The organism is Halomonas terrestris, assembly GCF_049166755.1.
Taxonomy (GTDB): domain Bacteria; phylum Pseudomonadota; class Gammaproteobacteria; order Pseudomonadales; family Halomonadaceae; genus Halomonas.
Genome location: NZ_JBMHFZ010000008.1, coordinates 1 through 54,868, shown reverse-complemented (window position 1 = coordinate 54,868; position 54,868 = coordinate 1). Strand labels below are relative to the sequence as shown.

The following is a 54,868-nucleotide window of genomic DNA, read 5'->3' as shown; positions in this document are numbered from 1 at the left end:
GGGCCCTGATCCGCCTGCTCGGCGAGCCGCTCACCGAGCGACGACTGTTCGAGCTCGGCGGGCCGGACGTGATGCGCTACCGCGATATCCTCACCCTGGTCCTGGCCCACCGGAAGCGCGACCGGCGTCTGCTGCCGGTGCCCTTCTTCATCTGGCGGATGCTCGCGACGCTGCTCTCGGTCCTGCCCGATCCCCCCCTGACCCGCGACCAAGTGATCCTGATGCAGCGGGACAACGTCGTCGGCGACGGCGCAGGGACCTTCCATCACCTGGGCATCGTGCCCCGCTCGCTGCGCGAAAGCCTGCCCGAGTGCCTGGCTACCGAGTGAGTTCGTTGCCCCCCGACTCCCCTGCGCCGTCTATGCTGTACCCAGGCAATGCGCCTGAATCGCCTTTTTGCTGCACACCCATGGAGCTTGCATCGTGGCCGACGAGAACAGCGTGATTGTCTTCTATGACGAGCGGATGCTGGCCCATGAGCCGGATATCGAGGTGCCTTTCCTGCCGGGTCGCATGGACGATCGTATCCGCTCGCTGCTGTCGGGGCTGGGCGTCCCCTGGAAGTATCCGGAACACCCCGCCAGGCTCACCGCCATCCGGCACCTTCTGGAACTCGAACCGGTTCCCGGCGTGACCTTCGAGTCGGGCAAGGCGGCGACGCGGGAGCAGCTGGGGCGCGTGCACACCAGTTCCTACCTGGACCATATCTTCGAGCTTCGCGGCCAGAGTGCCTGGCTGGATGTGGACACCACGGCCGTGTCACCCGGTAGCGTCGACGCCGCCGAGGTGGCCGCCGGCACGGCGATCGCCGCCGTCGAGGCCGTCGTCGAGGGAAGAGCCGAGAGCAGCTTCGCGCTGGTGAGACCCCCCGGTCACCACGCCGAGCCGGTGCGCGCCCGCGGCTTCTGCCTGTTCAACAATGTGGCAGTGGCCGCCGCTCATGCCCGCACGGCACTGGGCTGCAGGCGAGTGATGATCGTCGACTGGGATGCCCACCACGGCAACGGCACCCAGGATATCTTCTGGGCCGACCCGCATGTGCTGTTCTTCGACCTGCACCGCGCCGCCCCCTTCTATCCCGGCACGGGGAGTCTCGAGGAGATCGGCATGGGCCTGGGTGATGGCACCAACGTCAATGTCCCCCTCCCCGCCAACGCCGGCGACGCCGCCTACCTCAAGGCCTTTCGCGAGATCCTGGTGCCGGCGGCCGAATGGTTCCAGCCCGACCTGATCCTGGTCTCGACCGGTTTCGATCCGCACAGCCATGACCTGGCCCTGGAGGTCTCCTATGACGGCTTCGCCGCCATGACCGACATCCTCAGGAGCCTGGCCCGCCGTCACTGTGATGGCCGCCTGGTCTTCGTGCTGGAGGGCGGCTACAACCTGATCTCGCTGTCACGCGGCGTCTGGTCGGTGCTTCGCGTGCTGGCCGGCGACGAGCCGCCGGAACCCGGCCGGCGCGGCATCGCCGAGGTCGAGGCTGCAGCGGCCTTTCACCGCGGCGCCTTCGTCGGGCCACCCCCGGGCTGACCCGGCCGAACGCAGGCAACGGGGCCAGCCAGCCCCGCCGCTTGCACGAGAGCCAATCGCCGGATCACGATGCCGGGCTTAGGGCAAGCGGATTCAGTCGCCCAGGGCGGCGAGGCGGTCGGCCTGGACCACCTCGATCCAGTAGCCGTCGCGGTCCTTGACGAAGGTGACGTCCTTCATCTTGCCCTGGTCGGAACGCTTGACGAACTCGACGTCATTGGCGTCGAACCAGGCCTCGGCCGCCTCCAGGTCGGGTACCGAAAAGCAGATATGGCCGAAGCCCTGGGGTTCGGCGTTGCCGTCGTGGTAGGCGAAATCCGCCTGCTCCTCGGTGCCCCAGTTGTGGGTCAGCTCCAGCACGCCGCGCTGGCTGAAGGTCCAGACCGTGCGCTCGCCGGTCGCTTCGGGCACGGGCTCGCCGGCCTCCGGCCGGGCCAGGAAGTAGAGCGAGAACTGCATCTCCTCGAAATCCAGCCGGCGCAGCACGCGCATGCCGAACACCCGGGTGTAGAAGGCCAGCGCCCTCTCCGGATCCTTGATCCTCAGCATGGTGTGATTGAGGCGAAAGCCGTCGGACTCAGCGGTCGGCGACTGCACGCCGGGATACTGCTCGCCCTGAAAGCTCATCCTGATCTCCTTTTCACTGTACATCGCTTCGGCACCCGGCCGGGCCGGGTGCCCGCTGCCCGATTCAGACCTCGGTTCGGTCACGAGGGTGACCCGGCTGCTCTCCGGGAGCAAGTGCTTGCCCCCTGTCACACATCGTCCGTGCGCACCGCCTGACGCCGTTTCGCCGCCGGAGCGTCACTGCCACTCGAGGACCAGTCGGTCGTGCGCGTCCAGGCGCACCCGGGTGCCGAGCCCACCCCCCTCGCGGGTCAGCCTCCGGCACAGCCACTGCGCCTCCTCGGGCGTCGCCCGGTTCAGGCGGAAGTGACGCAGCCGCATGGGCACCATGGTCAGCCGTTTCAGCCTGCCGTCGGCCAGCTCGAGGGTCGGAAAGTAGAGCAGCACCAGGTCGTCGCGGAACCCCTCATGCCCCGAGATGCCCTCGTAATCGTTGATCAGGTCGCCGCAGCCGTAGAGGATCAGCCTGTCGCGGTACACCTCGATACCCAGGGGATGGTGGGAGGAGTGCCCCCAGACGATGTCGACCCCTGCCTCGTCGATCAGCCGATGGGCGAGGTCCCGGTGCTCCGAGGGGATATCGTAGCCCCAGTTGCCACCCCAGTGCAGTGACACCACCGTTACCTCCCCGGGCACCCGCGGCCTGGCGATATCGGCCACCAGGGCATCGATGGCATCGGGGTCGAGTCCGGGCAGCCGGTGGATTCCCGGCCGTTCGGCGGTGGCGGCCCAGCTCTCGTGGATGCCGCTGCTGGGCACGCCCAGGGCGACCAGCCGCACCCGGCCACCCGGCACGGGGAAACACGCCGGCGCCCGGGCCTCCTGCAGGTCGTGGCCGGCCCCCACCGGATGCAGCCCGGCGCGGGAGAGTACCCCCAGGGTCTCGAGCAGCCCTCGTGGCCCCCAGTCGAGCACATGGTTGTTGGCCAGCACGCAGCCATCCACCTCGGCGGCTTCGAGCACGCCGACATTGTCCGGGTGCATGCGGTAATGAATGCCCTTGGGCTGGGCATCGTCGCTGGTGGTGACGGCCGTCTCCAGGTTGATCAGCCGCAGCGCCGGAGCCTGCTGTTCGAGCTCCGCCAGGGCATCGCCCCAGAGGTAGTCGGCTCCCACGCCCCGGGGGATCGGGCCGGTCGCACGCTCGGCCAGGGTGACATAGTCGACGGCCGATACCATGCAGGACTCGAACAGCCGGGGATTGCCGGGATGGGGCAGTATCTGGTCGATGCCACGCGCGGTCATCACGTCCCCGGTCAGCCACAGTGTCGCCACGGTCGCTTCGTGACGGGGAGAATCCATCGCTTCATGCCTCCGGTTTCCGGCTGCCCGGGCCTACTCCCCGGTCAGCTCCTGCTGGTGGGCGTACTCGCGCCATTTCTGATCCAGGTAGGTCGCCCGGTCGATCTCGAAGAGCTGGCGGGGATAGCGCATGGTCAGGGTGAACCAGCGCTGCAGTCCGGCTTCCAGGCGCTCGGACTCGGGAAGGTCCCGGCTTTCGAGATGCGCCTCGAGGGCCAGATAGAAACGCATGACGTTGCGCTCGATCATGCCCCGGGTGCCTCCCACGTGGATCGGTTCTCCGTCGGCCGTCATCCCCTCGACCGTGAAGCCCACCCGATCCCGTGCGAGGAAGGTGAAGTAGCCATGCAGGGCGAGCCGCGCCCGCATGCCGAAGACCAGGGAGTAGCGCAGCTGGACCAGGCTGTGATCATCGTCCTCGGGCACCGCCCGCAACTGCAGGCGAAAGCTACGGGTGCCGTAGGGCCCCTGGTCACCCTCCAGCATGACATCCAGGTAGCGCGGCAGACGGTCCACGAGCCGCCATCTCAGATCGAGGCGCTCGGCATCCGCCAGGGCGGCGAAATCCCGGTGCCCGACGAAGAGGGCCAGGCCGGTGCCGAGGACCCTGTCCTCCTCCTCGACGAGGCAGCCCTTGATGTTCACGTGCAGGAAGAGGATCTCGCACCAGGCCTCGGCCGAGGCCAGCTCCTCCGCGAGCCGCTCGAACGGGTGGTGGAGCCGGGCATGGACGCTACCGCTCACCGAGTGACTGCGCGATTGCGAGTCGACCTGCAGAGGCTCGTCCAAGGGGGTTCCGGCAATCACTTCCCGCCAGCTGTCGCGCAGCCAGTCGTCCTGGGCGATGGCCGGCCCCGGCAGCAGCCAGGCCAGCCACACCCAGAGCAACAGCCACACCGTCCAGGGGAGACGCTCCGCCCGGACCGGGGTTATTCGCCGATATCCTCGTTCCATAGCACCGGCGACTCCTCGATGAAGCCCTCCATCAGGGCAATGCATTCGGGCGCCTGGAGCACCTCCAGCTCGACGCCGCGCGAACGCAGCAGCGCCTCCTCGCCGAGGAAGTTACGATTCTCCCCGATCACCACCCTGGGGATGCCATAGAGCAGTATCGCCCCGCTGCACATCGGGCAGGGCGAGAGCGTGGTATAGAGGATGCTCTCTCGGTAGTTCGACGCCGGCTGGCGCCCGGCATTGTCGAGCGCATCCATCTCGCCGTGCAGCACCGTACTGCCCAGCTGGATCCGCCGGTTGCGGCCACGGCCGATGATCACCCCCCGATGCACCAACACCGCACCGACGGGAATGCCCCCTTCGGCGAGGCCCTGGCGGGCCTCCTCCAGGGCAGCCCGCATGTACATGTCCATTCGTCACCCCCCACGACCCATCGAGGCTTCTCGACGACACAAGCGCAGAGACAGGGCAGGCATCAAGCGCGACAGCTACCTCCCGGGAATCGGCATGACCTCCGGCAGTCGCGCCGACAGGTAGGCGCCGACATCCCCGGCGCTGAGGCCGACCAGGTCCTTGTCCAGGTCGAGCACGATACGGTTCACGACCCCTTCGGGCAGCGCCTCACGCAGCAGGCCGAGGAAGCGCGGCGGTGCGCTGACCACGAGCTGCCCGAAGTCGCCCCGCTGCAGGCCCTCGGCGAGGTGCTCGCCGATCGCATGGGCGAAACGGATGGCCTCCTGCTCCTTCGGCGAGTGGTGCTTGCCCATGGCATGGCGCCCCAGCCCCTTGCTGTCGAAGGCGCGGCCGGGCCTGTCGCTGTTGAGATCCTGATCGTGCAGGCGCCCCTCGGGGTTGACGAGGTCGTCGAGCTCCTCCAGTGCTGCCCTCGGGCGAGGCATCGCGAAGATGCGCGCACGGGTCTGATCGGCGATTACCACCCAGGTCGTTTCCATGGTCATTCCTCAGGCTGTGACGCCGGCGGCAGGGCTCCACTGCCGCTACGAATCCGCAAGGGCTACTTCACCTCGAGCTTGCGGCGATTGGCCTGCTTGAGCTTGGGCAGGGTCAGCTCGAGAACCCCGTTGCGGAAGCTCGCCCCGGCCTTGTCGGCATCGATCTCGCAGGGCAGGGTCACCGTGCGCGAGAAGGCGCCGTGGGAGATCTCGGAGCGGAAATATTCGCCCTCCTCCTGCTGGCTCTCCTCGTGGCGTTCGCCCTTGATCGTCACGCTGCTGTCGGTCACCGAGACATCGAGCTCCTCACGCTCGAAGCCGGGGAGCTCGGCTCGCACCACCACCTCACCATCCCGGTTGATGACATCGACCCGGGGGGCGTGCTTCTCGAGCGCGCCGAAACGCTCCCAGAAGGGGTGCTCCCAGCGCATCGGCGACATCCAGCCACGGTCGAACAAGCTGTCGAACAGACGATCGACGTCCCGGAACGGGGTGACGCCATGCGAACCGGTCTCGGACGGTACATCAATGGTCCCGGGCGAGGCCTTCCTGGCGGCTTTCTTGGCCATGATGATGACTCCTGATGAGCATGACGGGAAACGCGGCCCGGGGCATTGGCCCGAGGCTGGCAGACCGACGGGCACTCGTTCAGGAGTGCTGGCCGTATTGACAAGCCTAGTCCAGTTGCTGCCCGCCGGCTTGATACAGATCAGCATGGTGCCCATGGTATCGACCATCGGGTGGCCTCCCCGGCCAGTGATCGGGAGGGGCCGGTGGCGACACTCAACTCACCGGTGGCGTGTCCCGAGCCTTGGCCTCCATCTCCTGGCGGATTCGCACGGCCTGGTTGTCCACCGGTTCGATGTCATCCCAGCTCACCATCTGGCCTGCCGGCACGTGACGCCTCATCCGCAGCCCGTGGGCCAGGCCGATCGGCAGCCCGCGCATGGCCAGCGAATCCTCGGCCCGGGCCAGACGCCCCCACACCGTGTAGCCGCCCTCCCCATCGAGCAGGTCGCCGGGGGCCAGCGCCCGCTTGGCGACGGCCACGACATCGGAGATGAATGCCATCGGCGTTCCGGTCGGCTCGCCGCGCAGGGCCGCATTGGCCACGGACACCCCCAGCTCCAGGCCGATCAGGTGCGAGGGCCGATACAGGGCCCCGTAGCGCCCGCTACGGTCAGTGGAGACCTGGTACTCACGGAAGCAACGCCGCACGTAGTCGGCACCGGCGCCGGCATCCTCCGCCGCCTCGAAGGTCACATAGACGCCCCAACGCAGATCGCCGACCACATGGCGACCATCACGCTCCTCGCTGGAGATCACCTCGACCATGCCCGCCTGCTCCAGGAGCCCGCCATCGGCCGCCGGCTTGAGGATGTCGGCGAGGTCCTGCACCCCCACCGGCGGGAACATCAGGCCCTCCTTCGGCGCCCTGAGCCCCGCGGCGTTGGAGATCGCCGCCATCTCGATGGCGGACTTGGTGCCATCCAGGAAGGAGTTGAACATCTGCGGGTTCATGCCACCCCGGGCGGCCTCCTCGGGGGTCAGCCCATAGTGGTCCCAGACGGTGTCGGGGGTCGAGGCGGAGTAGCCGGGCAGGTACTTCGTGCCCTTGCCGGCGGCCACCACGCGGAACCCGCAGGTCCTGGCCCAGTCGATCATCTCGCACACCAGCGCCGGCTGGTCGCCGTAGGCCATGGAGTAGACCAGGCCGGCCCGGTCGAACTTCTCGACCAGGTAGGCGCCGGCCAGCACATCGGCCTCGACGTTCACCATGACCAGATGGCGACCGTGCTCGGCGGCCAGCAGCGCATGCCGGATGCCCGCCGTCGGGCTGCCCGTCGAATCGATCACCACGTCCAGGCCATCCGCCCTGATCAGCGACTCGGCATCCTCGGTCAGGCAGGTCCTGCCACTCCTCGCCGCCTCATCGAACGAGCGGGTGACCACGGCGTCGACATCCCAGCCGGTATTGGCCAGGGCGGCCCGGGCACGCTCCAGGGAGAGGTCGGCGATACCCATCAGGTGCATTCCCGGCGTCATGCGCACCTGCGCCAGGAACATGGAACCGAACTTCCCGGAACCGATCAGCCCCACGCGAATCGGTTTTCCCTCTGACTGGCACCGCACAAGCCTTGCATACAGGTTCATGAGAAAACTCCATGAGCAGCGGCGAGCCGGAACCTCAGCTGCGCCGGCTGGCCTGGTAGCGGGGATCATCGGGCGATGGCGCCCCATGGCGATGTGGCAGGCCGAGTCCCGGCCAGGCAGCTGGCCCGCCCCGGGGGGATCACGCCGGTGACGGTGCGCCGGACCATGGCGACAGCGGCCTCTGGCGCCGACGGGCATTGGCGGCCACCCTTGCAGGGTAGTAGGTGAACGAAGGAGGCACTCATCCATGGAGCCCCGGGACATGATCGACCGCACCACCCCGCCCCGCATCCTGGTCTTCGCCGGCAGCGCCCGGGAAGACTCCTTCAACAAGCAGCTGGCCCGCCTGGCCGCCGACCGCATCGAGGCGCTGGGTGGCGAGCCCACCTTCATCGACCTGCGCGACTACCCGATGCCGCTCTACGACGGCGACCTGGAAGCCGAGAGCGGCCTGCCCGAGAACGCCCTGGCGCTGCGCCGGCTGCTGGCGGAGCACCAGGGGCTGCTGATCGCCTCGCCGGAGTACAACGGCTTCATCACGCCGCTGCTCAAGAACACCATCGACTGGCTCACCCGCCCCCATGACGGCGACAGCGGGCTCAAGCTGTTCCAGGGCCGGGTCGCCGCGGTGCTATCCGCCTCTCCCGGCGGGCTCGGCGGCATTCGCAGCCTGGCGCTGATCCGCCAGTTGCTGAGCAATATCGGCGTGACGGTACTGCCGGACCAGCTCGCCGTGGCCAGGGCCAGGGAGGCCTTCGACGACGACGGCAGCCTGGCCGGCGACAACCAGCAGCAGAAGCTGGACGCCATCTGCGGCCGGCTGATCGCCACGCTGGAGCGGCTCGGGGACCACGAGCGCGGGGACTCTCCTGCAAGGTGAGCCATACTGACGACGAAGCCCGTCAACCGGAGGCACCGGCATGGCGCTTGACGCACTCGATGGCCCTTTCCGTCATCGCTACCTGACCCACGAGGCGCTGACCCGACAGCTCCAGGCGTGGGCGCAGGCCCACCCCCGGCTGGCCCGCCTGCAGAGCATCGGCACCACCCCCCAGGGGCGCGACATCTGGGTGCTGACCATCGGCCCGGAGCCGGAGCGACGTCGCCCCGGGGTCTGGGTGGACGGCAACATGCACGGCACCGAGCTGGCCGGCTCCAGCGTCGCCCTGGCAGTGGCCGAGGCGGCCCTGGCGCTGCACCTCGCCCCCGAGACCCTCCCCGGTGACTGGCCCGAGCACCAGTGCCGCTTCCTGCGCGAGGTGCTGTTCCACGTCTGCCCGCGGATCTCGCCGGACGGCGCCGAGCAGGTGCTCCGCCAGGGCGGCTTCGTGCGCTCCACCCCGCGGCGCACCCCGGACAGCCCCGCCAGGCCCCACTGGTGCGTCCTGGACCTGGACGGCGACGGCCGCTGCCGCTACCTGCGTCGGCATGACGAGGCCGGTGACTTCGTCGAGTCACCCGACCATCCCGGCCTGATGCTGCCGCGCCGGGTGGAGGACCCGCCGCCCTACTGGCGGCTCTACCCCGAGGGGGTCATCGACCACTGGGACGGCGTGACCGTCCCGGAGCCCGACTGGCTCAAGGACACGCCGGACTTCAACCGCAACTTTCCCTGGGGATGGCGGCCCGAGCCGGAACAGCTCGGCGCCGGCCACTACCCGGGCGCCGAGCCCGAGACCCGGGCCGTCATCGATTTCGCCCTCGCCCACCCCGACCTCTATGCCTGGCTGAACCTGCACACCTTCGGCGGGGTCTTCATCCGCCCGCTCACCGATGCCCCCGACGGGCGCATGGACCAGCACGACCTCGCCCTCTACCGGCAGCTGGCCGCCTGGGGGCAGGCCCTGGCCGGCTACCCCACCGTCAGCGGCTTCGAGGAGTTCACCTACGAGCCCGACACCCCGCTGCATGGCGACCTCACCGACTTCGCCTATCACCAGCGTGGCTGCGTGGCCCAGGTGTGCGAACTCTGGGACCTCTTCCAGCGGCTCGGCCAGCCCAGGCCGGAGCGCTTCATCGACCACTTCACCGCCTTCGACCGCGAGGAGATGGAACGCCTGGCCCGCTGGGACCTGGGAAACAACCGGCAGCGCCTGTTCCGGCCCTGGCGGCCCCTGGACCACCCCCAGCTGGGCCCGGTGGAAGTGGGCGGGCTGGACCCGTGCATCGGCATCTGGAACCCGCCGCCGGAGTGCCTGCCGGCGATCTGCGACAACCTGGCGGCCTACTGGCTGCAGGTCGCCTCCCTCCTGCCACGGCTGGTGATCGAGAGCGTGCGCGACACGCCGCTGGGCAATGGCTATCGGGAACTCGAGGTGACGGTGGCCAACCATGGCTACCTGCCCAGCCACGGCGTTCAGGCTGCCCGCGAGCGCCCCTGGAACAGCGGCGTGGAAGCGCTGGCGACTGCCGTGGGCTGCCGGCTGCATGACCCCGGCCGGGCCCGGCAGGTGCTGGGCCACCTGGATGGCTGGGGCCGCGGGCTGGGCGACACCGCCCATATGCCCTGGTTCCAGCGCTCGCGCGGCAACACCCACCAGGCGCGAGCCCGCTGGGTCATCCTGGGCGAGGGCGAGGTGACCGTGCGGATCGGCAGTCCGCGGCTGGGTGAGGTGCACCAGACAATTCCGATCCCCGGGAGGTCCGGTGCGCCGGGACCCTGCTGAGCGGTCACGACACCTCTGCCCACGCGGTGGGGGATGCCCCAAAGGGAGGAGCATGCGATGGACATAGCACTGAAGGACATCACCCGCGAGAACTTCGAGGCCGTCATTGCGCTGGAGGTAGCGACATCGCAGCGTGACTATGTCGCTGACAATCTTTACTCCATTGCCGAATCAAGCTTACATCCCACCTATCGGCCTCGCGCCATCTATTGCGACGGGGAAGTGGTCGGCTTTCTCATGTACGAATCCTTCGAACACGACGACCGGCCGCCTGCCTACAACATCTTCCGTCTCATGGTCGACCGACACCATCAGGGAAGAGGCATCGGGCACAGGGCCATGCAGTGCGTGCTGGACGAGATCAGGGCACAGGGCCCCTTCGAGCGGATCGCGATCTGCTACGTGCCCGGCAACCAGGTCGCCCGGGACTTCTACGCCAGCCTCGGCTTCCAGGAGACGGGGCTGAGCGAGGAGACAGGCGAGGTCATCGCCGAGATCCGGGGGTGACGAGGGGCGCATCCTGCGGGGCGGGTGTGCGCCAGCCCGGTCACGGGAGACGCCCTTCCCGGGCGAGCCGCCGCCGCACCCAGCGTCGATAGGCACGTTCCAGCAACGGCTTGAGACCCGGCAGGCCGAGCAGCCAGGCCAGCGGCGCGAGTCGTGGCACCCGGCGCATCAGCAGGATGTAGGCATCGATGCCCTGCACGATGCATCCCTCGTGGTCCTCCACGTGGAGCGACAGCAGTGCCGCGCCGGGGTCGACGCCGGCGGCGCGCAGGGTCTCCTCGTTGGCGGTGACGTCGACCCACTCCACCGAGTGCGCCGCGTCACCGGCCCAACGCTCGTAGCGCGCCCTGTCGCGCCGGCAGATGGGGCAGACGGCATCGTAGTAGACCTTGAGGAGGGGCCAGTCGCGCATGATGACTCCGCTTGCCGGGCAGGCCCGGCCGCTATCGATGGCTACGCCTCAGAGCCTATCATGGCGCAGCCGCTCGATGTCATCGGGCGTGACCTCCTGGCGCCGGGCATCCAGCACCCTGCCCCCCAGGTCGGCAACCGACTGCACGAAGTCGATCAGCGCCTGGGGATCCCGAGCCACACGATGCTTGTTGATGAACTTGATCAGGATCGACACGCCGCCGACGACGGGCTGCGCCGTCCCTTCATGCAACGGCGGCAGGGTGCCGGGTGGCGAGGCGTTGGCGATGGTAAGCTCGTAGCCGGCGCGGGGTACCGGAACGAGATAGATGCCCAGCTTCGCGTCGTACCGGGCCCCTGCAGCTTCCAGCAACCCGGCGAGCCTGCGGTTGGTGTCCTCCCCCGGCCGGTCGAGCACCACGAACAGGCACTGCTGAACGCCCTTGGCAGGCTGAACGGCTCGGGCGCCCCTGGCTGGCCTGGCATCGCCAGCGTCCGGCGCCGCGCCGGCCGGCCGCCCCGCCACCCCGGGCGTCTCCGCCACGGCCGGGCTCTCCCCGGACGCCGTCTCCTGCTCCCGGGTGCCGCTGGACCGGCCCATGACATAGAGCACCGCCAAGCATGCCAAGGCGGAAAACATCGCCAGGCCGGCGAGCAGCACCACGCCGATGATCGGATTCATCCGGACTCGTCTCCTTCCCATCCCCCGCGTGCGGGGCGGTCACAGGGATATCGTCCGATCACCGACATACTTTAGAACCCCCGCCGGGACCGCCCGCCCAGGGCGCAGGTCGATGAGTCGGAGGGCTTCATTGCCGACGAGATGGCGATATGGTGGGGTGACTTGACGAAAGCAGCGTGGCTGCCCTGCACAACTCGAGGTTCGCCGTGGCAATCAGACCGGAACGGCTCTGGCGCAGCCGACTCAAGAACGGCCTGCAGACCCTGCTGATCATGGGCGCCCTGTCCCTGGTCCTGGCCGTGCCCGGTTACCTGCTGGCCGGGGGCTTCGGGGTGCTGGTGAGCCTGGGGTTCGTGGTGGCCGGGGCCTTCGCCAGCAGCTGGGTGCCGGCCCGCTTCATCCTCGCCGATGCCGGGGCCGGCCTGCTCGACCGCCACCAGGCGCCGACGCTCTATCGGGTGCTCGACGCCCTCTACCGGCGCGCCGGCCTCACCCGGGCGCCACAGCTGTTCTACGCGCCTTCGCCGGAACTCAACGCCTTCGCCGTGGGCACTCGACACGACGGCGGCATCGCCGTGACGGATGGCCTGCTGCGGACCCTGACGCTGCGCGAGCTGGCCGGGGTGCTGGCCCATGAGGTCAGCCACCTGCGCCATGGCGACACCCGGGTGATGTCCATGGCCGCGGCCATGACCCGCCTGACCCTCTGGCTGACCACGCTGCTGCAGCTCAGCCTGCTGGTGATGCTGCCGCTGATCCTGGCCGGCGAGATCCGCCTGCCCTGGGGGCTGCTGCTGGTGGTCGCCGTCTCACCGACCCTGAGCACCCTGCTCCAGCTGGCCCTCTCCCGCAATCGGGAATACACCGCCGACCTGGACGCCGTGGCCCTGACCGGCGATCCCGAGGGGCTGGCCTCTGCCCTGGCCGTGCTGGAGCATCACCACGGCCGCTGGCTGGCCACGCTGTTCGGCCGCCAACCACCCCAGGGGCTGGACTGGCTGCGCACCCACCCGCCCACCGAGGAGCGCATCCGCCGGCTGATGGCGGTCGACGAGGCGCCGGGGCAGCGCCTGCCTTCTCACCTGGAGGAGCACGCCCACGAGCCTCCCGTGATCATCGAGCGCCCCGGGCCCATGGGTCGGCGCTACTGGATCCGGCGACGTTGAGCGGGGAGCAGGGACCGGCCGCGGTATCACGGCCGAAGCGCAACGGCCCTAATGCGACGCCCCACCATACGGCTTGTAGAAGACGAACTCGCCGACCTCCACCGTCTTGATGTATTCCGCGGCCCAGGAGGGCCATACTTCCCGCTGGTGGAAGTAGAGTGCCCCACCGGTGCGGTCCGGCAGCTGCTGGTTCAGCGCCTGTCGGGCGACTTCCCGGGCGATCTCGTGGCGGTCCTCCTCCACCACGTGATCCGGACGGCCATCGCACCACCACGAGAACTGACAGGCCCCCTGCTCGGACCCCTGAGTGACGACCTCGCAGATCGTATCGGGAAAGCCCTCGTGGCCCAGCCGATTCATGACGACATTGGCGACGGCCTCCATGTCGGCAATCTCCTCCCCCTTGGCCTCCCAGTAGATGGTGCGTGACAGGCAGGTGATCGCCTCGTCCAGAGGGGCGTCACCCGACGGATCGACCGCCTGCACCTCGGGCCTCGTGATGGCCCCGGCGGGGGGAGGCGCCGCCTCGTCGCCCTCCGGCGAGGCGGCCTGCTCGAGCTCTTCCGCCTTGCTCGTGGCGGCTTCCGCACGCTCTTCCCGTATCGCTTCCCGGGCCACCACGGCGCCCTGGGCCGCGAGCAGGATCACGGCAAGGCAGGCCACTCCCCATCTCCGGCCCATTGGCAGCACCTCTCGGATGAACCGAACCCCGCACGTCACGTCCGACGAGCCTGAATCGCCACGTACACAAGAGAACCGGCCGTACCACTCGGGGCAACGGCCGGACATCTCGTGGCGGCTTCATCTTCCTTGACACGATGCTCCTTCAGTCTAGTGCGGGACCCTGAGAAGCGCTCGCCCCTGCGCGGCATGAGGGGGGCGTCATCCCGCCGGCCTCAGCACCCGGCCCAACGCCTCCGCCAGTACCGGCGCCATGGCGATGGCATTGCTGTCGTGGGCGATGCAGTCGGTGCTCCAGATCTCCCCGACGCCGGCGGCCTCGATCACGGCCAGGGCATCGCCGGCGAACAGCGCGTGGGTGATGGCCACGTCGACGGAGGCGGCACCAGCGGCAAGCACCTGCTCGGCGGCGCGGGCAATGGTGTGGCCGGAGCTCGCCACGTCGTCCATCAACACCACCCGGCGGCCGGCCAGGTCCAGGTCGGGGAGCCGGATCACCACGTCCCGGTCACCGTGGCGCTCCTTGCGGCAGACGCCATGGTCGAAGCCGGTCGCCTCGGCGGCACTGCGCACCCACTGCAGCGCCTCCTCGTCGGGGCCCAGCAGCAGCGCCTCGCGGCGTTTGCCGGCGACCAGCTCGGCCAGGCGCGGCGCCCCGGAAAGCGCAATGGCATGCTCGATGGGGATCGCCTGGTCGAGGCGGTCGATGCGGTGCAGGTGCGGGTCCACGGTGATCACGGCGTCGAACAGCTCGGCCAGGAAGCCACCGACGATTCCCTGGCTGACGACCTCGCCGGGATGGAAGGCGATGTCCTGGCGCATGTAGGCCAGGTACGGCGCCACCAGCACCAGGCGGTGCACGCCCTGGCGCCGGGCATGGCGGGCGAGCAGCAGCAGCTCGATCAGCTTGTCGTTGGGGCGGTCGAGGCTGCGGTAGATCACCAGGGTGTCGGGAAAGGTGCCGGACGCGGCGAAGGGCAGCGTGAGCTTGAGTTCCTCGTCGGGAAAGCGGTGGCAATCGACGGCATGGGCCTCCAGGCCCGCCGCCTCGGCGAGACGGCGAGCGGGCGCCGCCTCGTCGGGGAAATGGAGCAGGGCAGTGATCATCAGAACTCCACGTTCAAGCGGGTGATCTCGTCTTGCCGGCCGATGGTGATGCCATTGTCGCGTTCGCTGGACCGGTGGGCGAAGGCCAGTTCGTTGCGAAAGGCCGCATAGACCCGATAGAGCGGCTGGCCGGCGTGCACGTCGTCACCGATGCGCACGAAGACATCGACGCCGGCACCGGCGGCCTTGGGGGCCCCCGCCAGGCGGGCGATGCGCGCCAGCTTGAGGTTGTCGATGGCCGTGACGACCCCCTCCGCGGCAGCGACGACCTCGAAGCTCTTGGACGCCAGCGGGGGAGCATCCGGGTCGAAGGGCTTCTCGCCCTGGGCCCGGATGATCGCCTGCATCTTCTCCAGGGCCCGGCCGGAATCGAGAATGTCCCGGGCGATGCCGAAGCCGTCGCCACCGCGCACGTCGGGGTCGAACTCCAGCATCCGGCCGGCCAGTCGCAGCGACTTCTGCCGCAGGTCCATGGGCGCCTCGGGGTGGTTGGTGAGCACTCGCATCACGTCGCGAGCCTCCAGTACCGGGCCGATGCCGCGGCCGACGGGCTGGCTGCCATCGGTGATCACCACGTCCAGGGTCAGCCCCATGCACTTGGCGACGAACTCGAACAGCTTGCGCAGCTGGCGCGCCTCGGGCATCGAGCGCACCTTGGCGTTGGGCCCCACGGGAATGTCGAGCAGCAGGTGGCTGGAGCCGGCGGCCGACTTCTTCGAGAGGATCGAGGCGACCATCTGCCCGGGCGAGTCGATGGACAGGGGGCGCTCCACCGAGATCAGCACGTCATCGGCCGGCGAGAGCTGGCTGGTACCGCCCCAGGCCAGGCAGCCGCGGTGGGTACGCACGATATCGCCCAGGTCGTCGAAGGGCAGGTCGACGTTGGCCAGCACCTCCATGGTGTCGGCGGTGCCCGAGGGCGAGGTGATGGCCCGCGACGAGGTCTTGGGACAGAGCAGGCCGTGGGCCGCGACGATGGGCACCACCAGCATCGAGGTGCGGTTGCCGGGAATGCCGCCGATGCAGTGCTTGTCGACCACCGGGTGCTCGTGCCAGTCGAGCCGGCGACCCACACGGCCCATGGCATCGCTGAGGTAGAACACCTCCTCGCGATCCAGCTCGCCGCGGTCGCAGGCGACCACGAAGGCGGTCAGCTCGATCTTGGAGTAACGCAGCTCGGCGATGTCGCGGATGATGTCGCGGAAGTCATCGCGGGAGAGCCGCTCGCCGGCGATCTTGCGGTGCAGGGCGGGAATCGAGGTCGGCGGCTCGGCCTGGGAGACGCTGACCGGGTGGTCCTCCTCCACCCCCAACGAGGCATAGGCGTCCTCGGAGAGGCCGAGCTGGTCGCAGTCGACGATGGCGGCGTCGTCGACCACGTTGAGGCTCGCCAGGATACGCTGGCCATTGGCGCGGATCTCGACCTTGGAGAGTGCCTGGAAACCCTCGGCGCGATAGAGGTCGCACTCCCGGTGCAGGTAGGCCACGTTCTCGCGGTAGGTGTCGATGCCCACCCGCTTCAGCTTGAGCGGCGACAGGGTATCATCCAGGGCTTCGACAACGGGTCTCGTCTTCTTCACGGCAACCTTCCATGCAGCGGGAGCCGGCCACGGCCGACTCCCGGTCATTCGTTCTTGACGGATGGCCCCATCCTAGCAGCGCCTCGCAGGGGCGTCATTCGGGCGCGGCACGAGCCCCTCCCGGCGAAGACGCCGACCTCGCCACAGGGACCCGCCGCCACACCGTGACTAGCCGTGCGAGGGCGCTGCCCTGCATTGGCCAAGGGGCTGCGAATACAGTGCCTGGGACAAGCGTTCGGCCAGTTCCGCGGCACCGTTCAGGGAGGTGTCGGGGCGTGCCAGGGCAAACTCCCCGTCCAGCTCGAAGCGGGCACGATCACGCCGGCATGAAGGAGCGACTTCTCTCGTTGAAGGCGGACCTGAACCAGGGGGAAGGCCAGGAAAGCCATACCTCGGTAGCGAGCTCCCACTGCGGTGGGCAGCATGCCCGATGCGACAGGAAGCCGGGCCGCTCCTGGCCAGAATCTTTACGGATTTTTTAGCATTGCCTGTGGTGCCATGGTTGCCATCGAACGTCCGGGGGACGGCGTGACAGGCGGGTCGATACCATGGCGAGTCGTTGGCAAGAGGTTCACGAGCAGTGGCGCAACTGGGCGCCGATCCTCAAGGTGCTCTCGGTGCTCTGGCTGGTGCTTGCGGCCTTCATGGCCGTGCCCTGGCTGGTACTGGTGCTCGAGGAGGAGTCAGATGCGTGGGCGTTCGCCCAATCCATCGGCATCGTGCTGGGCGCGGTGGTCTTGAGCGGGCTGGCGACCCTGGGCATCGAGATCGCCTTGAAGCCGTGGCAGATGTTTCTGGTGACCTCCCTCAGCTGGATCAGCATCAGCACCCTCGCCAGCCTGCCGCTGGTACTGGGGGCGCCTCAGCTCACCTTCACGAATGCAGTATTTGAATCGGTGTCGGCCATCACCACCACCGGCTCCACCATACTGGAAGGCATCGAGAGTCTTTCCGATGGCCTCAAGCTGTGGCGGGGCATGATGCAGTGGCTGGGTGGCATCGGCATCATCGTGATGGGCATCGCCATCCTGCCTTTCCTCAAGGTGGGCGGCATGCGGCTCTTCCATACCGAGTCCTCCGACTGGTCCGACAAGGTCATGCCGCGCACCGGTGGCATCGCCAAGGCCACCCTGTCGATCTACGTGGGCTTCACCCTGGTGGCCATGTCGGGCTACTGGCTCGGCGGGATGACGCCGCTGGATGCCGTGGTGCATGCCATGACGTCGCTGGCGACCGGTGGATTCGCCAACTCGGATGCTTCCTTTGGTGCCTATGCCGATCAGCCCCAACTGCTCTGGATGGGCTCGCTGTTCATGCTGATGGGCGCACTGCCCTTCGTGCTCTACATCCGCTTCCTGCGCGGCTCGCGGATGGCGCTTTGGCGAGATCAGCAGGTTCAGGGCCTGCTGGTACTGCTGCTGGTCGTGATCCTGTTCCTGACCGGGTGGCGTATGTGGCTCGGGACCCCTCCCTTCGATGCCCTGACCCAGGTCGCCTTCAACGTCATCTCCGTGGTGACCACCACCGGCTATGCATCCGATGACTACACCGCCTGGGGAGCGCTGTCGGTCGTGGCCTTCTTCTATCTGACCTTCGTGGGTGGCTGCAGTGGTTCCACCAGCGGGGGAATGAAAATCTTCCGCTTCCAGGTATCGGCACTGCTGCTGCGCAACCAGCTCCGCTATCTGATCCATGCCAGCGGTGTCTTTCCCAACCGCTACAATGGCCAGCCGATCACCGACGAGATCACCCGTGGCGTGGTGGCCTTCTCGTTCTTCTTCTTTCTTACCATCGCCGGGCTGGCTCTCGGCCTGGCGATGATGGGGCTCGATATCGTGACAGCCCTGTCGGGGGCGGCCACCGTCGTGGCCAACGTGGGGCCTGGGCTGGGCGATACTATCGGCCCGGCCGGCAACTTCGCGCCGCTGCCCGATGCTGCCAAGTGGCTGCTGTGTGTGGGGATGCTGATGGGCAGGCTGGAGATTCTGACGGTGCTGGTATTGTTGACGCCGATGTTCTGGCGGCGCTAGGTGGGTTTCCCAGGCGAACCCGGGGAGAGAACATGCAAGAGAGCGTAGAGAAGGTGCCCAAGGGTGTGGAACGTCTCGCTCCTGTTCGGCTGCTGGTGGCGCTGAGCGGCGGGGCCGAGGATGCCGCCCTGGTGCGCACGGCCCATCGACTGGCGGTGCGAGACGGGGTGAACTGGTGCGCGGCCTATGTGGACAGCGGACGCGAGGATCCCCATCGGCGCGAAGTGCTGGAGCGAGACTTTGCCCAGGTGCAACGGCTGGGCGGGGAGACTCGGGTCATCGCGGGCCAGGAACGTGCCCGGGAACTGGCGGCCCTGGCCAGGGAGCTCAAGGTGGCCACTCTGCTGGTGGGCCACGCACGCCCCTCCGGCTGGCGAATCTGGCGCCGACCGGTAGCGGAGCGGCTGGCTCGCCTGGGCGGGCCTTTCGATCTGGTGGTCGTGGCCGAAGCGCGTCAGCGGCCTCGCTTCCAGCCCCGTCGCCGCGAGATCCTGTGGCGCTGGCGTGATCCGTTCATCGCAGCTGCATCGACTCTGGCTGCCCTGGTGCTCGCCGCCGGGCTGGAGTCCTGGCTGGAGCTGGGCAACCTGTCGCTGCTGTTTCTCGGTGCGGTGCTGGTCAGTGCGACGCTGGCGGGCACCCGCTCGGCCATGCTGGCCGCGCTGCTGGGCTTCGTCGGCTTCAACTTCTTCCTCACCGACCCACGCCACTCCCTGGCCATGGTGGAGCAGGATCAGGTGGTGACCGTCGTCGTCTACCTGCTGGTGGCGGTAGTCGTGGGGCAACTCGCGGGCAGTGCGCGCAAGAGACTGCTGGCCCTGCGCGCCAGCCGTGAGCAGACCTACCAGCTGCTGGCCTTTTCGCGAGAGCTGGCGATGGCAACGCATCGTGAGCAGGTCGAAGCGGCAGGCGTGGCGACCCTGATGCGCTGGCTCGGCTGCCCGGTGGTCATGCTGGGTGCTGCCGACGCATCAGGAGACATGACGCCCACGCACAGCGCCCCGGAGGGTGCATCACTGGATGCCGGGGCTAGAACGGCCGTGGCCTGGAGCCGTCTCCACCTCCGCCCCAGCGGCAAGGGAACCCAGCAGCCGATGGACACGGACTGGCAGGTCATCCCGCTGCTGGAACAGGATCGGCTGGTCGCCTTGGTGGGCCTGGGCCTGGGTCAGCGGAGCCGCCCTCCCTCGCCGGACGAGGAGGGGCATATCGATGCCATGCTGCGTTTGCTGGCCCTGGCGCTGGAGCGTACGCGTCTGGTGGCCGATCTGGAGGCCTCGCGGCTCTCCGAGGAGAACGAGCGGCTGCGCTCGGCGCTGCTCTCCTCGGTTTCCCACGACCTGCGAACGCCGCTTGCATCGATCATAGGCTCGGCGAGCACCCTGCGCGACCTGAATGACCAGCTCAGCGATTCCGACCGCGCCGAGCTGCTTGATGGCGTCCTCACTGAAAGCGAGCGACTGGATCGCTATATCCAGAACCTGTTGGACATGACCCGACTGGGCCAGGGCGGGCTGAAGCTGGAACGCGACTGGATCTCCCTGGATGATCTGGTAGCCAGTGCCCTCAGGCGACTGTCACCCCTGCTGCAGGGCTTGGAGGTGCAGCGGGAATGGCCTGCCGACCTGCCGCTGCTGCATGTGCATCCGGCGCTGATCGAGCAGGCGCTGGTCAACGTCATCGAGAACGCCGCACGCTTCTCGCCCCCCGGTGGTGTGCTGAGAATCGAGGCTGGGCTCGACTCGGGGGAACTCTGGCTCTCGGTCATCGACCAGGGACCCGGCATCGAGCCGCATCTGCGTGAGCGAGTTTTCGACATGTTCATCACCGGCGGCGAAGGGGACCGCGGACGTCACGGCAGCGGGCTCGGGCTGGCCATCTGCCGCGGCATGCTGGGTGCCCACGCCGGCACCATCGCCGCCGAGCCGGGCCCCGGGGGACAGGGCACGCGCATCGTGATGCATCTGCCCCTACCCGACGACATGGAGGCGAGCAACGACCATGCCGACTGAACCCCGACGCATCCTGGTGATCGACGATGAGCCGCAGATACGCCGCTTCCTTCGCATCAGCCTGGCCTCCCAGGGCTTCGTGGTTCACGAGGCAGCAAGTGGCCGGGAGGGGCTCGCGATGGCGCTCGAGGAGGTACCCGACCTGGTGCTGCTGGACCTGGGTCTGCCCGACATGGATGGCCAGGCAGTGCTGGATCGCCTGCGAGCGCGCAGCCAGGTGCCGGTGATCGTGGTCTCGGTACGGGGGCAGGAAACCGAGAAGGTGCGTGCCCTGGATCACGGCGCCAATGACTATGTCACCAAGCCCTTCGGTATCCAGGAGTTGCTGGCCCGCATCCGCGCACTGATGCGCCATCGTCAGCAGGCACCCTTGTCCTCGACGGGAGGCTGCTATCGCCGCGGTGCCCTGGTGATCGACCTGGCCGTCCGGCGCTTGTGGCTTGATGGGGCGCCCGTGCACCTGACACCCAAGGAGTATGCGGTGCTGGAGCGGCTCTGCCGCCATTCTGGAAGGGTAGTGACCCAGACCCAGTTGCTGCGCGAAGTGTGGGGCCCCTCACACGTCGAGGATACCCACTACCTGCGCATCGTGATCAGCAAGTTGCGCCACAAGCTTGGCGACGACCCGAAGTCCCCCCGGCTACTGCAGACCGAGGCCGGAATCGGTTATCGCCTTCAGGTCGAGCCTGATGACGCCCATGCCCCCGACGTCGAGACGCAGAGCACCTCTTGAAGATCATCATTCCCGGCGCCGGCCAGATCGGCGGCACCCTGGCCCGCCAGGAGAGCGACATCCGCGGGGGAGGATAGAGAAGGCATTCCGCAGCAACGGCGCAGGCGGCTACGCCGGGCCCAAGGCCGTGCAGACCCGGTCTCGCCCCTGACGCTTGGCGCGATACATCGCCTGGTCGGCCGACTTGAGTAGCTCATCCAGGACGACCTCGCCACAGGGACCCGCCGCCACTCCGAAGCTTGCCGTGCCGCCAAGGGGCTGCCCCGCGTAGGCCAGGGGCTGCGAATGCAGCGCCAGGCGCAGGCGTTCGGCCAGTTCCGCGGCGTCGTTCAGGGAGGTACCGGGGAGCGCCAGGGCAAACTCCTCGCCGCCGAAGCGGCACAGGATATCCCCGCTGCGCAGCTCGGCCCGGAAGCGCCTGGCCACCTCGCGCAGGACATGATCACCGGCCGCATGGCCATGGGTATCGTTGATCGACTTGAAGTGGTCCAGGTCGATCAGCATCACGGCGAAGGAGTCCCCGGGCGGGAGACGCGCCAGCTGCTCATGGCAGGCCGCGAAGAAGGCGCGCCGATTGAGCAGCTGGGTCAGCTCATCGCGATAGGCCAGCCTCTCGATTCGCTGATGCGAAGCCTTCAGGGCATCCTCCAGCGCCTTGCGCTCGGTGATATCGGTGGCGATCTCGACCCTCACCAGGCGCCCATCGCTCCACACGATGGCCTGATCGCGACACTGGTACCAGCGACCATCCTGGGTGTTCTGGAACTCCCACGCCACGGCGGGGCCGGGGCGTCCCTGCTCATCCAGCAGCCGGGAATTGTTGCAGAACGCGCAGGGCCCGCTCTGGCCCTCCTGCAGCACCTCCCAGCACTTGCGACCGTTCGGCTCTCCCCACTGCTGACGCCCGTAGGCATTCAGGAAAATTAGATCATGGGAGCGCATGTCACTGGCATAGACCGCCGCATCCAGGCTATCGAGAATACGCAGCAGGTCCTCGGCACCGGGCGACGCCGTGGTGTCCTCGGAAACCTGGAGCGAAGGGATCTTGCGGGTCATGGGCTGCCTTGAGGGATACCGGCCATGGGCCATCGTCGACGATCACGCCACTATGGCAGCCGGTTTCGTTGATTGCCATTGGACCTCGGGACAGGCTCCCGCGCCAGGGGAATGACCGCGCAAGACTCGCATATCCCTTGTGCATCCGGCTGCCTTCGGCCGAGGCTGTCTGCTGCTGCGCACGACAGGGTCGCTTTCTTTACTCGCAGTGACCGCCTCCAGGAAGCCCTGAAGGGGCGGTTTCCCGTAAAGACATCGCGTAAACCTTTCTGCGTACAGGAAAGATATGTTTTCTAAAGGGTATGTCCGCCGCAAATGAGACGTGCCTGACGGGGGCTCCGACGCTCCCGCATGAGGCACGCAGTCGTCCCGACTTGCCCTGCATCAATTGTCCTCCTGGTTAGCAGGGGCTAGGCTACTCATATCCCCCCCAGGGGGATATGGATCGACATGCCTGGTGGTGGTTATTGGCCACCCCCCGCCAAGAGGGTTCGTATGGAGCTGTTCCGGGATCGGCGCTATCGCCACCTCTTCTCCGCTCAGGTCATTGCCCTGATCGGCACCGGGCTGACCACGGTCGGCCTGGCGCTGCTGGCCAGCGAGCTGGCCGGGGAGCGCGCCGGCGAGGTGCTGGGCACGGCGCTGGCCATCAAGATGATCGCCTATGTGGGCATCGCCCCGGTGGTCGGCGCCTATGCCACCCGGCTGCCAAGGCGCGCCCTGCTGGTCACCCTCGACCTGCTGCGCGCCGCGGCGGTGGTGAGCCTGCCGTTCGTCACCGCGGTGTGGCAGATCTACCTGCTGATCTTCCTGCTCAACGCCTGCTCGGCGGGCTTCACACCGGTCTTCCAGGCCACGATTCCCGACATCTTCGAGGACGAGCGCCGCTACACCCAGGCGCTCTCCCTGTCGCGCCTCGCCTATGACCTGGAGAACCTGCTGAGCCCGCTGCTCGCCGCGCTGCTGCTGGTGGTGATCTCCTTCAGCCTGCTGTTCGTGCTGAATGCGGCGGCCTTCCTGCTCTCGGCGCTACTGGTGGTGAGCGTATCGCTGCCCTCGCCGCACCCGCAGACGGCCGTTGGCGGGGTCTGGGCCAGGCTGACCCAGGGCATGGCCCGCTATCTGCACACCCCGCGACTGCGCGGGCTGCTGGCCCTCAACATGGCGGTGGCCGCGGCCGGCGCCATGCAGATCGTCAATACCGTGGTCTACGTGCGCCACGCGCTGGGCATGGGGGAGACCCATGTGGCCATCGCCTTCGCGGCGGCAGGCGGCGGCTCGATGGTCGTCGCCCTCACCCTGCCCAGGATACTGGAGCGCCTGGAGCAGCGGCCGGTGATGCTGGCGGGTGGCCTGCTGATGAGTGCCAGCCTGATGGCGGGCCTGGTGGCGCCGGGCTTCGCGCTGTTGCTGCTGCTGTGGTTCGTGCTGGGCGCCGGGGCCTCGCTGGTGATGACGCCCACCGGCCGGCTGCTCAAGCAGTCCTGCCGGGCCGAGGAGCGCCCGGCCCTGTTCGCCGCCCAGTTCTCGCTCTCCCATGCCTGCTGGCTGATGGCCTATCCGCTGGCCGGCTGGCTGGGGAGCACCCTGGGCATGATGACTGCCTTCGCGGCCCTGGCCATCCTGGCCCTGGCCGCCACCCTGCTGGCCGCGCGTCTGTGGCCGGCGGAAACGGCAGAAGCGCGCGCCTGAGCAGGAGAGGCATGCCCTGCCGTCGACGGTGGAAGGACAGGTGGAGCCGGCGGGACCGGTCACGCCACTACAGATAGCGGACGATGGCCTTGAACTCCTCGATATGGGCCTGCTGGACCTGCGTCCTGTCGCCGATGGCCTCGTCCAGGCAGTGGTCGATGTGATCCTGCACCAGGGTCCGCTTGGCCTGCTGGATGGCCTTCTCGACGGCATGCAGCTGCTGGGCGATATCCAGGCAGGGGCGGCCGTCCTCGATCATCCGGGTGACGCTCTGCAGGTGGCCCCGGGCGCGGTTGAGCCGCTTGATGATGTCGGGGTGGCTCTCGTGGGCATGTGGTGGCATCTTCGGCTCCCTGGCGTTGTTCCTATCCCCATGGGGAGGATGTTAAGCTCCTGCCGGCAGCGTGCCAATACCGCCCGTCGCGGCCTGGCACCTGCGTTCCCGGTTTCCGCTCTCATTTTGGTTGGCTTTTCATGCTCCACCGGCTGCGCCATCGCCTCGGCTACCTGATCCTGCTGCTGCTGTTCGTGCCCGGCCTGGTCCTGACCACTGCCGGCGAGGCGCTTGCCCATGGGCCGCTGAGCGCGGCAGCGATCGAGGCGGCGCAACAGGAGGCGGAAAGGGACAGCCATGGGCACTCCCATGTCCATGAGCATGACCACGGGGACGGCCGCCACCTTCACCACGACAGCGGCAGCCACTTCCACGAGACGGCGGATCGCCTCGGCACTGGCGTCAGCCTGGCGCCGGGGTTCCGTGACGCCCCGCGGACGATCGCCCGGCATGGCGTCCCGCTGCGCCGCGTCTATCGCCTGGAACGCCCCCCACGGCCGGCCATCGCTGGATGACCGGGGCCGTCCGCCGGACGGCCGATACCCAAGACAGACCCGTGGAGGTTTCATGTTCCCATCCCGAATGGGGGATGCGCTGGGCTTGCCTGACAAGGCCCGACGCCATGCCCTGACCCTGCTCACGCTGCTGGTGCTGCTCCTGGGAGCCAGCGGTGATGCCCTTGCCCACGCCGTTGCCGAGGGCGACAAGGGCTATATCCAGGAAATTTATGGCGTTCACCTGATCTCGTTCGTCTACCTCGGTGCCAAGCACATGGTGACCGGGTACGACCACATCCTGTTTCTGCTGGGGGTGATCTTCTTCCTCTACCGGATGCAGCACATCGCCATCTACGTCAGCCTCTTCGCCATCGGTCACTCCACGACCATGCTGCTGGGGGTCTACTACAACATTGGCATCAACAGCTACCTCATCGATGCCATCATCGGGCTCTCCGTCGTCTACAAGGCGCTGGACAACATCGGTGCCTACCAGCGCTGGTTCGGCGTTCAGCCCAACACCAAGGCGGCGACGCTGATCTTCGGCCTGTTTCACGGCTTCGGCCTGTCGAGCAAGATCATCGAGTACGAGATCTCGCCTGATGGCCTGGTGCCCAACCTGCTGGCGTTCAACGTCGGGGTGGAGGTCGGTCAGCTGCTGGCCCTGAGCGCCATCCTCATCGTCATGGGCTTCTGGCGGCGCACCGCCGGTTTCCTGCGCCACGCCTACACCGCCAACGTCGCCATGATGTGCGCCGGTTTCATGCTGGTCGGCTACCAGCTCACCGGCTATTTCGTCGTCTGATTCAGGGAGTCTCCGATGTACAACACCGATCTACCCACCCGGGCCGAGCTGCCCTCGACCGGCAAGCTGATCCGTTCCACCCTGGTGGCCGCCGTGGTGGCCGTCGCCCTGCTGGTGACCGTGGTGCTGCCGGCGGAGTACGCCATCGACCCCACCGGCGCTGGGCGCCTGCTGGGCCTGACCGAGATGGGGGAAATCAAGCTGCAGCTGGCCGAAGAGGCCGAGCTCGACCGGGCGGCGACACAGGCCGCCGCGGACGAGGCGCCCCCGGCCGTGCCGGAACAGCAGACCCAGGCCTCGGCGGAGAGCCAGGTCGCTGCCGAAACCTCCCCCGAGATCACCCCCGAGCCGCCGACTATCGCTTCAAACAGCGAGGCTGAGCCGGCCCAAGACGCGGCACAACCCGAGGCCAGCCAAGCATTGGCTGACGCCTCCTCCCAGGAAGAGGCTTCGGCAGCGAACGGGGCAGTGGCCACCTGGCGTGATGAGGTGAGCTTCACCCTGACGCCGGGCGAAGGCACCGAGTACAAGCTGACCATGGAAGAGGGTGCTGTCGCGACGTTCGCCTGGTCGTCCGACGGGGGGCCGATCAACTTCGACACCCACGGTGACGGCAACGGCAACTCGATCAGCTACGAGAAGGGCCGTGGCGTGCCCGAAGACGAGGGCGAGTTGGAAGCGGCCTTTACCGGCAACCACGGCTGGTTCTTCCGCAACCGCAATGACAACGAGGTGACCGTGGTGCTGCGCATTGGCGGTGACTACGGGGAGCTGAAGCGCATGCTGTGAGCCCGGGCAAGGCCCACGTCGCCTCGGCCGCCAGGCCGAGGCGACGCTTCTTCCGCCGGCGACCACAGCACCAGGACGACTTCCCTGCTTCTCCTACCGATCCCGATCCCCCTTCCTGAGCCTCCTCGCTTCCCTGACTCTCCCCCCTTCCGGCCTCGCTGCCAACATGAGGGTTTCAAGAAAACCTGAGATACCTTCATCCTGGGGTTCGGGTTTTCCCGATTCCTTCATGCAACGACGCGATCAGCGGGCAGGTGACGTTGCCTTGCCGGGCATGGCAGCGGGCCACCATGTCACTCAACACCCTCTCGATCTGCTGCAGCCTGTCAAGCTTTTCGCGCACGTCCCGCAACTTGTGCTCGGCGAGCTCGCTGGCTTCCTGGCAATGGGTGCCATCCTCCAGCCGGAGCAGGTCACCGATCTCGTCGAGGCTGAAGCCCAGCTGCTGCGCCGTCTTCACGAACGTCAGCCTGTCGATATCGGCAGCGCCATAGCGTCGAATGCCCCCCGGAGGTCGTTCGGGCTCCATCAACAGGCCGCGCCGCTGGTAATAGCGGATGGTTTCCACATGAACGCCCGCCGCCCTGGCCAGGCCACCGATGGTCAGTGAATCCAACTCGTTCGCCATGCACCTTGACTCCGTAGCTGACTACGGAAGTAACCTTATCCCGGCAAACATCGCACATGAAAGGGAGACGACATGCCGGCATCGAAATCGGGCCGTGGTCCCTTGGCCTCCGGCAGGAGGCCTGTGCTGCTGCGTGTGGGCGTGGTCGGCACCGTGCTGGTGGCGCTGTGCTGCTTCACGCCGATCCTGGTGATCCTGCTGGGCAGCGTGGGATTGGCGGCGCTCACCGGCCACCTGGACCTCGTGCTGCTGCCCGCCCTGGCCGGCTTCATCGGCCTTACCGCCTATGCGCTGTGGTGCAGGAAACGAGCCGATGCCTGCTGTCGCAATGCTTCCAGAGACTCAAGGAGCTCCCCGAATGCGTGATGACAAGGCCCTGCACATCGCCGTGATCGGCAGCGGTGGAGCGGCCATGGCCGCTGCCCTCAAGGCCGTCGAGCGCGGCGCGCGGGTCACCCTGATCGAACGTGGCACTCTGGGGGGGACATGCGTGAACATCGGCTGCGTGCCCTCGAAGATCCTGATCCGCGCCGCCCATATCGCCCATCTGCGTCGGGTGAGCCCCTTCGATGCGGCGCTGAGCGTGCAGGCGCCGGTGGTGGATCGGGCGAAACTGCTCGCGCAGCAGCAGGCGCGAGTCGAGGCGCTGCGCGAAGCCAAGTACGCGAGCATCCTGCGCGACCACCCGGCGATCACGGTGCTCGATGGTGAGGCTCGCTTCGTCGATGCCCACCGCCTGGCGGTCACGCTGAACGACGGCGGCGAGCGCACCATCGACTTCGATCGCGCCCTCATCGGCACCGGGGCGCGTCCTGCCGTGCCGCCGGTGCCGGGGCTTGCCGACACGCCCTACCTGACCTCCACCAGCGCCCTGGCACTCGACACCCTCCCCGAACGATTGATCGTGATCGGCGCCGGCTTCGTCGCCCTGGAGCTGGCCCAGGCCTTCGCCCGGCTGGGCAGTCGGGTCACCGTGCTGGCTCGCAGCCGCCTGCTGTCCGCCGAGGATCCCGCCATCGGCGAGGCCGTCGAGACCGCATTCGCGCGCGAGGGCATCGAAGTCCTCGAGCAGACCCAGGCCAGCCGCGTGGACCACGTCGACGACGAGTTCGTGCTGGCGACCAACGCCGGCACCCTGCGGGCGGACCAGTTGCTGATCGCCACCGGCCGCACCCCCAACACCGAGGCCCTGAACCTGGAGAGCATCGGCGTGGCCACCGTGCAGGGGGCGATTCGGGTGGACGATCGCCTGCGCACCACGGTGGTAAACATCCATGCCGCCGGTGACTGCACCGAGCTGCCCGAGTTCGTCCATGTCGCCGCCGCTGCCAGCAGCCGTGCCGCCATCAACATGACCGGCGGCGAGGCACGCCTGGACCTCGGCGCCATGCCGGGGGTGATGTTCACCGACCCCCAGGTGGCCACCGTGGGCCTGACGGAGGCCCAGGCGATCGAACAGGGCATCGCGGTCGAGACCCGTACCCTCGAGCTGGAGAACGTGCCGCGGGCGCTGGTGAACTTCGATACCCTGGGGTTCATCAAGATGGTCGCCGAACGCGATACCGGACGCTTGCTGGGCGTGCAGGCGGTGGCGGGAGAAGCCGGTGAGCTGATCCAGGCGGCGGTGCTGGCGTTGCAGGCGCGCATGACAGTCGAGGCGATCGGCGACGAGCTGTTTCCGTACCTGACCATGGTGGAAGGTCTCAAGCTCTGCGCCCAGACCTTCACCAAGGACGTGAAGCAGCTGTCCTGCTGTGCAGGGTAAGATCAGGCGGCATGCGCTGGCGGCATGGCAGCGCGGGAGCCGTTGCGAGGCAAGGGCATGAGTGGCGGGCAGCGGTTCATGCCTTGGGAGGGACAAGTTGGCACAAACGGCATCGCCCATCCGCTGGGGATGGGCGATGGGAAGGCTCGCCCCTTTCGGTATGGCCGGCCACCTTGTGCTTCAGTACTCACGGCCGAGCAGTGCCTCGTCGAAGGGGTAGCGGCTGAGCTTCTCGACGCCGCCGTCGGTGATCAGCACCTCCTCCTCGAGCTTGACGCCGTCGGCGGCGCCCACCTCGCCGATGTAGCTCTCCACCGAGACCACCATGCCGGGCTCGAGGATGCCGTCCTTGGAGAAGCGGTCGAAGTCCATGTGGTGCGCCACCAGTGGGGTCTCGCCGTGCATGCCCACCCCGTGGATGATCGAGGGGTAGCGGCGATCCAGGAAGCGCTCGGGGATCTTCCAGGCCTTTTCTGCGATCTCGCGGTAGCTGATGCCGGGCTCGAGGATGCCCATGTTTTGGTGCACCTGGTCATAGGCCATGCGGTAGAGCTCGCGCTGGTAGGCGCTGGGCCGACCGGGACCGACGTGGAAGGTGCGCGAGAAGTCGGAGTAGTAGCCGTGGCAGCCGATGGTGTCGGTGTCCAGGGCGACCAGCTCGCCGGGGCGGATCTTGCGGTCGCTGGCCTCGTGGAACCAGGGGTTGGTGCGCGGCCCGGAGTTGAGCAGGCGGGTCTCGATGAACTCGCCGCCGCCGCGGATCACCTCGCCGTACATGATGGCGAACAGCTCGTTCTCGGTGACGCCGGGCCTGATGGCGGCCTCCACCTCGGCCACCGAAGCCTCGCTCGCGGCCATGGACTGGGCCAGGCAGGCGATCTCCTCGGGGGTCTTGATGCGCCGGCAGTGCAGGGTGTCCTGCATGCAGTCGGTGACTTCCAGGCCCTGGGCCTCCAGCGAGCGCGCCAGGTTGAGCGCACAGCGGTCCAGGCCGACTTTCTTGTTGCCGCGGCCGTGCGCCTCCACCAGCTCGGCGATCTCCACGCCGAAGGGGTCGGAGGAGAGGTTATCGCGCTGGTTCACCGCCGACCACACCACCTTGGAGGTGCGCGACTCGTCGATGGTCTCCAGCCAGGTGGAGACATGGGCGCTGCCCGGATACTCGAAGAGGATGATCGGACCTTCCAGCGGCACGTAGATGTAGCGCGTGGAGTTACGCAGGAAGTAGCCGAACATGTTGCGCGAACCGGTGGCGTAGCGCTGGTTGTTGGGGTCGAACAGCACCAGGGCGGCGTAACCCTGCTCGGCCATCATGGCACGCAGGCGCGCCAGGCGCCCGGCGCGCAACTGCACGGGGTCGAAGGCGGTGGGGATGCTGTCGCCGTTGGCCATCGGGGCCGAAGGCACGACCGGAATCCGGTCCGGTTCGCTGTCGGTCAGTTTCTCTGACTCTACGATGCTCATGGGGTCTCTCGCTGTGTCGTCAGGGGGACGGCCACCCGGGGACGGCGGCCATCGCTATCGGCTCGGACGGCTGGCTCAGTCGACCAGGCTGTCGCTGCGGCTCATGCCTTCCTCGAGGAGCCGCTCGTGGATCGGCGCCATGCGCCCGAAGATGCGCCGGGCGCGCTCGGGGCGGCCGATGAAGCCCGGCTCCTTGGCGTAGGCGAAGATCACCGTGTGGCGCTCCTTGTCGCCCTCCACCGGGGTGACCCGGTGCAGCGAGTAGCGGCCGAAGAATACCTGCAGGTCGCCGGGCGCCAGGTCCAGGGACTTGAGGCGCGAGCGGTCGCCGTCGATCACCTTCTCGACCTCTTCGAAGTTCTCGCCCTCGGGGCTGCGGATGCCCGGGGCATACTCGAAACGTCCGCCGCCGTGGGACTGGCGGGTCATCATGGTGACGATGAACTCGTTGGTGTCGTAGTGCCAGGGGTGCTGGCAGCCCTCGCGCAGCACATTGACCACCAGGTCGGCCAGCGGATCGGCGTACTGATGGATCTCCTCCATGCCCACCACGGCGCCGATGAAGCGCTGGAAGTCGGGGTGCTCGTAGACCTGGCGGATGATGGTGTCGCCATCGATGCGGTCGCCGGCGACGAAGCCGTTGGTGCGATCATCGAAGCGGTTGAGCGGATGGCTGGCCGGCAGGCCGGGGTCACCGTCGCTGTTGTAGGGGTTGGTCTCGGTCTGGTTGTAGTGGGCCTCCGGCGAGAGGCGTTCGGTCTCGCGCTCGAGGCGTGCCAGCGCCTCCTCGGGCACGAAATGCTTGAGCACCACGCAGCCGTCCTCGTCGAGCTGGCGGCGACACTGGTCGATCAACTGACGGCCCGCGTCCCCATCCAGGTCATCGATGGGGTAGCGGGCCAGGTCGATCAGGCCCGCGAGGGAAGTGGTTTCCGGAAGTGTGGCGTTGGCATCCATGGGGGTCGTGCTCCTGCCGTGTTGCGTGTGGTGCTGGACAGGATAGTGACGCCAGTTTCATAATGAAAATGAATGGTTGAGATATAACTCATTGCAAAGGCTCATTGATCATGGACACCGACCTGCTGCGCGCCTTCGTCACCGTTGCCGAGTGCCAGGGCTTCAGCGCCGCCGGCAAGGTGCTGCACCGCACCCAGTCGGCCGTCAGCCTGCAGATCAAGCGGCTGGAGGACCAGATGGGCAAGTCGCTGTTCGAGCGCACCAGTCGCAGCGTGCTGCTCACCGCACCGGGCGAGCGACTGCTGCCCTATGCCCGGCACATGCTCAAGCTCGAGGACGAGGCCAGGGCGGCGCTGGGCGAGCTGCAGCGCGGGGAGCTGATCCGCTTCGGCACCTCCGAGGAGCAGGCCGGTGCCTATCTTCCCGACCTGTTGCCACGGTATGCCGAGCGTTTCCCCGGCACCCGCCTGGAGGTGATCTGCGACATCAGCGCCTCGCTGGTGAAGGCCTTCCAGGAAGGGCTGCTGGACATGGTGCTGTCGATCCGCCATGCGCCGACCCAGTCCGGCCACCTGCTGGGCTGGGAGCCGATGGTCTGGGTGGTGGCCGAGGATCGTCGGCCCCAGGAGTGGGAAGTGCTGCCGTTGGCCCTCAACCCGGAGGGCTGCATCTTCCGCGCCCATGCGCTATCGGCGCTGGGCCGGGAGGAGCGACGCTGGGAGATGCGTTACGTCAGCCAGTCACCCACGGGGATCAACCTGCCGGTGCAGGCGGGGCTGGCCATGACGGTCAAGACACCCCGCAGCGTGCCGGAAGGGTGTCGCATCGTGGGCGAGGACGAGGGGCTGCCGCCCCTGGGCCAGGTGGAGATCGAACTGCATCGCCGCCCCGGCCACACCAGCGAGGCGCTGGAGGCGTTCTGCCAGGAGCTGGAGCGCCTCGTCACCCACAACGATGCCGTGGCGTCACCGGAGCCCGTCGACTGACCACCACTTGTCCGCTCAGGCCTTCTTGACGAACTCGGACTTCAGTTTCATGGGGCCGATGCCATCGACCTTGCAGTCGATGTCGTGGTCGCCCTCGACCAGGCGGATGTTCTTCACCTTGGTGCCGACCTTGACGACCGAGGAGGACCCCTTGACCTTGAGGTCCTTGATCACGGTGACGGTGTCGCCGTCGCTCAGGACATTGCCGTTGGCATCGCGCACCAGCGCCTCCTCCTCGACGGCTCCGCCGCCCGTCTCCCGCGACCACTCGTGGCCACATTCCGGGCAGACGAACTGGATGCCATCATCGTAGGTGAACTCGGAGCCGCAGGCCGGGCAGTGGGGAAGGTCGCTCATGGAAGGTGTCCTGATGCAGGCGGTTGGAAAGCCGCAAAGCCTACACCGTCGCCCGAGGCGGTGCCAGGCGTCCCTTTCGGCGTTAGGCTCCAGAGGAGCAGGTACCATCCACAGGAGGCAACATGAAATTCGCGATCATGGGCAGCGGTGGCGTGGGGGGCTATTTCGGCGCACGCCTGGCCGCGGCCGGCGAGGAGGTCACCTTCATTGCCCGCGGCGAACACCTGGCGGCCATTCGACGCGACGGGCTGAAGGTCTCGAGCATCAAGGGCGATGTCACCATCGCCCCGGCCAGCGCCACCGATGACCCCGCCACGGTGGGCGTGGTGGACTGCGTGCTGGTGGCGGTGAAGGCGTGGCAGGTGCACGAGGCCGCCGAGGCCATTCGCCCCATGGTCGGCCCCGGGACCGTCGTGGTACCGCTGGAGAACGGCGTGGAAGCCGCCGACACTTTGTCCGCGGTACTGGGCAGCCGCCCGGTCATCGACGGCCTGTGCGGCATCCTCGCCTGGCGCGAGGGCCCCGGGCATATCCGCCATGCCGGAGTCGACCCCTTCGTGCGCTTCGGCGAACGCGACAACCGGCCCAGCGAGCGCACTGCCCGGCTCAAGGCCGCCTTCGACAGGGCCGACGGGATGACCGCCGAGATCCCCGACAATATCCAGACGGGGGTGTGGAGCAAGTTCCTGTTCATCTGTGCCATGAGCGGCATCGGCAGCATCACCCGGGCGCCCATCGGGGAGACCCGCACCCTGCCCGAGACCCGCGCCCTGATCGAGCAGATCCTGGCCGAGATCGAGGCAGTGGCCCACGCCCGCGGCGTGGCGCTGCCGCGTGATGCCGTGGCCCGGGCCATGAAGTTCATCGACGCCCTGCCCCCCGAGAGCACCGCCTCCATGCAGCGCGACATCATGGCGGGCCGCCCCTCGGAACTGGAATCGCAGAACGGCGCCGTGGTACGACTGGGGCAGCAGTACGGCGTGTCCACCCCGGTCAACGCGGTGATCCACGCCGCCCTGCTGCCCCAGGAGAAGGCGGCTCGCGAAGCAGTCTCGGGAAGGCCGGGGCCCGTCGGGCATCAGCCTCGCTGATAGGTCCCCACCAGGCGGTTCATGCCGATCAGGTGGGGCTCGACCCGCTCGAGGAGCTCGGCCAGCGACAGCCCTTCCGGCAGGTCGGTGGCCTTGTCCAGTGCCAGCACCCAGAAGTAGTAGTGGTGCAGGCCGTGGCCCTCGGGCGGCATGGGGCCACCGTAGCCCAGCCTGCCGAAGTCGTTACTGCCCGGGGTACCGGCCTTGGCCGCCTCGTCGAGGGAGGTCGTGGAGGCCGGCAGGTTGTAGAGCACCCAGTGGACGAAGCCGTAGCTGCCGTTCTGCACCAGGGGAGCATCCGGGTCATGGCAGATCACCGCGAAACCCTGGGTACCCTCCGGCGCATCGCGCCAGGCCAGGGCCGGCGAGACATCCTCGCCCTCGCCGGTGTGTTTCACCGGAATCGCCCCCCGTTCCGCGAAGGCGGGGCTTTGCAGTTGCATGGTCGAGAGTGCAAAGGCCATGACAAGCAACCTCCTTGCATGATGAGTCGGCGCAACAAGTGCCGCCTCAGCGTCGGAGAAAGACGATGGAGTGTCAATCATGAAACGCCTGCTGATCGTGGCCCATGCACCCTCCCCCAATACGCTCAGGCTCCGCGAGGCCGCCGAGCGCGGCGCCCGGCATCCGGACATCGAGGCCGTGGAGGTGGTGGTCAAGGCGCCGCTCGACGCCGGCCCCGACGACGTGCGCGCCTGCGACGCCATCCTGCTCGGCACCACCGAGAACCTCGGCTACATGAGCGGCGCCCTGAAGGACTTCTTCGACCGCAGCTACTACCCGGTGCTCGATGAGAAGCAGGGACTGCCCTGCGCGCTCTACATCCGCGCCGGCCGCGACGGCACCGGTACCCGCCGGGCGGTGGAGAGCATCGTCACCGGGCTGCGCTGGCGCTGGGTGCAGGAGCCGCTCACCCTGCGCGGGGAGTGGCAGGAGGGGTTCACCGAGCAGGTCGAGGAGCTCGGCCTGTACCTCGCCGCCGGGCTCGACAGCGGGATCCTGTGAGCCCTGCGGGCGCGTCGCCGACTCCCCGCATGGCGGCAGAGCGGCAGGGGGCGGGGCAGGCGACTATGCTTTCCTCAAGGAAGGCCATATGGCTTCGCGACCCTTATCAGGATGGCTCACCCCACCGCCGCACGGCGGGCCAGGGTTCTCAACGGAGGGACGCCATGCACACCGACAGGAGAGCGCCTCCAGCCCCCCCTTCGCGCCTCGCCATGGCGACTTGCCTCGCGGGCCTGCTGGCCGGACCGCTGATACCGGCAAGCACCTTCGCCGACGAGGATCGCATCATCATCGGCACGGCGAGCCCGGCCGGCGTCTACCATGTCACCGGGCGCACCCTGTGCCGGCTGCTGGAGCCCCCCTGCACCGCCCGGACCAGCGATGGTTCCGCCGCCAACCTCCAGGCGGTGCGTCAGGGCGAGGTGACCGCTGCCCTGGCCCAGTCTGACCTCCAGCATTATGCCGTGTCGGGCCTCGAGGGGTTCCGGGATGCCGGGCCGGACGCCTCGCTGCGCTCGCTCTTCTCGGTGCACGGCGAACCCTTCACCCTGGTGGTCCGCCGCGACAGCGGTATCGAAGCGTTCGACGACCTGCGCCAGCGTGCCGTCAACGTCGGCAACCCAGGCTCGGGCCAACGCGGCACCATGATGAAGCTGCTCGAGACCAGGGGCTGGACCCTCGAGGACTTCAGCCTGGCCAACGACCTGCCCGCCGACCAGCAGTCGCTGGAGCTGTGCCACGGCAACATCGATGCCATGGTCTATACGGTGGGCCACCCCAACGACTCCATCGAGCAGGCGATCCGGCTCTGCGACGCCGCCATCCTCGACGTGGGTGGCGAGGCGGTCGACCGGCTGGTCGAGGGGGCCCCCTACTTCACCCGGGCCACGATTCCCGCCGGCATCTATGCCCCCGATCAGCCGGCCGTCTCGACCTTCGGCGTCAGGGCCACCCTGGTCGCCTCGGCGGAGACCGACCCCGAGACCATCCGTACCATCGTCGCGGCGGTCTTCGACGATCTCGATCACTTCAAGTCCTTCCATCCGGCATATGGCGATCTGACGATCGAGTCGATGATCCGGGAGGGACTCAGCGCCCCGCTGCACGAGGGCGCCCTGCGCTACTACCGGGAACGGGGCTGGATCGAGGGCGAGGACGCTCAGTCAGGGGAAGCCCCCGACGCGACGGAGAGGGATGACGGGTTGGAGGCTGGTGCGCAAGGCGCCATACCCGACGCGCCGAACGGTGCGAACGACGGCTGACCGGCGGGGGCATCACCGCGAACGTCTGCGGCACCCCTCGGGGTGCCGCAGGCGTCTCTACGGGTCGAGGGGGCCGGCGGAAACCGGCACCGCCCGCCCTACTTCAGCCGCTCGAACACGGTGGCCACGCCCTGGCCCATGCCGATGCACATGGTGGCCAGGCCCAGGGTGGTGTCGCGCTGCTGCATGACGTTGAGCAGGGTGGTGCAGATGCGCGCGCCCGAGCAGCCCAGGGGGTGGCCCAGGGCGATGGCGCCGCCGTTGAGGTTGACCTTGTCGTCCAGGGCGTCGAGGAAGCCGAGGTCCTTGAGCACCGGGATACCCTGGGCGGCGAAGGCCTCGTTGAGCTCCACGGTCTGGATGTCGTCGCTGGTCAGGCCCGCGGCCTTGAGCGCCTTCCGCGAGGCCGGCACCGGTCCATAGCCCATGATCGAGGCGTCGCAGCCGGCCACGCCGGTGGAGAGGACCCGGGCGATGGGCTCGAGTCCCAGCGCCTGGGCGCGCTCGTAGCTCATCACCATCATGCCGGATGCCCCCACAGAGAGCGCCGAGGAGGTGCCGGCGGTGACCGTCCCGCCGCGCGGGTCGAACACCGGCTTGAGCTCGGCCATCTTCTCCAGGCTGGCGTCGGCGCGGATGACTTCGTCGCGCTGCACCATCACCTTGAAGCCGCGCTCGTCGTGTCCCTCCACCCCGATGACCTCGTTGTCGAAGTAGCCCTTCTCCATGGCGGCCTGGGCGCGCTGGTGGGAGCGCACGCCGAACCTGTCCTGCTCCTCGCGGGAGATGCCGTGCATCTTGCCCAGCAGCTCGGCGGTCAGGCCCATCATCATCGCCGCCTTGGCGGCATGCTTGCTGGCCGCCGGGTTGACGTCGACGCCGTGGGTCATGGCGACGTGCTCCATGTGCTCCACGCCGCCCACCAGGTAGACGTCGCCCATGCCGGCCTTGATGTTGGCCGCGGCGGTGTGCAGCGCGCTCATCGAGGAGCCGCACAGGCGGTTGACCGTCTGGGCCGGCACGCTGCTCGGGATGCGGGTCAGGATCGCCGCGTTGCGGGCGATGTTCATGCCCTGCTCCAGGGTCTGGTTGACGCAGCCCCAGAGGATGTCATCGATCTCGCCGGGGTCGACGCCGGGCGAGCGCTCGAGCAGCGCCTCCATCACCGCGGCGGAGAGGTTCTCGGCGCGCACGTGGCGGAAGGCGCCGTTCTTGGCCTTGGCCATGGCGGTCCGCACGCCGTCGACCACCACGATATCTCTCGGGTTCAAGCTCATCGTTCTGTTACTCCTGTTCGTGGTGGGTGACTCAGGCCTGGGCCGGGGCGCCGTAAAAGGTCTCGCCGGCGGCGGCCATGGCGCGCAGCTTCTCGGTGGGGGCGTAGAGCGGCCCCAGCTCCTCGGCCAGGCCGTCGGCCAGCTTGACGAAGGCGTCCACGCCCATGGCGTCGATGTAGCGCAGCGCGCCGCCGCGGAACGGCGGGAAGCCGATGCCGTAGATCAGCGCCATGTCCGCCTCGGCCGGGCTGCCGACGATGTCATCTTCCAGGCAGCGCACGGTCTCCAGGCAGAGCGGCACCATCATGCGGCTGATGATCTCCTCGTCGGAGAACTCGCGGCTCTCCCTGGCCACGCCCTTGACCAGCTCGATGGCGGCCTCGTCACGAACCTTCTTCGGCTTGCCCTTGCGGTCCTCCTCGTAGGCGTAGAAGCCCCTGGCGTTCTTCTGGCCCAGGCGGTCGTTCTCGAACATCGCCTGGATGGCGCTCTTCTGCTCGCCGTCACCGCCCAGGCTGCCCATGCGCTCCGGGAAGCCCTCGGCCATCACCTCGCCGGCATGCACCGCGGTATCCATGCCCACCACGTCGAGCAGGTAGGCGGGGCCCATGGGCCAGCCGAACTTCTCCATGACCTTGTCGACCCGCTGGAAATCGGCGCCCTGCACCATCAGCTGGCTGAAGCCGCCGAAGTAGGGGAAGAGCACGCGATTGACCAGGAAGCCCGGGCAGTCGTTGACCACGATGGGGGTCTTGCCCATGGCGCGGGCGTAGGCCACGGTGGCGGCCACCGCGGCGTCAGAGGTCTTCTCGCCGCGGATCACCTCCACCAGCGGCATGCGGTGGACCGGGTTGAAGAAGTGCATGCCGCAGAAGTTCTCGGGGCGCTTGAGGTTCTTGGCCAGGCGCGTGATGGAGATCGTCGAGGTGTTGGAGGCCAGGATGGTCTCCTCCCCCACCAGGCCTTCCACCTCGGTGAGCACCGCGTCTTTCACCTTGGGGTTCTCGACCACCGCCTCGACCACCAGGTCGACGTGGCCGAAGTCGCCGTAGGAGAGGGTCGGGCGAATGTTGCTCAGCTTCTCGGCCATCTCCCCGGTGGTCAGCTTGTTGCGCTCCACCTGCTTGGCGAACAGCTTGCGGGCCTCCTTGAGTCCCAGCTCGATGGCGTCGTCCTTGATGTCCTTCATCAGGATCGGGGTGCCCTTGGAGGCGCTCTGGTAGGCGATCCCGCCGCCCATGATCCCGGCGCCGAGCACCGCGGCCTGCTTGACCGGCCGGGCCTGCTTCTCGTACTGGCTGCCCTTCTTCTTGACCACCTGGTCGTTGAGGAAGAGCCCCACCAGGTTGAAGGCCACGTCGGAGAGCGCCAGCTTGGCAAAGGCCTTGGCCTCGATGGCCTGGGCGCGGCCACGCTCCTCGCCGGCCCCCTTCTGGATCACCTTGATCGCTTCCACCGGCGCCGGGTAGTGCGGGCCGGCCTTGCCGGCGACATACCCCTTGGCCGTCTCGAAGGCCATCATCTGCTCGATGGGACCCAGCTTCAGCGGGCCGGTCTTCTCCTCGCGGCGGGCCCGATAGTCGAGTTCACCGGCATTGGCGCGGGCCAGGATGTCCAGCGCCGCGGCCTCGAGCTGCTCGGCGGGCACCACGGCGTCCACGGCACCCATCTTCAGGGCCGCCTCGGCCTTGTTCTCGGTGCCGCCGGCGATCCACTCGATGGCGTTGTCGGCGCCGATCAGCCGCGGCAGGCGCACGCAGCCGCCCCAGCCCGGCAGGATGCCCAGCTTGGTCTCGGGCAGGCCGATCTTCGCGGAATCGGCCATGACGCGAAAGTCAGTGGTCAGGGTGATCTCGCAGCCCCCGCCCAGGGCCAGGCCGTTGATGGCGGTGACGGTGGGGAACGGCAGGTCCTCGATGGCATTGAAGATGTCGTGGACCCTGAGATTCATCTCGACCAGGTACTCCTGGCCCTTGTCGAAGACGCCATGGAACTCGGTGATGTCGGCACCGACGATGAACGCCTCCTTGGCGCTGCCGATCAGCAGCCCCGCCAGGCCACTTTCGGCCTGGAGGGCCCTGACGGCCTCCTCGAGCTCGGCGACCACCGCGCTGGAGAGCTTGTTGATGGACTCGTCCTTCAGGTCGAAGGTGAGCGTGGCGATGTCATCGCCGCTGCGTGCCACCGTGATGGCCTTGCCTTGATAGATCATCCGCGAATCTCCACGATTTCATACGGCCGTTTGAATGCCGACAGCTTGGTCCACTCCAGCGGAGACGTCAACCCCCCCGATCGCACTCCGCTGGCCGGCACGCCCACCCGCGACGCCACGGCAAGCCCCCATCCTCCGGTCCCGGCTGGTAGTATCCAGTCTGGTCCTGATCAGGGTAATCGACATCTCCATGACGGCTTCCTCCGGCTCCTCCCCAGCACCCGGCTCACCACGGCTTCAGCGGATGCAGGAGCGCTTCGAACGGCTGATCGAGCGTGTCCGCCCCTGGAGCTGGCTATGGCCACCGATCGCCTTCGCCGCCGGGCTCGGCAGCTTCTTCCTGGTCGACCGCCAGCAGTGGCTGGGAGCGCTGCTCGCCCTGGGAATGCTGCTGGCCTGGCTGCTGCTGCTCTCCGAGAGCCTGATCCGGCGTTTCTTGGCTCGCCGGGGCTACCCGACCCTGTCCTCGGGGGTCACCACCTTCTTCGCCCAGATGATCCATCAGGAGACACTGTTCTTCTGTCTGCCGTTCCTGCTCGCCACTACCGCCTGGGCCAGCGGCCAGGCGCTGTTCACGCTTCTGCTGCTGGCCATGGCGGTGTTCTCGATCCTCGACCCCCTCTACTACAGGCTGGCCGATCGACAACGCTGGCTCTACTTCGCCTTCCATGCCCAGTGTGTCTTCCTGGTGGTGCTGGTGACCCTGCCGCTCCTGCTGCACCTGACCACCGGCCAGAGCCTCAAGCTGGCCCTGGCCGCCATGGTGCTCTTCAGCCTGCCGAGCCTGCTGCACCTGATCCGTCCGCGTCGGCTGCGTGGCTGGCTGGCACTGATGGCCCTCGTGGGCATGCTCGCCGCGCTGGCCTGGGTCGGCCGAGTCTGGGTGCCACCCGCCAACCTGTGGATCACCGCCACGGCGCTCTCCCCCGGCTTCGATGCCGAGGACCGCGAGCCCCGCGACACCCTGCGCCTGACGCCCGGATCGCTACAGGCTTCCGGCCTCTATGCCTATACCGCGATCCGCGCACCGCGCGGGCTGCGCGAAGAGATCTTCCACGTCTGGCGACACGAGGGCGAGGCGATCGACCGCATTCCACTGGTGATCGAGGGTGGACGGGACCAGGGCTACCGGGCCTGGAGTCACAAGCAGAACTTCCCTGAACGCGTGGAGGGACGCTGGCGCATCGACGTGATGACCGACAGCGGCCAGCGCATCGGCGTGCTGCGCTTCACGGTGGGCGAGGAGAACGGGACCCTGGCCGATGGGCGAATCCAGTCGCCGCCCGGGCTGCCCGGGCTCGACTGGCAGCGGCTGATTCCGGACCAGGGGCAGGCGGATCCGGAGGACGCCCCGGCCACCGGCGAACGGTAAGCGTGCTTGCATTACACGCTGGGTCTACGGACAATCCAGCGAAGTCAACCGACACCCAGAGTCCCATGCATCAGAACATCGGCTTGCAGCTGACCCGAGTGCCGCGCCTGTGGCGTGCCGTCATCGATCACCGCCTGGCGCCCCTGGGACTGACCCAGACCCGCTGGGTCACCCTCTACACGCTGTGGCGACTCGGCGATGGCCAGCCCCAGTGCGACCTGGCCCGTGCCATCGGGGTCGAGGCCCCTTCCCTGGTGCGCACCCTGGACCAGCTTGCCGAGCAGGGACTGATCGCGCGTCAGCCCTGCGACCAGGACCGCCGCACCAAGCGCGTCTATCTCACCCCCGACGCCACGCCGCTGCTCGAGCGCATCGATGCGGTGGTGACCCAGGCCCGTGCCGAGATGCTCGCCGGGCTCAGCGACGAGGACGTCGAGCACCTCGCCGACCTGCTGTCGCGTATCGAGAGCAATGGCCTGGCCATCCAGGCCCGCGAATCGGACGACTGACCTTCCGTCACTCGCGCCGGCTGCCGAGGACCCCGGGCGCCTCGGGGACATCGGGACGTCCGGCCAGGCCGTCGCGCAGCGCGGTGAAGTCCCCCAGGTAGGTGGCGAAACGGGGAAAGTCCTGGGACTCCCACCACCACAGGGTCAGGGCGTGACGATTCGACTCGATCACCAGGGCATCCTGGGGCAGCCGCGAAAGCAGGCCCTTGAAGCGCTCCTCCAGCGCCTCGGGCAACGGCCTCAGCGGTTCCCGACGCCAGCGCCAGCCGTGGGCCAGGGGTTTCAGCGAGTCGGCGGCCTGGCTGTCGCGCACCAGCACGAAGTCCGGCCCCGGCCGCTCCTGCGGATAGTGCCAGCGGTAGGCCGGCATCGCCGTCTTGACGCCATGCAGCGGGGGGATCTCCAGCTTGACCGAGAGGCCGGTCTTCATGGCCTCGTTGCGCAGGCGGGCGACCCGCTGCTGGCGTGGACTCGGCCTGAGCCACATCACCGGCGAGATCACCAGCATCAGAACGAACAGTATGATCAACCAGGCCATGCTCTCTCCCGAATGGCTTGATGCGTGAATCTTGATGCAAGTCGTTGTCTTGCTTCGTCAGTCGTCCTAGAGTGGAGGCATCCTGATACCTCTCGATACCCACCCAGGAGCCCTACCATGAGCAACGAGTATCGTCACGTCCTGGTCGCCGTCGACCTGACCAAGGACTCCCACAAGGTGCTGGAGCGCGCGGTACAGATCGCCGAGCGCAACCAGGCCAAGCTGTCGATCATGCACACCCTGGAGCCGCTGGGCTTCGCCTATGGCGGTGACATCCCCATGGACCTCACCAGCATCCAGGACCAGCTCGACGAGCATGCCAAGCAGCGACTGGCCGAGATCGCCGACCCCCACGTGGCCAAGGAGGACCAGCACGTGCTGGTGGGCATGCCGGATACCGAGATCCATCGCTTCGCCGAGGAACAGGGCGTCGACCTGATCGTGGTCGGCTCCCATGGTCGCCACGGCTTCGCCCTTCTGCTCGGCTCCACCTCCACCGGCGTGCTGCACGGCGCCCAGTGCGACGTGCTCGCCGTGCGCGTGGGGAAGAAAGGGGAGGAGAGCGCCGAATAACGGAAGCACTGATTGGCTGCTGCGCTCGACGACCCACATGGATGTGGGAAGTGCGTTGGTTCGTGGGGAACGAACCTAGCCATCCTGGCCGCCGGCGGTGCCGATGCGTCGGACCGTCGCTCTCCTCATGTAGCAGACTACACTCCGGCAGCTCCGCTCCGGCGGCGACCAGCCTCTCTTCGCTCGCGACGCCAATCAGCGCTCCCTAGCCTTTATTACAATTTGCCTTATCACCCCCCCGCCGCCATCGCCTCCAGCTCCATCCACCGCTCCATGGCGGCGTCCAGCTCGGCCTGCCGGTCACTCAGGGCCTGCAGGGTCGCGGTGACGCTGTCGGCATCCTGCTGGTAGAAGGCCGGATCGCCCACCTTCGCTTCGAATTCGGCCACCTCGGCCTCGAGCCGTTCGATCTCGGCCGGCAGGCCATCGAGCTCGCGTTGCAGCTTGTAGGAGAGCTTGGCGGGCTTTTTCCCTCCCCCCGCTGAGGGCTCCTTCGCCGCCGTCGCCTTCGAGGTCGGCGGCGACTGCTCGGCCATCTCCTCGGTGGTCTGGGCCGGCTCTGCCCCCTGGCGTGCCGCGCCCTCCCAGGGGGCCGGGGGCAGCTTGCCACCCTGGCGCACCCAGTCGCTGTAGCCGCCCACGTACTCGCGCACCCTCCCCTCGCCCTCGAAGGCCAGCACACTGGTCACCACGTTGTCCATGAAGGCCCGGTCGTGGGAGACCAGCAGCAGGGTGCCGTCGAAGTCGAGCAGCAGCTCCTCGAGCAGCTCCAGGGTCTCGACGTCGAGGTCGTTGGTCGGCTCGTCGAGCACCAGCACGTTGGCCGGCTGGGTGAAGAGCCGCGCCAGCAGCAGGCGATTCGATTCGCCCCCGGAGAGCGCCTTGGCCGGCTGACGAGCACGCTCCGGGGTGAACAGGAAGTCCTGCAGGTAGCTCATCACATGGCGGTCGCGCCCCCCCACGGTGACCCGGTCGCTGCCCTGGGCCACGTTGTCGTAGACGCTCTTCTCGGGTTCGAGCCCGGCACGCAGCTGGTCGAAGTAGGCCACCTTCAGGTTGGTGCCGAGACGCACCGTGCCCTCACTGGGCTCGAGCTCGCCGAGCAGAATCTTCAGCAGGGTGGTCTTGCCGGCCCCGTTGCGGCCGATGAAGCCGATGCGGTCGCCGCGCTGGATCTCCAGGCTGAGGTCGCGGATCACCACCTCGTCGCCGAAATGCTGGGAAACCCCCTTCAGCTCGACCACCCGCTTGCCGGTGCGCTCGCCGCTGTCGACCGAGAGGTTCGCGCGACCCTGGCGTTCGCGACGCTCGCTGCGCTCGCGACGCAGCTGCTCCAGCGCCCGTACGCGCCCCTCGTTGCGCGTGCGCCGGGCCTTGATACCCTGGCGGATCCAGGCCTCCTCCTGGGCCAGCTTCTTGTCGAACACGGCGTTCTCGCGGGCCTCGACCTCGAGCTCATGGGCCTTGCGCGCCTGGTACTCGGCATAGTCGCCGGGGTAGCGTCCCAGGCGACCGCGGTCGAGCTCGAGGATCGCCGTGGCCAGCTTCGACAGGAAGGTCCGGTCGTGGGTGATGAACAGCACGGCGCCATTGAAGGCGGCGAGCTGCTCCTCCAGCCAGGCGATGGTATCGAGATCCAGATGGTTGGTCGGCTCGTCGAGCAGCAGCAGGTCGGGCTCGGCGACCAGTGCCCGGGCCAGCGCCACCCGGCGGCGCCAGCCCCCGGAAAGGGCGGCCATCTCGGCGTCGGCCGGCAGGCCCAGCCGGGTCAGCACCACGTCGATGCGCTGGTGGAAGGTCCAGCCGTCGATCGCCTCGAGCCGGGTCTGCAGCTGCTCCATGCGGCGCATGTCGGGATCGGCGTCGTGAATCAGGTGGTGGTACTCGGAGAGCAGCTGGCCGGCCTCGGGCAGCCCCTCGGCGACCACGTCGAAGATGGTCTGGCCGCTCGCCTCGGGCAGGTCCTGGGCGAGCACGCCGATCTTCAGCCCCGGGGCACGCCAGATGCTGCCGCCGTCGGGAAGGATCTCGCCGGCCACCAGCTTGAGCAGGGTCGACTTGCCGGTGCCGTTGCGCCCCACCAGCGCCAGGCGCTCGCCCTTCTCCAGCACCAGGTCGGCGCCGTCGAGCAGGGCATGGGTACCATAGGCCAGTTGCAGCTGTTCCAGACGTAGCAGGGTCACACGCTCACCTCATCGAATACCGAAGGCGGCTAGTGTAACGCATGGCCGGCTCGCCGTGGTCCCGCTCGCGTGTCCCCGGGCCCGATCCCGAGTACAATGCGGCGCCACCCGATCCCCCGCTTTCAAGATCAGAGGAGTTCCGTCCTGGTGGATCCGACCGAGACCTTCGACGATTTCCTGCCCGAGGCGCTGCGGCTATGCTCCCCCGCGCCGCTGGTGGACATCGGCGCCAACCTGACCCACGACAGCTTCACCCGGGATCTCGAGGCGGTTCTGGGACGCGCCCGAGCGGCGAACGTCACCACCCTGATCCTCACCGGTACCGACCGGGGGCATGCCGAGCAGGCCGTGGCGCTCGCCCGCCGCTTTCCCGGGCTGTACGCCACGGCGGGGGTGCACCCCCACGACGCCAGTCACTGGGACGGCGCCCTGGAGCGGGCCATGGGGGAACTGCATCGCCAGCCCGAGGTGGTGGCGGTGGGCGAGTGCGGCCTGGACTTCAACCGCAACTTCTCGACGCCCGCCGAGCAGGAGCACGCCTTCGAGGCCCAGCTCGGCCAGGCGGTGGAGAGCGGCAAGCCGCTCTTCCTGCACGAGCGGGATGCCGGACGGCGCATGCGCGAGATGCTGCACGCCTGGCGCGACGACCTTTCCGATGCCGTGGTGCACTGCTTCACGGCGGATCGCGACACCCTCTACGGCTACCTCGATCTCGACCTGCACATCGGGCTGACCGGCTGGCTCTGCGACGAGCGACGCGGCCACCACCTGCGCGAGCTTGTCGGCGAGATCCCCCTGGACCGGCTGATGGTGGAAACCGACTGCCCCTACCTGCTGCCGCGCAATTTACCTGCCAAACTCAAGGGCAGACGTCACGAGCCGGCCCTGCTGCCGTGGATCGTGCGGGAGATCGCGCGCTGGCGGGGCATCGAGGAGCGCAAGCTGGCCCAGGCCACCACTGCCACCGCCCGGGCCTTCTTCCGCCTGCCGGCCGACCGGACGCAACATGACGCTCAACCCGAGGAGCAATGACATGGATGAGGTTCCCGGCTTCATCGCCGTGGAGACCGGCGACGATGGCGGCCTGCCGCTGGCGATCGCCTGGACGCTGCGCGATGGACGCATCAAGCACACCCTGATCCAGCCGGACGACGACTGGCTGGACGACGAACTGATCTCGCTGGGCGACTACAGCCTCGAGGAGCTCAACAGCATCGGCGTGAGTCCCCTGGACGTGATCCGCGAGCTGGAGAACGACCACTTCAGCGAGACGCTCTACACCGCCGGTGTCGGTGACGACGAGGCCGCCCTCTCGCGGCTCTTCGACACCTACGGCCTCGACCCCTTCGTCGAACTGGCCCCGGCGGAGACCCTCTATGCGGCCCTGGACCCCGGCGCCTGGGCCAGGGCCCGGGGCGAGCTGTTCGGCGAGATGGGGCTCGAGCCGCTGCGGCCGGAGCACGAGGTCGAGGTGATGCTGCACCTGCACCAGCGGCTCGCCCCGGATGACCCGAACGGCTAGGCGACGACCCTTTCCCGCTGCGCCTCGAGGCCCATGCAGATCAGCGGCGGGTCCTCCTCCTGGCGGGCCTGGAAGTCCGCCTTGCTCTCCAGCCCCCGCCAGCCGAGCTGGATCAGCGCCTGCCCCGTGGCGCCCCCCAGGGTGGCACCGGGGCCGGGGATCAGGATGCGGTCCGGGGCGAACTCGCGCACCCCGACACGCAGGGCCGCGGTGAAATCGTAGGGCGCCACCAGCTGCTCGCCGAGGGTGTAGTCCCAGAGTGCCGGGGGGTCGCTGCTCCAGGGCGTCCAGACATGGCCGCGACCGTCGATCAGCGGCACCCGCGGTGCCCGGAAGGAGAGCTCGGCGAATCGCCGGCGGGCGAGGTCCCTCACGCCCTGCTGCAACGGCGTATGGAAGGCGGCATGCTGGTGCAGCCGCATCGGGAAGCGCTCGCGCGGCGGCAGCGCCTCGGCCAGCGCGGCCAGCCCCGCCTCGTTGCCACCGAACACCAGCATGCCGCCCAGGTCGATCGACAGGTAGAGGGCGCGCCCCTCCTCGCCGTGCAGCCGTTCGATCATTGCCAGCAGCTCACGGCGCAGCGCCCACTGCGGCCGCCACTGCTCGTCCACCCAGGGGTAGAGCAGCTGGCCGCCGACCAGGGCCTCCTGCATCATCTGCCCCATGCCACCGATCAGGGTGAAGGCCTCCTCGTGCGCCAGGGCGCCCCCCGCCCCCAGGGCGATGTACCAGCCCATGGAGTTGCCGGTGACCGCGACAATTTCATGGCGCTCCGGGTCGATGGCCAGCAGGTCGGCCAGGGCGCAGGCGTGGATCAGCGGGGCGGCGTGCTCCCCGCGCCCGTGCAGGCTCTGGCGAAAGGGAATCTCGCCATCCAGCTCGCTCAGTGTCGGCAGCCCCGCCTCGCGCCGCAGGGTGTCGAAGCGCACCAGCCAGTCGCTGCCGGCGGCATGCCGGAGCAGGCTTCCCCATTCGGTCTGGTGGTAGGTGCCGCGTCCCGGGCAGACCACGAGCAACCGCTCACGTCTTCCGCTCATCACTCGTCACTCCCTGCCAGCGTTCCCCGGGCCGCCGCGATGGCGGCCGTCTCGTCCTTGTCGCCCGGCGTCACCAGGCGTCGCACGCGGTCGATGATCGCCTCGCTCGACGGCAGGGTCGCGGTGGCAGCCCGGCCCAGGGGGATGAAGCTGTCCTCGGCGGTCAGGCGATGCAGGCGGTGGCTCTCGACGCCGCGCTCGACCAGGGCGGCGATCAGCTCCTCGCTGATCGAGCCGGAACGCCGGCACTCGTCCACCACCAGCACCTGGGCACAGCCGGCCACCCGGCGATGCACCGCGTCGTGGTCGATGGCGGTGAGCCAGCGCAGGTCGAGGATGCGCAGCGCGATTCCTTCCGACTCCAGGCGTGCGGCGGCCTGGCGGGAGAGATAGACACCGTTGCCGTAGGTCACGATGGCCAGTTCGCGCCCTTCCCCCCACTGGCCGGGCTCGCCCACCGGCAGGCGGTGGTCCGGCCCCGGGTCGCTGAAACACCACCCCAGGTCACCCTCCTCCAGCAGGTCGCGGCTGTGGTAGAGGGCGATGGGTTCGAGCATCACCACGACACGCTGCTCCTCGTCGGCGAGTCGCACCGCCTCCTGCAGGAGCCCCACGGCGTCTGCGCCATTGGACGGGCACGCCACCAGCAGGCCGGGAATGTCGCGCAGCACGGCGATGGCATTGTCGTTGTGGAAGTGGCCGCCGAAGCCCTTCTGGTAACCCAGCCCGGCGATGCGCACCACCATGGGATTGGTGTACTGGCCATTGGAGAAGAAACTCAGGGTGGCGGCTTCCCCCCGCAACTGGTCCTCGGCGTTGTGCAGGTAGGCGAGGAACTGGATCTCGAGGATCGGCACCAGGCCGTTGTGGCCCAGGCCGATGCCGAGCCCCAGGATACTCTGTTCGTCGAGCAGGGTATCGATCACGCGATGGGGACCGAACTGCGCCTGCAGCCGCTGGGTGACGCCATAGACACCCCCCTTGCGGCCGATGTCCTCGCCGGCCATCACCAGGTGCGGGTAGCTGGCCATCAGCCGCTGCAGTGCCTGGTTGAGCAGCCTGGCCATGGGCGCGGGTGCGGCGTCGACCTCGCCCTGCCAGGGGCGCCGTCGGCCGGGCCGGGCCGGCGGCACGATGCTGGCCATGACCTGTTCGGCGGTTTCCAGCCTGGGGCGGCGGATCGCCTCCTCGGCCACCTGGGCCACGCGCTCGCCCACCGAGCGGTAGAGGGCGGCGATGGCGTCGTTGTCGAGCACGCCGTGTCGGCGCAGCAGGCCGGCACTGACCAGCAGCGGGTCACGCGCCTCGTCGGCCTTGATCCGCTGGGGTGTCATGTAGGCCTGCTGGGCATCCGAACCGGCATGGCCGAACAGTCGCACGCAGCGCATGTGCAGGAACACCGGTTGCTTGCGGATCCGGGCGATGCGCTCCGCCTCGCGGGCCACGTGCCAGGTATCGAGCAGGTCGAGGCCGTCGCAGCTCAGGTAGTGGAAGCCGGGACGAGCGCGCATGCCGGCCTCGATCCAGCCCTCGGGCGTGGGGGTCGAGATACCGATGCCGTTGTCCTCGCAGACCATCACCAGCGGCATGGGCGCGCCCTGGTAGGCCGCCCAGGCGGCGGCATTGAGCGCGCCCTGGGCGGTGGAGTGGTTGAAGGAGGCGTCACCGAAGCTGCACAGCACCACGCTGTCGGCCGGCCACTCGCCGCCCCCGCCCAGCCGCCGCCACAGGCCGAGGCCGTAGGCGGCGCCCACCGCCTTGGGCAGGTGCGAGGCGATGGTGCTGGTCTGGGGCGGCACGCTGAGCGCCTTCGAGCCCAGCACCTTGTGTCGCCCGCCGGAAACCGGGTCGTCGGCCGAGGCGGCGAAGCTCAGCAGCAGGTCCCACAGCGGTGTCTGCCCCGGCACGGCGCGGCTGCGCTGGATCAGGAAGGCGGCATCGCGATAGTGCAGGAAGGCGGGATCGGTGGTGCGGAAGGCCCCGGCGATGGCGGCATTGCCCTCGTGGCCGGCGCTGCCGATGGTGTAGAAGGCCTCGCCCCGGGCCTGCAGCCGTCGGGCGTGAAGGTCCAGATGGCGGCTCATGAGCTGTGACTCGAACAGCTCGGCCAGGCCGGCGGCACTCAGGCCGACATCTTCCAGGCGCCATGCATGCCCGGGGGTCGGCCAGTCATCGTCACCCAGGGCGGCGTAGAAGCGGCTCTCCTGGGCCAGGCTGTCCCGGGGCGGGCTGTCGTGCGTCATGGGGGCGGGCTCCAGTAGGCATGGTGTACTGCCTACAGCCTAGCGCGACGCCCTGGCAAAGGAATAATATCGATATCCTGCACCAGCTACAGGATACATCTATGGATGTGCGCAGCCTGCGCTACTTCATCGCCGCCTTCGAGGGCGGCTCGATCAGTGCCGCCGCCCGGCGCTGCCACGTGGCCCAGCCCTCGATCTCGGCGGCCTTGAGCCAGCTCGAGGAGCGGCTCGGCACGACACTCTTCGAACGCCACCGCCGCGGGATCACGCCTACCGAGGAGGGTCGGCGGCTCTATCCGCTGGCCCAGCGAGTCAGCGAGGACCTGCAGGCCATCACGCGGCTGTTTCGCCGCCCCTCTCCGCCCACGCCGGTGCGCCTGGGCCTGATGCGCTCGCTGGGGGCCAGCCGCATGACAACACTGCTCAAGGAGTACATCGGCCAGGGCGACAACCTGGCGCTGACCCTGGTCAACCCGGAGGAGCCCTGCGATGCCCGCATCATCGGCGAGCAGGACCTCGCCCCCCAGGAGGCCTTCCAGCCGATCTGGCACGACAGCTATCGACTGGCGCTGCCCGGCGGGCACCCGCTGCTGCTGAAGGGCCGGGTCGCGCTGGAGGATCTGGAGGAGCTGCCCTTCATCTGGCGCCACCCCTGTGCCGCCATGGAGCAGCTGGCCGATGCCCTCAACCAGGCCGGGGTGCGCTGCCAGGTCAGGGCTCGCCTGCGTACCATCGAGTACACCCTGGGGCTGGTGGCCGCCGGCGTCGGGGCCTCCCTGGTACCGGCCTGGCCGGAGATCCTTTCCCGTCACGATGTCCAGTGCCGCCCCCTGGCGGGCCTGGACGTCCATCAGACCATCGGCGTGGCCTACCCGGCCCGCGGCGCCACGCCGGCACTGGCGACGCTGCTGACGCTGGGTCAGCAGGCCTGGGACGCGCGCGAGCGTGCCGGTGCCTCCAGGTGACGGCGCCCCGCCTCGACGGCCTGGGCCGGGGCGAGGCCACGCTGGTAGACGCCCTCCAGGGCCGCCCGAAAGGCCGCGGCCCGGGCCGGCAGCCCCTCTCGCTCGTAGCGCGCCGCCCGGGCTTCGACACGTGCAAGGAAGGCGTCACGATCGACCTCCACCTCTCCCCCCAGGTTGTCGACGCTGACATGGAAGCGCAGCCCGCAAGCTCGCGAGAAGAGCAGCTCCAGGGCCTGGGGGGCCACTTCGACGGCCTCGAAATTCCGCTGCTCGGCGGCGTCGCGACCGTCGGGCAGGTACCAGTAGCCATAATCCTCCAGCTCGCGCCGCCGGGCGCCGGCGATGCACCAGTGGCTGATCTCGTGGAGCGCACTGGCATAGAAGCCGCGGGCGAAGATCACCCGGTGCCAGGGACAGGCGTCGTCGGCCGGCAGGTAGAGTGGCTCATCGCCACCACGCACCAGCCGGGTGCCGAAGGGGGCCTGAAAGAGTCCGTCGAACAGCGCGATGACATCCTCGAGTCGATGGGTCACACAAGCTCCCTGTTGCTGGAATCGAAAGGCTGAAAGCGCGACATTATAGGGGCACGCCGGACGAGGCGAAAATCGGCAGCGGCTGATAGACTCATCGGTTCGCCCCGCGTCCACCGGCACCGGGGCCGTTTCTCGCCTCATGCACGGAGCACTTCCCTTGGCCCAGTTTGCCTCCGACCTTCTGGCCGCCAGTCGCAAGGAAACGCGACCCCTGATCCTCCTGGCCCTGCCCATCTGCGGGGCCCAGCTCGCCCAGGCCGGGATGAGCGTCGTCGACGTGATGATGACCGGCCGCCTGAGTGCCACCGACCTGGCCGCGGTGTCCGTGGGTTCCAGCCTGTGGCTGCCTCTCATGCTGTTCATGACCGGTACCCTGATGGGGCTGACGCCGATCGTCGCCCACCTGCTCGGGGGAGAACGCATCGCCGGCATTCGCCCCCATGTCCACCAGGCGCTGTGGGTGGCCCTGGCGCTGGGCATCGCCGCCGCAGGGCTGCTGTGGTTCTCGGTGATGCCGATCTTTCGCCTCATGAGCGTTCCCGAGGAGGTGGCCCGGGGTGCCGCCGCCTACCTCTCGGCGGTGGCCTTCGGCATGCCGGGGGTGGCGCTGTTCCAGGCGCTGCGGGCCTTCTCGGACGGCGTCAACCATACCCGGCCGGCGCTGTGGATCAGCCTGCTCGGGCTCGGCGTGAACATCCCCAGCAACTTCGTGCTGATCTACGGCGGGGCCGGCCTCAGCGGGCTGTTCGGCTCCTGGCTGCCGGGCTGGGTACAGGCGCTGCCGGCGCTGGGCGCCCTGGGCTGCGGCATTGCCACGGCGCTCTCCATGTGGGTGATGGGCCTGGCGATGATCGCCTACACCCAGAAGAGCCCAGCCTACGGCGGCATCGAGCTGTGGCACACTCCCTCGCCGCCGCGCTGGCGCCTGATCGGCGAACTGCTCCACGTGGGCGTGCCGATCGGCGTGGCGATCTTCGTCGAGGTCACGCTGTTCACCCTGATCGCCCTGTTCATCGCCAGCCTCGGCGAGGTGACGGTCGCCGCCCATCAGGTGGCCCTGAACTACACCTCGATCCTGTTCATGCTGCCGCTCTCGCTGAGCATGGCGCTGACCGTGCGGGTGGGCAACACCCTGGGCCAGGGCCGGACCGAGTTCGCCCGCCTGGTGGCCTGGAACGGCATCTTCATCTGCCTGCTGGTGGCGGGACTCAACTGCCTGCTGCTGTGGCTCACCGCCGAACCGGTGATTGCGCTCTACACCCATGATGTGGCAGTGCAACGACTCGCCCTCTCGCTGGTCATACTGGCCATGATCTTCCAGCTGTCGGACTCACTGCAGGTGAACCTCGCCGGGGCCCTGCGCGGTTACAAGGACACCCGCGTGATCATGCTGATCACCCTGGTGGCCTACTGGCTGGTGGGGCTGGGCGGCGGACACTGGCTGGGTACCCGGGGCCTGCTCGGCTGGACCGGGCCACTCGAGGTGCACGGCTACTGGATCGGCCTGATCGCCGGACTCACCGTGGCTGCCCTGCTGCTGGGCGAGCGCCTGCGGCGAATCGGCAAGGCGGTGGCTCATGGTCGCCTGGCGCTTCCCCGTGACTGAGCGGCGCCGGTGCCACTGGCTGGCACTGGCGCTGGTGGCCTTCCTGCTGGCCGGGTGCGGCGACAGCGGGGAGAGTGACGCCCTGCTGACCGACTACCAGCAGCGGCTCGCCGAGAGCCTGGGGCTCGAGCCCCCCGCCCCCGAACGGCCGGACAATATCGGCAGCTTTCCCGACAAGCGCGAGCGCCTGCTCGAGATCCCCGAGACCCGCGATGGCCTGCTCAACGTCTATGCGCTGCGCGAATGTCACATCACCAACCTGGTGGCGGAACGCAACAACCAGCTGGGCCGGGTGGCGCCGGCAAGCCAGCGCTGGCTCTACGAGCTGGAGCTGTGGCGCCGACTCGACGCCTGCTGGAACAGCGAGGTCCCCGAACGCCTCTCCGACGCCGACCGGGAGCGACTGGCACGCCTCACCGAGACCAAGGCCGAGCAGTTGCCCCGTGTCAGCTGGAACGCCCTTTTTGACTCCAGCGAATGGGCCGGCAGCTTTTCCCGGGCCAGCTCGCCACTCTCCCCGGAGGAGACCCACCCTCACGGCGACCAGCTCGCTGCCCTCGCCTACCTGCGCGACGCCACCCTCCACCAGTTCGACCCCGACTGGCAGCCCGACTCGGCGACCCTGGAAGGGCACCTCCAGACCCTGCAGACCCGCCCCTTTTCCGCCGAACTGCTGCGCACCCTGATGCTGGCCGAACAGCGCCTGGAGGAGGCCTCCGAGCTGCTCGAGCACGCCCTGCAGCGGCGCTGTTCTCGCCTGTCGGGATTTCCCGAGGCGCTGCACCAGTCGCCCGAGTACGCCCGACTGCAGGACTGGCTGACGCGCCTCGAGGAGACTGCCGGCAGCTGGCTCGCCGCCATCGACGAGCTGTTCGCGGCCCAGGTCGAGGGCCCCGACGCCGTGGCCGACTATCGCCGGCGCTGGCTCTCGCCGGAAGCATCCGAGGCCCCCCTCCAGGCCTTCGCTGCCGCCCGCGAACGCCATGCGTCCCTTCAGGAGTCTCTCGCTCGCCGCTGTCGTTGACCCCAGAGGGCTTAACCTGCGAGTGGGACTGTGCTATTGGTTGTGCAACGAGTGACGCAGTGCGCTACCGTCCGGCCCAGGAGCCTGCCGGGCTAGACCGATTCGTAGCGAGCATGCCTGGTTTCGCCACAGATCAGCGTCAAGCCCGACGGACTCCCCGAGCCGATGCCGTGAACACGCAGCACGTGGAGGGACATCATGGGTATCCCGCTGTCACCCCGCCCGGCCCGGGTCATCGACCTGGAAGTCATGCGCCAGCGTCAACGCGCCAGGCGCCGCCTGATCCGCCTGGCTCCCGAACTGGATAGCCTGGAGATGGTCTATCGGCTCGCCTCGAGCCCCGACACCCTCTACGGCATGCCCCTGCTCGCCTGGGGCCTGCGCGAGGATGGCGAGGTGGTCGGGCTGGTGCCCTGGATGGAGGCCCTGACCCCCTGCCATCGCCTGGACGACCCCGATCACGGCAGTTTCGTCGGGTATCGCGACCCGGAGACCGAAGAACTGTTCGAAGCGGCGCCCGAGCACAAGGTACTGGAGCTCGAGCACGCTGCCGCCTACTTCGACTACGAGGACACCAGCGAGACCACCCTCATCCAGCAGCTCCCCGAGACCCAGGGTACCCATGCCCTGTGCATGGACGAGGGCGATGCCCCCTGGCAACTCAAGCAGGTGTTCGGCTGGCGGCTGTACAACGATGGCTCGGTGGAGGCGCTGCTGGCCGACGAGCGGCTGGTGGAATCGACGCCCATCCTTCCCGGCGATGCCTGCCTCTACCCCGGCCACAGCCGCCATCGGGTGGTCTACTTCTTCCAGCGCCAGATCGCCAACCGCATTCGCCGCGAGGACCCCACCACCCTGGAGGCGCTGGCCCTGATGGTGATGCCCGACGACGAGCCTGCGCCCCCGCCGGACTGAGCCGGTGGCCGCTGCCTACCCCAAGCGGATAAAGTAGAGATAGCTGCCATCGAGTTCCTGCTGATGAATCAGCTCATGCCCCAGGAAGCTGCAGAACTTGGGCACGTCCCGGGTGGTCGCCGGATCGCTGGCGATCACCTTGAGCACGTCACCCGCCTGCATGTCGCGCACCTTGTTGTGCATCAGCATGATCGGCTCGGGGCAGTAGAGCCCCGTGGTGTCGAGTTCTGCGTCGTGATCGGGTGCAGCGTCCTCGGGCAGGGAGTCCACGGAATCAACCATCGATGACCTCAGCGTTGGGGGCAAATTCAGTAGGGAGCAACTAGATGATCAAGATCATTATCGAACGTCGTATCATGCCCGGGCTCGAGGAGGAATACGAGGAGGCCGCACGCGAGGCCATGCGCCACTCCCTGGGCGCACGCGGCTTCGTCGGTGGCGAGAGCCTCGTCGAGCTCGGGCACAGTGATCGACGCCTGATGATCACCAAGTGGCGCGACATGCGCGCCTGGAAGGAATGGTACACCAGTGAGGAGCGCTCTCGCGTCATGCAGCGTCTGCTGCCGCTGCTGACGG

The 54,868-nt window shown here is 68.3% G+C and carries 56 protein-coding genes (1 of these 56 cut by a window edge); 29 read left to right on the top strand and 27 right to left on the bottom strand.

Annotated elements, in window-relative coordinates:
• Window positions 1–329, top strand: the 3' end of a protein-coding gene (locus tag ACOMD9_RS09810) for a complex I NDUFA9 subunit family protein (RefSeq protein ID WP_421414250.1). The gene continues 574 nt to the left of window position 1, outside the view; only the last 329 of its 903 coding nucleotides appear in the window; its start codon lies off the left edge, out of view; the stop codon is at window positions 327–329.
• Between the two features lie 94 nt (window positions 330–423).
• Window positions 424–1,530, top strand: a complete 1,107-nt coding sequence (locus ACOMD9_RS09805) for a histone deacetylase family protein (protein WP_421414248.1) — start codon at window positions 424–426, stop codon at window positions 1,528–1,530.
• A 93-nt stretch (window positions 1,531–1,623) separates the two neighbouring features.
• Here ACOMD9_RS09805 and gloA read toward each other — a convergent pair whose 3' ends face one another.
• The 7 genes from gloA to ACOMD9_RS09770 form a co-directional block, all read right to left on the bottom strand.
• Window positions 1,624–2,157, bottom strand: coding sequence for a lactoylglutathione lyase (gene gloA / locus ACOMD9_RS09800; RefSeq protein ID WP_421414247.1), 534 nt, complete (start codon window positions 2,155–2,157; stop codon window positions 1,624–1,626).
• Between the two features lie 177 nt (window positions 2,158–2,334).
• Window positions 2,335–3,459, bottom strand: a complete 1,125-nt coding sequence (locus ACOMD9_RS09795) for a CapA family protein (RefSeq protein ID WP_421414245.1) — start codon at window positions 3,457–3,459, stop codon at window positions 2,335–2,337.
• 33 nt (window positions 3,460–3,492) lie between these two features.
• The gene (locus tag ACOMD9_RS09790) at window positions 3,493–4,413 is read right to left on the bottom strand and encodes a hypothetical protein (protein ID WP_421414243.1); all 921 of its coding nucleotides are present in this window, start codon (window positions 4,411–4,413) and stop codon (window positions 3,493–3,495) included.
• Window positions 4,389–4,814 (bottom strand): nucleoside deaminase, encoded by a 426-nt coding sequence (locus tag ACOMD9_RS09785; protein ID WP_465249808.1) that lies wholly within the window; start codon window positions 4,812–4,814, stop codon window positions 4,389–4,391. The genes ACOMD9_RS09790 and ACOMD9_RS09785 overlap by 25 nt, the downstream gene beginning before the upstream one ends.
• A gap of 87 nt (window positions 4,815–4,901) precedes the next feature.
• Window positions 4,902–5,366, bottom strand: coding sequence for a host attachment protein (locus ACOMD9_RS09780; RefSeq protein WP_421414237.1), 465 nt, complete (start codon window positions 5,364–5,366; stop codon window positions 4,902–4,904).
• 62 nt (window positions 5,367–5,428) lie between these two features.
• A complete protein-coding gene (locus tag ACOMD9_RS09775) occupies window positions 5,429–5,935 on the bottom strand; it encodes an Hsp20/alpha crystallin family protein (RefSeq protein ID WP_421414234.1) in 507 nt (168 codons plus the stop codon).
• Between the two features lie 214 nt (window positions 5,936–6,149).
• Window positions 6,150–7,433, bottom strand: coding sequence for an NAD(P)H-dependent oxidoreductase (locus ACOMD9_RS09770; protein ID WP_421414231.1), 1,284 nt, complete (start codon window positions 7,431–7,433; stop codon window positions 6,150–6,152).
• Between the two features lie 349 nt (window positions 7,434–7,782).
• Here ACOMD9_RS09770 and ACOMD9_RS09765 point away from each other — a divergent pair, with 349 nt between their 5' ends.
• Genes ACOMD9_RS09765 through ACOMD9_RS09755 form a run of 3 tightly spaced genes read left to right on the top strand, consistent with a single transcriptional unit; the run spans window position 7,783 to window position 10,693 of the window.
• Complete coding sequence (locus ACOMD9_RS09765; protein ID WP_421414229.1) at window positions 7,783–8,400, top strand: NADPH-dependent FMN reductase; 618 nt, start codon at window positions 7,783–7,785, stop codon at window positions 8,398–8,400.
• 40 nt (window positions 8,401–8,440) lie between these two features.
• Window positions 8,441–10,186 carry a M14 family metallopeptidase gene (locus ACOMD9_RS09760; RefSeq protein ID WP_421414226.1) on the top strand — a complete coding sequence of 582 codons (1,746 nt, stop codon included), beginning with the start codon at window positions 8,441–8,443 and terminating at the stop codon, window positions 10,184–10,186.
• Window positions 10,187–10,243: 57 nt separating this feature from the next.
• Window positions 10,244–10,693 (top strand): GNAT family N-acetyltransferase, encoded by a 450-nt coding sequence (locus tag ACOMD9_RS09755; protein ID WP_421414224.1) that lies wholly within the window; start codon window positions 10,244–10,246, stop codon window positions 10,691–10,693.
• A gap of 40 nt (window positions 10,694–10,733) precedes the next feature.
• On the opposite strand, the gene ACOMD9_RS09750 is transcribed toward ACOMD9_RS09755, so the two are convergent.
• Together ACOMD9_RS09750 and ACOMD9_RS09745 are read right to left on the bottom strand one after the other, a co-directional pair.
• Window positions 10,734–11,105, bottom strand: coding sequence for a DCC1-like thiol-disulfide oxidoreductase family protein (locus tag ACOMD9_RS09750; RefSeq protein ID WP_421414222.1), 372 nt, complete (start codon window positions 11,103–11,105; stop codon window positions 10,734–10,736).
• A 48-nt stretch (window positions 11,106–11,153) separates the two neighbouring features.
• The gene (locus tag ACOMD9_RS09745) at window positions 11,154–11,786 is read right to left on the bottom strand and encodes a cell division protein ZipA C-terminal FtsZ-binding domain-containing protein (RefSeq protein WP_421414219.1); all 633 of its coding nucleotides are present in this window, start codon (window positions 11,784–11,786) and stop codon (window positions 11,154–11,156) included.
• A 206-nt stretch (window positions 11,787–11,992) separates the two neighbouring features.
• Between ACOMD9_RS09745 and ACOMD9_RS09740 the strand changes: the two genes are divergently transcribed.
• Window positions 11,993–12,952, top strand: coding sequence for a zinc metalloprotease HtpX (locus ACOMD9_RS09740; protein ID WP_421414216.1), 960 nt, complete (start codon window positions 11,993–11,995; stop codon window positions 12,950–12,952).
• Window positions 12,953–13,000: 48 nt separating this feature from the next.
• Here the strand turns inward: ACOMD9_RS09740 and ACOMD9_RS09735 are convergent, their stop codons facing one another.
• From ACOMD9_RS09735 to ACOMD9_RS09725, 3 genes are all read right to left on the bottom strand, one after another.
• Window positions 13,001–13,615 (bottom strand): cell wall hydrolase, encoded by a 615-nt coding sequence (locus ACOMD9_RS09735; RefSeq protein ID WP_421414214.1) that lies wholly within the window; start codon window positions 13,613–13,615, stop codon window positions 13,001–13,003.
• 219 nt (window positions 13,616–13,834) lie between these two features.
• Window positions 13,835–14,740: a ribose-phosphate diphosphokinase gene (locus ACOMD9_RS09730; RefSeq protein WP_421414211.1), complete on the bottom strand. Its 906-nt coding sequence runs from the start codon at window positions 14,738–14,740 to the stop codon at window positions 13,835–13,837.
• The gene (locus tag ACOMD9_RS09725) at window positions 14,740–16,320 is read right to left on the bottom strand and encodes a thymidine phosphorylase family protein (RefSeq protein ID WP_421414209.1); all 1,581 of its coding nucleotides are present in this window, start codon (window positions 16,318–16,320) and stop codon (window positions 14,740–14,742) included. The genes ACOMD9_RS09730 and ACOMD9_RS09725 overlap by 1 nt, the downstream gene beginning before the upstream one ends.
• A gap of 548 nt (window positions 16,321–16,868) precedes the next feature.
• Here ACOMD9_RS09725 and trkI point away from each other — a divergent pair.
• Genes trkI through ACOMD9_RS09710 form a run of 3 tightly spaced genes read left to right on the top strand, consistent with a single transcriptional unit; the run spans window position 16,869 to window position 21,095 of the window.
• Window positions 16,869–18,350, top strand: coding sequence for a Trk system potassium transporter TrkI (gene trkI, locus ACOMD9_RS09720; protein WP_421414207.1), 1,482 nt, complete (start codon window positions 16,869–16,871; stop codon window positions 18,348–18,350).
• A 32-nt stretch (window positions 18,351–18,382) separates the two neighbouring features.
• On the top strand, window positions 18,383–20,362 hold the full coding sequence (locus tag ACOMD9_RS09715) for an ATP-binding protein (RefSeq protein WP_421414204.1): 1,980 nt from the start codon (window positions 18,383–18,385) through the stop codon (window positions 20,360–20,362).
• On the top strand, window positions 20,352–21,095 hold the full coding sequence (locus ACOMD9_RS09710) for a response regulator transcription factor (protein WP_421414201.1): 744 nt from the start codon (window positions 20,352–20,354) through the stop codon (window positions 21,093–21,095). The genes ACOMD9_RS09715 and ACOMD9_RS09710 overlap by 11 nt, the downstream gene beginning before the upstream one ends.
• Window positions 21,096–21,203: 108 nt before the next feature.
• Here ACOMD9_RS09710 and ACOMD9_RS09705 read toward each other — a convergent pair whose 3' ends face one another.
• The gene (locus tag ACOMD9_RS09705; RefSeq protein WP_421414199.1) at window positions 21,204–22,151 is read right to left on the bottom strand and encodes a GGDEF domain-containing protein; all 948 of its coding nucleotides are present in this window, start codon (window positions 22,149–22,151) and stop codon (window positions 21,204–21,206) included.
• Between the two features lie 495 nt (window positions 22,152–22,646).
• Between ACOMD9_RS09705 and ACOMD9_RS09700 the strand changes: the two genes are divergently transcribed.
• Complete coding sequence (locus ACOMD9_RS09700) at window positions 22,647–23,843, top strand: MFS transporter (protein WP_421414197.1); 1,197 nt, start codon at window positions 22,647–22,649, stop codon at window positions 23,841–23,843.
• A 67-nt stretch (window positions 23,844–23,910) separates the two neighbouring features.
• On the opposite strand, the gene ACOMD9_RS09695 is transcribed toward ACOMD9_RS09700, so the two are convergent.
• Window positions 23,911–24,186 carry a metal-sensing transcriptional repressor gene (locus tag ACOMD9_RS09695; RefSeq protein ID WP_421414195.1) on the bottom strand — a complete coding sequence of 92 codons (276 nt, stop codon included), beginning with the start codon at window positions 24,184–24,186 and terminating at the stop codon, window positions 23,911–23,913.
• 131 nt (window positions 24,187–24,317) lie between these two features.
• On the opposite strand from ACOMD9_RS09695, the gene ACOMD9_RS09690 reads away from it, so the two are divergent.
• Genes ACOMD9_RS09690 through ACOMD9_RS09680 form a run of 3 tightly spaced genes read left to right on the top strand, consistent with a single transcriptional unit; the run spans window position 24,318 to window position 26,268 of the window.
• Window positions 24,318–24,692 carry a hypothetical protein gene (locus tag ACOMD9_RS09690; protein WP_421414193.1) on the top strand — a complete coding sequence of 125 codons (375 nt, stop codon included), beginning with the start codon at window positions 24,318–24,320 and terminating at the stop codon, window positions 24,690–24,692.
• 52 nt (window positions 24,693–24,744) lie between these two features.
• Window positions 24,745–25,479, top strand: coding sequence for a HupE/UreJ family protein (locus tag ACOMD9_RS09685; RefSeq protein ID WP_465249807.1), 735 nt, complete (start codon window positions 24,745–24,747; stop codon window positions 25,477–25,479).
• 15 nt (window positions 25,480–25,494) lie between these two features.
• The gene (locus ACOMD9_RS09680) at window positions 25,495–26,268 is read left to right on the top strand and encodes a hypothetical protein (RefSeq protein ID WP_421414191.1); all 774 of its coding nucleotides are present in this window, start codon (window positions 25,495–25,497) and stop codon (window positions 26,266–26,268) included.
• A gap of 196 nt (window positions 26,269–26,464) precedes the next feature.
• Here ACOMD9_RS09680 and merR read toward each other — a convergent pair whose 3' ends face one another.
• Window positions 26,465–26,896 carry an Hg(II)-responsive transcriptional regulator gene (gene merR / locus ACOMD9_RS09675; protein ID WP_421414190.1) on the bottom strand — a complete coding sequence of 144 codons (432 nt, stop codon included), beginning with the start codon at window positions 26,894–26,896 and terminating at the stop codon, window positions 26,465–26,467.
• Between the two features lie 123 nt (window positions 26,897–27,019).
• Between merR and merF the strand changes: the two genes are divergently transcribed.
• Window positions 27,020–27,262: a mercury resistance system transport protein MerF gene (merF, locus tag ACOMD9_RS09670; RefSeq protein WP_421414188.1), complete on the top strand. Its 243-nt coding sequence runs from the start codon at window positions 27,020–27,022 to the stop codon at window positions 27,260–27,262.
• Entirely contained in the window at window positions 27,255–28,661 is a 1,407-nt protein-coding gene (gene merA / locus ACOMD9_RS09665; protein ID WP_421414186.1) for a mercury(II) reductase, read from the top strand. The genes merF and merA overlap by 8 nt, the downstream gene beginning before the upstream one ends.
• A gap of 180 nt (window positions 28,662–28,841) precedes the next feature.
• Here the strand turns inward: merA and ACOMD9_RS09660 are convergent, their stop codons facing one another.
• On the bottom strand, window positions 28,842–30,125 hold the full coding sequence (locus ACOMD9_RS09660) for a M24 family metallopeptidase (protein WP_421414184.1): 1,284 nt from the start codon (window positions 30,123–30,125) through the stop codon (window positions 28,842–28,844).
• A gap of 75 nt (window positions 30,126–30,200) precedes the next feature.
• Window positions 30,201–31,082: a HalD/BesD family halogenase gene (locus ACOMD9_RS09655; protein WP_421414183.1), complete on the bottom strand. Its 882-nt coding sequence runs from the start codon at window positions 31,080–31,082 to the stop codon at window positions 30,201–30,203.
• Between the two features lie 110 nt (window positions 31,083–31,192).
• On the opposite strand from ACOMD9_RS09655, the gene ACOMD9_RS09650 reads away from it, so the two are divergent.
• A complete protein-coding gene (locus ACOMD9_RS09650; RefSeq protein ID WP_421414182.1) occupies window positions 31,193–32,068 on the top strand; it encodes a LysR family transcriptional regulator in 876 nt (291 codons plus the stop codon).
• 15 nt (window positions 32,069–32,083) lie between these two features.
• Here the strand turns inward: ACOMD9_RS09650 and ACOMD9_RS09645 are convergent, their stop codons facing one another.
• A complete protein-coding gene (locus ACOMD9_RS09645; RefSeq protein ID WP_421414181.1) occupies window positions 32,084–32,425 on the bottom strand; it encodes a zinc ribbon domain-containing protein YjdM in 342 nt (113 codons plus the stop codon).
• A 122-nt stretch (window positions 32,426–32,547) separates the two neighbouring features.
• On the opposite strand from ACOMD9_RS09645, the gene ACOMD9_RS09640 reads away from it, so the two are divergent.
• A complete protein-coding gene (locus ACOMD9_RS09640) occupies window positions 32,548–33,516 on the top strand; it encodes a 2-dehydropantoate 2-reductase (RefSeq protein ID WP_421414179.1) in 969 nt (322 codons plus the stop codon).
• Here ACOMD9_RS09640 and ACOMD9_RS09635 read toward each other — a convergent pair.
• Window positions 33,504–33,980: a YbhB/YbcL family Raf kinase inhibitor-like protein gene (locus ACOMD9_RS09635; protein ID WP_421414177.1), complete on the bottom strand. Its 477-nt coding sequence runs from the start codon at window positions 33,978–33,980 to the stop codon at window positions 33,504–33,506. The genes ACOMD9_RS09640 and ACOMD9_RS09635 overlap by 13 nt on opposite strands.
• A 79-nt stretch (window positions 33,981–34,059) precedes the next feature.
• Here ACOMD9_RS09635 and ACOMD9_RS09630 point away from each other — a divergent pair, with 79 nt between their 5' ends.
• The gene (locus ACOMD9_RS09630) at window positions 34,060–34,521 is read left to right on the top strand and encodes a flavodoxin family protein (RefSeq protein WP_421414175.1); all 462 of its coding nucleotides are present in this window, start codon (window positions 34,060–34,062) and stop codon (window positions 34,519–34,521) included.
• Window positions 34,522–34,733: 212 nt separating this feature from the next.
• Window positions 34,734–35,783, top strand: coding sequence for a TAXI family TRAP transporter solute-binding subunit (locus ACOMD9_RS09625; RefSeq protein ID WP_421414173.1), 1,050 nt, complete (start codon window positions 34,734–34,736; stop codon window positions 35,781–35,783).
• A gap of 98 nt (window positions 35,784–35,881) precedes the next feature.
• On the opposite strand, the gene fadA is transcribed toward ACOMD9_RS09625, so the two are convergent.
• Together fadA and fadB are read right to left on the bottom strand one after the other, a co-directional pair.
• Window positions 35,882–37,060, bottom strand: coding sequence for an acetyl-CoA C-acyltransferase FadA (gene fadA / locus ACOMD9_RS09620; protein ID WP_421414171.1), 1,179 nt, complete (start codon window positions 37,058–37,060; stop codon window positions 35,882–35,884).
• 31 nt (window positions 37,061–37,091) lie between these two features.
• Window positions 37,092–39,272, bottom strand: a complete 2,181-nt coding sequence (gene fadB / locus ACOMD9_RS09615) for a fatty acid oxidation complex subunit alpha FadB (RefSeq protein WP_421414168.1) — start codon at window positions 39,270–39,272, stop codon at window positions 37,092–37,094.
• A 190-nt stretch (window positions 39,273–39,462) separates the two neighbouring features.
• On the opposite strand from fadB, the gene ACOMD9_RS09610 reads away from it, so the two are divergent.
• Together ACOMD9_RS09610 and slyA are read left to right on the top strand one after the other, a co-directional pair.
• Window positions 39,463–40,644 (top strand): DUF5924 family protein, encoded by a 1,182-nt coding sequence (locus tag ACOMD9_RS09610; protein ID WP_421414167.1) that lies wholly within the window; start codon window positions 39,463–39,465, stop codon window positions 40,642–40,644.
• A gap of 65 nt (window positions 40,645–40,709) precedes the next feature.
• A complete protein-coding gene (gene slyA / locus ACOMD9_RS09605; protein WP_421414165.1) occupies window positions 40,710–41,153 on the top strand; it encodes a transcriptional regulator SlyA in 444 nt (147 codons plus the stop codon).
• Between the two features lie 7 nt (window positions 41,154–41,160).
• Here the strand turns inward: slyA and ACOMD9_RS09600 are convergent, their stop codons facing one another.
• Entirely contained in the window at window positions 41,161–41,691 is a 531-nt protein-coding gene (locus ACOMD9_RS09600; protein WP_421414162.1) for a preprotein translocase subunit YajC, read from the bottom strand.
• A gap of 117 nt (window positions 41,692–41,808) precedes the next feature.
• Here ACOMD9_RS09600 and ACOMD9_RS09595 point away from each other — a divergent pair, with 117 nt between their 5' ends.
• The gene (locus ACOMD9_RS09595) at window positions 41,809–42,264 is read left to right on the top strand and encodes a universal stress protein (protein ID WP_421414160.1); all 456 of its coding nucleotides are present in this window, start codon (window positions 41,809–41,811) and stop codon (window positions 42,262–42,264) included.
• A 230-nt stretch (window positions 42,265–42,494) separates the two neighbouring features.
• Here the strand turns inward: ACOMD9_RS09595 and ACOMD9_RS09590 are convergent, their stop codons facing one another.
• A complete protein-coding gene (locus ACOMD9_RS09590) occupies window positions 42,495–44,447 on the bottom strand; it encodes an ATP-binding cassette domain-containing protein (RefSeq protein ID WP_421414157.1) in 1,953 nt (650 codons plus the stop codon).
• A 147-nt stretch (window positions 44,448–44,594) separates the two neighbouring features.
• Between ACOMD9_RS09590 and ACOMD9_RS09585 the strand changes: the two genes are divergently transcribed.
• On the top strand, window positions 44,595–45,479 hold the full coding sequence (locus ACOMD9_RS09585) for a TatD family hydrolase (RefSeq protein ID WP_421414155.1): 885 nt from the start codon (window positions 44,595–44,597) through the stop codon (window positions 45,477–45,479).
• 1 nt (window position 45,480) lies between these two features.
• Window positions 45,481–45,969 carry a hypothetical protein gene (locus ACOMD9_RS09580; protein WP_421414153.1) on the top strand — a complete coding sequence of 163 codons (489 nt, stop codon included), beginning with the start codon at window positions 45,481–45,483 and terminating at the stop codon, window positions 45,967–45,969.
• Here ACOMD9_RS09580 and ACOMD9_RS09575 read toward each other — a convergent pair.
• Window positions 45,966–47,006: an ACP S-malonyltransferase gene (locus ACOMD9_RS09575; RefSeq protein WP_421414152.1), complete on the bottom strand. Its 1,041-nt coding sequence runs from the start codon at window positions 47,004–47,006 to the stop codon at window positions 45,966–45,968. The genes ACOMD9_RS09580 and ACOMD9_RS09575 overlap by 4 nt on opposite strands.
• A complete protein-coding gene (locus tag ACOMD9_RS09570) occupies window positions 47,006–49,249 on the bottom strand; it encodes a thiamine pyrophosphate-dependent enzyme (RefSeq protein ID WP_421414150.1) in 2,244 nt (747 codons plus the stop codon). Before ACOMD9_RS09570 ends, ACOMD9_RS09575 begins: the two co-directional genes overlap by 1 nt.
• A gap of 101 nt (window positions 49,250–49,350) precedes the next feature.
• Between ACOMD9_RS09570 and ACOMD9_RS09565 the strand changes: the two genes are divergently transcribed.
• Window positions 49,351–50,214 carry a LysR family transcriptional regulator gene (locus ACOMD9_RS09565; protein WP_421414148.1) on the top strand — a complete coding sequence of 288 codons (864 nt, stop codon included), beginning with the start codon at window positions 49,351–49,353 and terminating at the stop codon, window positions 50,212–50,214.
• Here the strand turns inward: ACOMD9_RS09565 and ACOMD9_RS09560 are convergent.
• Entirely contained in the window at window positions 50,169–50,747 is a 579-nt protein-coding gene (locus ACOMD9_RS09560; protein ID WP_421414145.1) for an elongation factor P hydroxylase, read from the bottom strand. The two genes, ACOMD9_RS09565 and ACOMD9_RS09560, sit on opposite strands and share 46 nt — an antisense overlap.
• Before the next feature lie 157 nt (window positions 50,748–50,904).
• Here ACOMD9_RS09560 and ACOMD9_RS09555 point away from each other — a divergent pair, with 157 nt between their 5' ends.
• The 3 genes from ACOMD9_RS09555 (at window position 50,905) to ACOMD9_RS09545 (ending at window position 54,292) form a co-directional block, all read left to right on the top strand.
• The gene (locus ACOMD9_RS09555) at window positions 50,905–52,353 is read left to right on the top strand and encodes an MATE family efflux transporter (RefSeq protein WP_421414144.1); all 1,449 of its coding nucleotides are present in this window, start codon (window positions 50,905–50,907) and stop codon (window positions 52,351–52,353) included.
• Window positions 52,346–53,377, top strand: a complete 1,032-nt coding sequence (locus ACOMD9_RS09550) for a DUF3080 family protein (protein ID WP_421414142.1) — start codon at window positions 52,346–52,348, stop codon at window positions 53,375–53,377. The genes ACOMD9_RS09555 and ACOMD9_RS09550 overlap by 8 nt, the downstream gene beginning before the upstream one ends.
• A gap of 198 nt (window positions 53,378–53,575) precedes the next feature.
• The gene (locus ACOMD9_RS09545; RefSeq protein WP_421414141.1) at window positions 53,576–54,292 is read left to right on the top strand and encodes a hypothetical protein; all 717 of its coding nucleotides are present in this window, start codon (window positions 53,576–53,578) and stop codon (window positions 54,290–54,292) included.
• A gap of 15 nt (window positions 54,293–54,307) precedes the next feature.
• On the opposite strand, the gene tusA is transcribed toward ACOMD9_RS09545, so the two are convergent.
• Window positions 54,308–54,574: a sulfurtransferase TusA gene (gene tusA / locus ACOMD9_RS09540; RefSeq protein ID WP_421414139.1), complete on the bottom strand. Its 267-nt coding sequence runs from the start codon at window positions 54,572–54,574 to the stop codon at window positions 54,308–54,310.
• A 44-nt stretch (window positions 54,575–54,618) separates the two neighbouring features.
• Here tusA and ACOMD9_RS09535 point away from each other — a divergent pair.
• A partial coding sequence (locus ACOMD9_RS09535; RefSeq protein WP_421414137.1) for an antibiotic biosynthesis monooxygenase family protein occupies window positions 54,619–54,868 on the top strand: 250 nt, incomplete at its 3' end.

Coding starts and splice junctions, on each gene's coding strand:
- ACOMD9_RS09575 (WP_421414152.1), bottom strand. CDS start 47,006: ATGAGCGGAAGACGTGAGCGGTTGCTCGTGGTCTGCCCGGGACGCGGC.
- gloA (WP_421414247.1), bottom strand. CDS start 2,157: ATGAGCTTTCAGGGCGAGCAGTATCCCGGCGTGCAGTCGCCGACCGCT.
- ACOMD9_RS09795 (WP_421414245.1), bottom strand. CDS start 3,459: ATGGATTCTCCCCGTCACGAAGCGACCGTGGCGACACTGTGGCTGACC.
- ACOMD9_RS09645 (WP_421414181.1), bottom strand. CDS start 32,425: ATGAGCGACCTTCCCCACTGCCCGGCCTGCGGCTCCGAGTTCACCTAC.
- tusA (WP_421414139.1), bottom strand. CDS start 54,574: ATGGTTGATTCCGTGGACTCCCTGCCCGAGGACGCTGCACCCGATCAC.
- ACOMD9_RS09745 (WP_421414219.1), bottom strand. CDS start 11,786: ATGAATCCGATCATCGGCGTGGTGCTGCTCGCCGGCCTGGCGATGTTT.
- ACOMD9_RS09580 (WP_421414153.1), top strand. CDS start 45,481: ATGGATGAGGTTCCCGGCTTCATCGCCGTGGAGACCGGCGACGATGGC.
- ACOMD9_RS09685 (WP_465249807.1), top strand. CDS start 24,745: ATGTTCCCATCCCGAATGGGGGATGCGCTGGGCTTGCCTGACAAGGCC.
- ACOMD9_RS09610 (WP_421414167.1), top strand. CDS start 39,463: ATGACGGCTTCCTCCGGCTCCTCCCCAGCACCCGGCTCACCACGGCTT.
- ACOMD9_RS09600 (WP_421414162.1), bottom strand. CDS start 41,691: ATGGCCTGGTTGATCATACTGTTCGTTCTGATGCTGGTGATCTCGCCG.
- ACOMD9_RS09785 (WP_465249808.1), bottom strand. CDS start 4,814: ATGCGGGCTGCCCTGGAGGAGGCCCGCCAGGGCCTCGCCGAAGGGGGC.
- ACOMD9_RS09545 (WP_421414141.1), top strand. CDS start 53,576: ATGGGTATCCCGCTGTCACCCCGCCCGGCCCGGGTCATCGACCTGGAA.
- ACOMD9_RS09570 (WP_421414150.1), bottom strand. CDS start 49,249: ATGACGCACGACAGCCCGCCCCGGGACAGCCTGGCCCAGGAGAGCCGC.
- ACOMD9_RS09695 (WP_421414195.1), bottom strand. CDS start 24,186: ATGCCACCACATGCCCACGAGAGCCACCCCGACATCATCAAGCGGCTC.
- ACOMD9_RS09710 (WP_421414201.1), top strand. CDS start 20,352: ATGCCGACTGAACCCCGACGCATCCTGGTGATCGACGATGAGCCGCAG.
- ACOMD9_RS09780 (WP_421414237.1), bottom strand. CDS start 5,366: ATGGAAACGACCTGGGTGGTAATCGCCGATCAGACCCGTGCGCGCATC.
- merR (WP_421414190.1), bottom strand. CDS start 26,896: ATGGCGAACGAGTTGGATTCACTGACCATCGGTGGCCTGGCCAGGGCG.
- ACOMD9_RS09765 (WP_421414229.1), top strand. CDS start 7,783: ATGATCGACCGCACCACCCCGCCCCGCATCCTGGTCTTCGCCGGCAGC.
- ACOMD9_RS09755 (WP_421414224.1), top strand. CDS start 10,244: ATGGACATAGCACTGAAGGACATCACCCGCGAGAACTTCGAGGCCGTC.
- slyA (WP_421414165.1), top strand. CDS start 40,710: ATGCATCAGAACATCGGCTTGCAGCTGACCCGAGTGCCGCGCCTGTGG.
- ACOMD9_RS09650 (WP_421414182.1), top strand. CDS start 31,193: ATGGACACCGACCTGCTGCGCGCCTTCGTCACCGTTGCCGAGTGCCAG.
- ACOMD9_RS09690 (WP_421414193.1), top strand. CDS start 24,318: ATGCTCCACCGGCTGCGCCATCGCCTCGGCTACCTGATCCTGCTGCTG.
- merA (WP_421414186.1), top strand. CDS start 27,255: ATGCGTGATGACAAGGCCCTGCACATCGCCGTGATCGGCAGCGGTGGA.
- ACOMD9_RS09635 (WP_421414177.1), bottom strand. CDS start 33,980: ATGGCCTTTGCACTCTCGACCATGCAACTGCAAAGCCCCGCCTTCGCG.
- ACOMD9_RS09775 (WP_421414234.1), bottom strand. CDS start 5,935: ATGGCCAAGAAAGCCGCCAGGAAGGCCTCGCCCGGGACCATTGATGTA.
- ACOMD9_RS09660 (WP_421414184.1), bottom strand. CDS start 30,125: ATGAGCATCGTAGAGTCAGAGAAACTGACCGACAGCGAACCGGACCGG.
- ACOMD9_RS09760 (WP_421414226.1), top strand. CDS start 8,441: ATGGCGCTTGACGCACTCGATGGCCCTTTCCGTCATCGCTACCTGACC.
- ACOMD9_RS09790 (WP_421414243.1), bottom strand. CDS start 4,413: ATGGAACGAGGATATCGGCGAATAACCCCGGTCCGGGCGGAGCGTCTC.
- ACOMD9_RS09705 (WP_421414199.1), bottom strand. CDS start 22,151: ATGACCCGCAAGATCCCTTCGCTCCAGGTTTCCGAGGACACCACGGCG.
- ACOMD9_RS09625 (WP_421414173.1), top strand. CDS start 34,734: ATGGCGACTTGCCTCGCGGGCCTGCTGGCCGGACCGCTGATACCGGCA.
- trkI (WP_421414207.1), top strand. CDS start 16,869: ATGGCGAGTCGTTGGCAAGAGGTTCACGAGCAGTGGCGCAACTGGGCG.
- ACOMD9_RS09595 (WP_421414160.1), top strand. CDS start 41,809: ATGAGCAACGAGTATCGTCACGTCCTGGTCGCCGTCGACCTGACCAAG.
- fadA (WP_421414171.1), bottom strand. CDS start 37,060: ATGAGCTTGAACCCGAGAGATATCGTGGTGGTCGACGGCGTGCGGACC.
- ACOMD9_RS09655 (WP_421414183.1), bottom strand. CDS start 31,082: ATGGATGCCAACGCCACACTTCCGGAAACCACTTCCCTCGCGGGCCTG.
- ACOMD9_RS09770 (WP_421414231.1), bottom strand. CDS start 7,433: ATGTTCCTGGCGCAGGTGCGCATGACGCCGGGAATGCACCTGATGGGT.
- ACOMD9_RS09640 (WP_421414179.1), top strand. CDS start 32,548: ATGAAATTCGCGATCATGGGCAGCGGTGGCGTGGGGGGCTATTTCGGC.
- ACOMD9_RS09680 (WP_421414191.1), top strand. CDS start 25,495: ATGTACAACACCGATCTACCCACCCGGGCCGAGCTGCCCTCGACCGGC.
- ACOMD9_RS09750 (WP_421414222.1), bottom strand. CDS start 11,105: ATGCGCGACTGGCCCCTCCTCAAGGTCTACTACGATGCCGTCTGCCCC.
- ACOMD9_RS09730 (WP_421414211.1), bottom strand. CDS start 14,740: ATGATCACTGCCCTGCTCCATTTCCCCGACGAGGCGGCGCCCGCTCGC.
- ACOMD9_RS09630 (WP_421414175.1), top strand. CDS start 34,060: ATGAAACGCCTGCTGATCGTGGCCCATGCACCCTCCCCCAATACGCTC.
- ACOMD9_RS09700 (WP_421414197.1), top strand. CDS start 22,647: ATGGAGCTGTTCCGGGATCGGCGCTATCGCCACCTCTTCTCCGCTCAG.
- fadB (WP_421414168.1), bottom strand. CDS start 39,272: ATGATCTATCAAGGCAAGGCCATCACGGTGGCACGCAGCGGCGATGAC.
- ACOMD9_RS09715 (WP_421414204.1), top strand. CDS start 18,383: ATGCAAGAGAGCGTAGAGAAGGTGCCCAAGGGTGTGGAACGTCTCGCT.
- ACOMD9_RS09565 (WP_421414148.1), top strand. CDS start 49,351: ATGGATGTGCGCAGCCTGCGCTACTTCATCGCCGCCTTCGAGGGCGGC.